The 57,671-nt window shown below is 63.5% G+C and carries 51 protein-coding genes (1 of these 51 running past the window's edge); 29 read left to right on the top strand and 22 right to left on the bottom strand.

Annotated features, from left to right (window positions below; genetic code table 11):
• Nucleotides 1-569 carry the 5' portion of a LysR family transcriptional regulator gene (locus tag F6X40_RS27850; RefSeq protein ID WP_187630023.1) on the bottom strand. The gene continues 370 nt to the left of window position 1, outside the view, so the window shows 569 of its 939 coding nt (coding positions 1-569); its start codon is at nt 567-569; its stop codon lies beyond the left edge, outside the window.
• A 120-nt stretch (nt 570-689) separates the two neighbouring features.
• Here F6X40_RS27850 and lysA point away from each other — a divergent pair, with 120 nt between their 5' ends.
• A complete protein-coding gene (gene lysA, locus F6X40_RS27845) occupies nt 690-1,946 on the top strand; it encodes a diaminopimelate decarboxylase (protein WP_262421565.1) in 1,257 nt (418 codons plus the stop codon).
• 43 nt (nt 1,947-1,989) lie between these two features.
• Here the strand turns inward: lysA and F6X40_RS27840 are convergent, their stop codons facing one another.
• A complete protein-coding gene (locus tag F6X40_RS27840; protein ID WP_187630021.1) occupies nt 1,990-2,910 on the bottom strand; it encodes a LysR substrate-binding domain-containing protein in 921 nt (306 codons plus the stop codon).
• A 114-nt stretch (nt 2,911-3,024) separates the two neighbouring features.
• Between F6X40_RS27840 and F6X40_RS27835 the strand changes: the two genes are divergently transcribed.
• The 3 genes from F6X40_RS27835 to F6X40_RS27825 all read left to right on the top strand — a co-directional run bounded on the left by F6X40_RS27835 (nt 3,025) and on the right by F6X40_RS27825 (nt 6,120).
• Complete coding sequence (locus F6X40_RS27835) at nt 3,025-3,792, top strand: transporter substrate-binding domain-containing protein (RefSeq protein WP_187630020.1); 768 nt, start codon at nt 3,025-3,027, stop codon at nt 3,790-3,792.
• Between the two features lie 37 nt (nt 3,793-3,829).
• Nucleotides 3,830-4,945, top strand: coding sequence for a succinylglutamate desuccinylase/aspartoacylase family protein (locus F6X40_RS27830; RefSeq protein ID WP_184070473.1), 1,116 nt, complete (start codon nt 3,830-3,832; stop codon nt 4,943-4,945).
• A gap of 257 nt (nt 4,946-5,202) precedes the next feature.
• Entirely contained in the window at nt 5,203-6,120 is a 918-nt protein-coding gene (locus tag F6X40_RS27825) for a dihydrodipicolinate synthase family protein (protein WP_090807963.1), read from the top strand.
• Between the two features lie 109 nt (nt 6,121-6,229).
• On the opposite strand, the gene F6X40_RS27820 is transcribed toward F6X40_RS27825, so the two are convergent.
• Both F6X40_RS27820 and F6X40_RS27815 read right to left on the bottom strand, forming a co-directional pair.
• Nucleotides 6,230-8,386, bottom strand: a complete 2,157-nt coding sequence (locus tag F6X40_RS27820; RefSeq protein WP_187630019.1) for a phosphocholine-specific phospholipase C — start codon at nt 8,384-8,386, stop codon at nt 6,230-6,232.
• 99 nt (nt 8,387-8,485) lie between these two features.
• Nucleotides 8,486-8,833, bottom strand: coding sequence for a hypothetical protein (locus tag F6X40_RS27815; RefSeq protein WP_187630018.1), 348 nt, complete (start codon nt 8,831-8,833; stop codon nt 8,486-8,488).
• Nucleotides 8,834-9,033: 200 nt separating this feature from the next.
• On the opposite strand from F6X40_RS27815, the gene F6X40_RS27810 reads away from it, so the two are divergent.
• The 4 genes from F6X40_RS27810 (at nt 9,034) to F6X40_RS27795 (ending at nt 16,484) form a co-directional block, all read left to right on the top strand.
• Complete coding sequence (locus tag F6X40_RS27810; protein WP_187630017.1) at nt 9,034-11,004, top strand: amylo-alpha-1,6-glucosidase; 1,971 nt, start codon at nt 9,034-9,036, stop codon at nt 11,002-11,004.
• A 51-nt stretch (nt 11,005-11,055) separates the two neighbouring features.
• Nucleotides 11,056-13,866 carry an MGH1-like glycoside hydrolase domain-containing protein gene (locus F6X40_RS27805; protein WP_187630016.1) on the top strand — a complete coding sequence of 937 codons (2,811 nt, stop codon included), beginning with the start codon at nt 11,056-11,058 and terminating at the stop codon, nt 13,864-13,866.
• A gap of 110 nt (nt 13,867-13,976) precedes the next feature.
• On the top strand, nt 13,977-15,596 hold the full coding sequence (gene zwf / locus F6X40_RS27800) for a glucose-6-phosphate dehydrogenase (protein WP_187630015.1): 1,620 nt from the start codon (nt 13,977-13,979) through the stop codon (nt 15,594-15,596).
• Between the two features lie 63 nt (nt 15,597-15,659).
• Nucleotides 15,660-16,484, top strand: a complete 825-nt coding sequence (locus tag F6X40_RS27795) for an ROK family protein (protein WP_187630014.1) — start codon at nt 15,660-15,662, stop codon at nt 16,482-16,484.
• 137 nt (nt 16,485-16,621) lie between these two features.
• Here the strand turns inward: F6X40_RS27795 and F6X40_RS27790 are convergent, their stop codons facing one another.
• Entirely contained in the window at nt 16,622-17,032 is a 411-nt protein-coding gene (locus F6X40_RS27790; protein WP_187630040.1) for a type VI secretion system amidase immunity protein Tai4, read from the bottom strand.
• A 47-nt stretch (nt 17,033-17,079) separates the two neighbouring features.
• Nucleotides 17,080-17,580, bottom strand: coding sequence for a type VI secretion system amidase effector protein Tae4 (locus F6X40_RS27785; protein ID WP_187630013.1), 501 nt, complete (start codon nt 17,578-17,580; stop codon nt 17,080-17,082).
• 200 nt (nt 17,581-17,780) lie between these two features.
• On the opposite strand from F6X40_RS27785, the gene F6X40_RS27780 reads away from it, so the two are divergent.
• On the top strand, nt 17,781-18,347 hold the full coding sequence (locus F6X40_RS27780; RefSeq protein ID WP_187630012.1) for a YbhB/YbcL family Raf kinase inhibitor-like protein: 567 nt from the start codon (nt 17,781-17,783) through the stop codon (nt 18,345-18,347).
• 47 nt (nt 18,348-18,394) lie between these two features.
• Here the strand turns inward: F6X40_RS27780 and F6X40_RS27775 are convergent, their stop codons facing one another.
• Nucleotides 18,395-19,390: an aldo/keto reductase gene (locus F6X40_RS27775; RefSeq protein ID WP_184057878.1), complete on the bottom strand. Its 996-nt coding sequence runs from the start codon at nt 19,388-19,390 to the stop codon at nt 18,395-18,397.
• Nucleotides 19,391-19,667: 277 nt separating this feature from the next.
• On the opposite strand from F6X40_RS27775, the gene F6X40_RS27770 reads away from it, so the two are divergent.
• The 5 genes from F6X40_RS27770 (at nt 19,668) to F6X40_RS27750 (ending at nt 24,482) form a co-directional block, all read left to right on the top strand.
• Nucleotides 19,668-21,848 carry a TonB-dependent receptor gene (locus F6X40_RS27770; protein WP_187630011.1) on the top strand — a complete coding sequence of 727 codons (2,181 nt, stop codon included), beginning with the start codon at nt 19,668-19,670 and terminating at the stop codon, nt 21,846-21,848.
• Nucleotides 21,849-21,928: 80 nt separating this feature from the next.
• Nucleotides 21,929-22,612, top strand: coding sequence for a Fe2+-dependent dioxygenase (locus tag F6X40_RS27765; protein WP_187630010.1), 684 nt, complete (start codon nt 21,929-21,931; stop codon nt 22,610-22,612).
• Nucleotides 22,609-23,331, top strand: a complete 723-nt coding sequence (locus F6X40_RS27760) for a PepSY-associated TM helix domain-containing protein (RefSeq protein ID WP_187630009.1) — start codon at nt 22,609-22,611, stop codon at nt 23,329-23,331. The genes F6X40_RS27765 and F6X40_RS27760 overlap by 4 nt, the downstream gene beginning before the upstream one ends.
• Nucleotides 23,332-23,441: 110 nt before the next feature.
• Nucleotides 23,442-24,131, top strand: a complete 690-nt coding sequence (locus tag F6X40_RS27755; RefSeq protein ID WP_187630008.1) for a nitroreductase — start codon at nt 23,442-23,444, stop codon at nt 24,129-24,131.
• Nucleotides 24,132-24,167: 36 nt separating this feature from the next.
• Complete coding sequence (locus tag F6X40_RS27750) at nt 24,168-24,482, top strand: high-potential iron-sulfur protein (protein ID WP_187616160.1); 315 nt, start codon at nt 24,168-24,170, stop codon at nt 24,480-24,482.
• 28 nt (nt 24,483-24,510) lie between these two features.
• Here F6X40_RS27750 and F6X40_RS27745 read toward each other — a convergent pair whose 3' ends face one another.
• The gene (locus F6X40_RS27745) at nt 24,511-24,861 is read right to left on the bottom strand and encodes a DOPA 4,5-dioxygenase family protein (RefSeq protein ID WP_090810310.1); all 351 of its coding nucleotides are present in this window, start codon (nt 24,859-24,861) and stop codon (nt 24,511-24,513) included.
• Between the two features lie 30 nt (nt 24,862-24,891).
• A complete protein-coding gene (locus F6X40_RS27740; protein ID WP_184052875.1) occupies nt 24,892-25,395 on the bottom strand; it encodes a GNAT family N-acetyltransferase in 504 nt (167 codons plus the stop codon).
• Between the two features lie 292 nt (nt 25,396-25,687).
• On the opposite strand from F6X40_RS27740, the gene F6X40_RS27735 reads away from it, so the two are divergent.
• The 6 genes from F6X40_RS27735 (at nt 25,688) to F6X40_RS27715 (ending at nt 30,003) form a co-directional block, all read left to right on the top strand.
• Nucleotides 25,688-25,960, top strand: a complete 273-nt coding sequence (locus F6X40_RS27735) for a DUF1488 domain-containing protein (protein ID WP_090807933.1) — start codon at nt 25,688-25,690, stop codon at nt 25,958-25,960.
• Nucleotides 25,961-26,845: 885 nt separating this feature from the next.
• The gene (locus F6X40_RS27730) at nt 26,846-27,319 is read left to right on the top strand and encodes a hypothetical protein (RefSeq protein WP_184070444.1); all 474 of its coding nucleotides are present in this window, start codon (nt 26,846-26,848) and stop codon (nt 27,317-27,319) included.
• A complete protein-coding gene (locus F6X40_RS42650) occupies nt 27,316-27,438 on the top strand; it encodes a hypothetical protein (RefSeq protein WP_262421564.1) in 123 nt (40 codons plus the stop codon). Before F6X40_RS27730 ends, F6X40_RS42650 begins: the two co-directional genes overlap by 4 nt.
• Nucleotides 27,439-27,717: 279 nt before the next feature.
• A complete protein-coding gene (locus tag F6X40_RS27725; RefSeq protein ID WP_090807928.1) occupies nt 27,718-28,071 on the top strand; it encodes a YciI family protein in 354 nt (117 codons plus the stop codon).
• A gap of 166 nt (nt 28,072-28,237) precedes the next feature.
• On the top strand, nt 28,238-28,651 hold the full coding sequence (locus F6X40_RS27720) for a YciI family protein (protein WP_018423912.1): 414 nt from the start codon (nt 28,238-28,240) through the stop codon (nt 28,649-28,651).
• A 77-nt stretch (nt 28,652-28,728) separates the two neighbouring features.
• The gene (locus tag F6X40_RS27715; protein WP_187630007.1) at nt 28,729-30,003 is read left to right on the top strand and encodes an RNA polymerase sigma factor; all 1,275 of its coding nucleotides are present in this window, start codon (nt 28,729-28,731) and stop codon (nt 30,001-30,003) included.
• Between the two features lie 67 nt (nt 30,004-30,070).
• Here the strand turns inward: F6X40_RS27715 and F6X40_RS27710 are convergent, their stop codons facing one another.
• From F6X40_RS27710 to F6X40_RS27680, 7 genes are all read right to left on the bottom strand, one after another.
• A complete protein-coding gene (locus F6X40_RS27710) occupies nt 30,071-30,688 on the bottom strand; it encodes a LysE family translocator (RefSeq protein WP_187630006.1) in 618 nt (205 codons plus the stop codon).
• 52 nt (nt 30,689-30,740) lie between these two features.
• On the bottom strand, nt 30,741-31,328 hold the full coding sequence (locus F6X40_RS27705; protein WP_184030515.1) for a DUF4337 domain-containing protein: 588 nt from the start codon (nt 31,326-31,328) through the stop codon (nt 30,741-30,743).
• A 124-nt stretch (nt 31,329-31,452) separates the two neighbouring features.
• Complete coding sequence (locus F6X40_RS27700; RefSeq protein WP_187630005.1) at nt 31,453-32,421, bottom strand: zinc-binding alcohol dehydrogenase family protein; 969 nt, start codon at nt 32,419-32,421, stop codon at nt 31,453-31,455.
• Between the two features lie 140 nt (nt 32,422-32,561).
• Nucleotides 32,562-35,630 (bottom strand): efflux RND transporter permease subunit, encoded by a 3,069-nt coding sequence (locus tag F6X40_RS27695; RefSeq protein ID WP_222946184.1) that lies wholly within the window; start codon nt 35,628-35,630, stop codon nt 32,562-32,564.
• A gap of 16 nt (nt 35,631-35,646) precedes the next feature.
• Nucleotides 35,647-36,810, bottom strand: a complete 1,164-nt coding sequence (locus F6X40_RS27690; RefSeq protein ID WP_187630004.1) for an efflux RND transporter periplasmic adaptor subunit — start codon at nt 36,808-36,810, stop codon at nt 35,647-35,649.
• Nucleotides 36,811-36,863: 53 nt separating this feature from the next.
• Nucleotides 36,864-38,381 carry an efflux transporter outer membrane subunit gene (locus F6X40_RS27685; protein WP_187630003.1) on the bottom strand — a complete coding sequence of 506 codons (1,518 nt, stop codon included), beginning with the start codon at nt 38,379-38,381 and terminating at the stop codon, nt 36,864-36,866.
• 312 nt (nt 38,382-38,693) lie between these two features.
• Nucleotides 38,694-39,428 carry a GNAT family N-acetyltransferase gene (locus F6X40_RS27680; protein ID WP_184030479.1) on the bottom strand — a complete coding sequence of 245 codons (735 nt, stop codon included), beginning with the start codon at nt 39,426-39,428 and terminating at the stop codon, nt 38,694-38,696.
• Nucleotides 39,429-39,554: 126 nt separating this feature from the next.
• On the opposite strand from F6X40_RS27680, the gene F6X40_RS27675 reads away from it, so the two are divergent.
• The 3 genes from F6X40_RS27675 (at nt 39,555) to F6X40_RS27665 (ending at nt 42,432) form a co-directional block, all read left to right on the top strand.
• Nucleotides 39,555-41,138 (top strand): PLP-dependent aminotransferase family protein, encoded by a 1,584-nt coding sequence (locus tag F6X40_RS27675; RefSeq protein ID WP_187630002.1) that lies wholly within the window; start codon nt 39,555-39,557, stop codon nt 41,136-41,138.
• 195 nt (nt 41,139-41,333) lie between these two features.
• Entirely contained in the window at nt 41,334-41,666 is a 333-nt protein-coding gene (locus F6X40_RS27670) for a hypothetical protein (protein ID WP_184070427.1), read from the top strand.
• A 184-nt stretch (nt 41,667-41,850) separates the two neighbouring features.
• Complete coding sequence (locus F6X40_RS27665) at nt 41,851-42,432, top strand: flavin reductase family protein (protein ID WP_187630001.1); 582 nt, start codon at nt 41,851-41,853, stop codon at nt 42,430-42,432.
• A gap of 6 nt (nt 42,433-42,438) precedes the next feature.
• Here the strand turns inward: F6X40_RS27665 and F6X40_RS27660 are convergent, their stop codons facing one another.
• The 3 genes from F6X40_RS27660 to F6X40_RS27645 all read right to left on the bottom strand — a co-directional run bounded on the left by F6X40_RS27660 (nt 42,439) and on the right by F6X40_RS27645 (nt 44,196).
• Nucleotides 42,439-42,936, bottom strand: a complete 498-nt coding sequence (locus F6X40_RS27660) for a GNAT family N-acetyltransferase (protein ID WP_187630000.1) — start codon at nt 42,934-42,936, stop codon at nt 42,439-42,441.
• A gap of 138 nt (nt 42,937-43,074) precedes the next feature.
• The gene (locus F6X40_RS27655) at nt 43,075-43,335 is read right to left on the bottom strand and encodes a PQQ-binding-like beta-propeller repeat protein (protein WP_187629999.1); all 261 of its coding nucleotides are present in this window, start codon (nt 43,333-43,335) and stop codon (nt 43,075-43,077) included.
• Between the two features lie 477 nt (nt 43,336-43,812).
• The gene (locus tag F6X40_RS27645) at nt 43,813-44,196 is read right to left on the bottom strand and encodes a hypothetical protein (RefSeq protein WP_184070421.1); all 384 of its coding nucleotides are present in this window, start codon (nt 44,194-44,196) and stop codon (nt 43,813-43,815) included.
• 152 nt (nt 44,197-44,348) lie between these two features.
• On the opposite strand from F6X40_RS27645, the gene F6X40_RS27640 reads away from it, so the two are divergent.
• Together F6X40_RS27640 and F6X40_RS27635 are read left to right on the top strand one after the other, a co-directional pair.
• A complete protein-coding gene (locus F6X40_RS27640) occupies nt 44,349-45,089 on the top strand; it encodes a GyrI-like domain-containing protein (protein WP_187629997.1) in 741 nt (246 codons plus the stop codon).
• A 313-nt stretch (nt 45,090-45,402) separates the two neighbouring features.
• Nucleotides 45,403-46,767, top strand: coding sequence for an MFS transporter (locus tag F6X40_RS27635; protein ID WP_184030420.1), 1,365 nt, complete (start codon nt 45,403-45,405; stop codon nt 46,765-46,767).
• Between the two features lie 61 nt (nt 46,768-46,828).
• Here F6X40_RS27635 and F6X40_RS27630 read toward each other — a convergent pair whose 3' ends face one another.
• Together F6X40_RS27630 and F6X40_RS27625 are read right to left on the bottom strand one after the other, a co-directional pair.
• Entirely contained in the window at nt 46,829-47,662 is an 834-nt protein-coding gene (locus tag F6X40_RS27630) for an AraC family transcriptional regulator (RefSeq protein ID WP_187629996.1), read from the bottom strand.
• Nucleotides 47,663-47,707: 45 nt separating this feature from the next.
• Entirely contained in the window at nt 47,708-49,201 is a 1,494-nt protein-coding gene (locus F6X40_RS27625) for a DHA2 family efflux MFS transporter permease subunit (protein WP_187629995.1), read from the bottom strand.
• Between F6X40_RS27625 and F6X40_RS27620 the strand changes: the two genes are divergently transcribed.
• From F6X40_RS27620 to F6X40_RS27605, 4 genes are all read left to right on the top strand, one after another.
• Nucleotides 49,200-49,694 (top strand): DUF6402 family protein, encoded by a 495-nt coding sequence (locus F6X40_RS27620; protein ID WP_187629994.1) that lies wholly within the window; start codon nt 49,200-49,202, stop codon nt 49,692-49,694. The genes F6X40_RS27625 and F6X40_RS27620 overlap by 2 nt on opposite strands.
• Nucleotides 49,691-50,176: a hypothetical protein gene (locus F6X40_RS27615; protein WP_187630042.1), complete on the top strand. Its 486-nt coding sequence runs from the start codon at nt 49,691-49,693 to the stop codon at nt 50,174-50,176. Before F6X40_RS27620 ends, F6X40_RS27615 begins: the two co-directional genes overlap by 4 nt.
• Nucleotides 50,177-50,865: 689 nt before the next feature.
• On the top strand, nt 50,866-52,401 hold the full coding sequence (locus F6X40_RS43305) for a methyl-accepting chemotaxis protein (protein ID WP_316251854.1): 1,536 nt from the start codon (nt 50,866-50,868) through the stop codon (nt 52,399-52,401).
• Between the two features lie 726 nt (nt 52,402-53,127).
• Nucleotides 53,128-54,417: an MFS transporter gene (locus F6X40_RS27605; RefSeq protein ID WP_410452548.1), complete on the top strand. Its 1,290-nt coding sequence runs from the start codon at nt 53,128-53,130 to the stop codon at nt 54,415-54,417.
• Nucleotides 54,418-54,952: 535 nt separating this feature from the next.
• On the opposite strand, the gene F6X40_RS27600 is transcribed toward F6X40_RS27605, so the two are convergent.
• Nucleotides 54,953-57,268, bottom strand: a complete 2,316-nt coding sequence (locus F6X40_RS27600; protein ID WP_262421563.1) for a LamG-like jellyroll fold domain-containing protein — start codon at nt 57,266-57,268, stop codon at nt 54,953-54,955.
• Nucleotides 57,269-57,671 lie beyond the last annotated feature (403 nt).

The raw sequence follows: 57,671 nt of genomic DNA, 5'->3' as shown, positions 1-57,671 counted from the left end.
TCGGCGAAATCTTTCAATGCGATCACGCGTTTCGCGAGCAGCGGGTGAGCGTCGGGCAGCACACACACTTCATCGACGGCGATGAGTGGCGTAAGCCGCGTGCCGGGCGGCGGCGCGTCGTGCTCGGTGAGGCCGAGGTCATAGCGCTGTGCGCTCAGCCATTCTTCGAGAAACGGCGACTCCTGCGTCGCGATCGATACGCTGACGCCCGGCTGCACATCGTGAAAGCGTTTGACGGCGCCCGGCAGGATCGAATGCGAAAACAACGGCAGCGCGATCACGGACAGCTGGCCACCCTTGAATTCGCGCAGCGCGGCCGCCGTCGACGCGACGCGTTCGAGCCCGACATACGCGCGCTTGATCTCGTCGAACAGCGTCAGCGCGGATTGCGTGGGACGCAGCCGGCCCTGCACTCGCTCGAACAACGCGAAGCCGATGCTCTGTTCCATGCGCGCGAGTTCGCGGCTCACGGTGGGCTGCGACGTGAACAGCATCTCGGCTGCCTTGGTCACGCTGCCGGCCGTCATCAGCGCGCGGAAGATTTCGATGTGCCGGTGCGTGAGCGCCATGGTGGGTCCGTGCTATATCAAAAGTGAATAGGCGAGCAATAGATTGGTATTTTACTGAATGATCGCCACGGATCATCATGTCGGCTATCGCTTTCGCAAAGCTTCGACATGCAACCGACCATGACGCCATTCGACTCCCGTCAACTCGCCGACCTCGCGCGCCAGCACGGCACGCCGCTATGGGTCTATGACGCCGACACGATCCGCCGGCGCATCGCGCAGTTGCGCAGTTTCGACACGATCCGCTACGCGCAGAAGGCCTGTTCGAACGTGCACATCCTGAAGCTGATGCGCGACGAAGGCGTGATGGTCGATGCGGTCTCTTTGGGTGAACTCGCGCGCAGTTTTGCCGCGGGTTATGCGGCTCAACCCGCATCGAACGGAGGGCCCGAAGGCGTCGTCTTCACCGCCGACGTGCTCGACCACGCGACGCTGGCCACCGTGCTCGACGAGCGAATCACGGTCAACGCCGGCTCGCCCGACATGCTCGAACGGCTCGGGAGACACGCGAGCGAAGGCCATCGCGTGTGGCTGCGGATCAATCCCGGCTTCGGTCACGGCCACAGCAGCAAGACCAACACAGGCGGCGAGCACAGCAAGCACGGCATCTGGCGCGATGACCTGCCACGCGCGCTCGAACTGGTGCGGCGCTATCGGCTGAAGCTCGTCGGGCTGCATATGCATATCGGCTCGGGTGTCGATTACGCGCATCTCGCGAAAGTGTGCGATGCGATGGTCGATGCGGTGTCGCAACTCGATCAGGATATCGAGGCGATTTCCGCGGGTGGTGGTTTGTCGGTGCCGTATCGCGATGGCGAGCTGAGTGTCGATACCGCGCATTATTTCCGGCTGTGGGACGACGCGCGGCGCCGCATCGAAGCACGCGTCGGGCATCGCGTGCGACTCGAAATCGAACCGGGGCGCTTTCTGGTCGCGCAGGCAGGTGTACTCGTCGCCGAAGTGCACGCGCTGAACCGGCGGCCGTCGCGGCAATTCGCGTTGCTCGATGCGGGCTTCAACGACCTGGTGCGGCCGTCGTACTACGGCAGTTATCACGAGATCAGCGTGCTTCGGCGCAACGGCACGCCGAGCGATGCGCCGGCCGGCTCGTTCAGCGTGGCGGGGCCACTGTGCGAAGCCGGCGACGTGTTCACGCAGGCGCAAGGCGGTGTCGTCACGAGCCGGTCGATGCCCGCGCCTCGAGTGGGCGACCTGCTCGTGTTCCATGACACAGGCGCGTACGGCGCGTCGATGTCATCGAACTACAACAGCCGGCCGCTCGCGCCCGAGGTGCTGATCGAGCGCGGCAACGCGCGGCTGATCCGGCGCAGGCAGCGCATCGAAGAATTGATAGCGCTCGAAGCAACGGCGGCTTGAGCGGCGCGTTGGAGTTCAACGCTCAACGCTCAACACTCAACGCTCAATGCGCCCGCACCGCGCGCGTGTACGACGCCATCATCGTCGCGAACTCCTGCGCGGCTGGGGTCAGCGGAATCGCGGCGCGTTGCAGCAGACAGACGTTCTGCTGCAACGCGCGCTCGCGCACGGGGATCGTCGTCAGCACGTCCGCGAACGGTCCGCGCTTCGCGATGACCGATGATTCGAGCGACAGGCAATCAGTCGCGGCTACCAGGTGCAGCGTCTCGTACAAGCCCTCGACGGTCGCGACGATCTTCGGCGGCGGCAAGCCGTAGCTGTCGAACAGATGGCTCAACCGGTTGACGTGCGGCTCCTCGGTCAGATTCGGCGAGCGCGTCGTCACCCACGTGCAATCGACGAGTTCGGCGAGCGACTTCGCGCGCGCCTTCGGATGACCGCGCCGGCACACGATCACCGGGTCGGACGGATAGAGCGGCGTGACCGACAGATCGGCGGTGTCGGTCTGCTTCGATACGAGCGCGACAGCGAAATCCAGCGTGCCTTCGCGGATCCACGAAATCATCATGCGCGACGTGCCCGTGCGCAGATGCACGGCGACGCGCTCGAAGCGCGCACGAAATTCCATCAACACGGGCGCGAACGCGTCGACGAGCGGCTCTGTCGTCATGCCGAACGTGACCTCGCCCACGTAGTCGCCGCGCAGTTGCCGCACGTCCTCCTCGGCACGCTCGCATTCACCGAGGATCGCGCCGGCCCGCTGCAGCAGCCGCTGGCCCAGCGCGGTCAGCGCAATGCCGCGATTGGTGCGCGTGAACAGCGTCGCGCCGAGCATCGATTCGAGGTGCTGCAACTGCTGCGTGATGCCGCTTTGCGCGATGCCGAGCGCGCGCGAGGCCGCGCGGATGCTGCCATGCTCGGCGACCGCCGTGAACGCGCGCAACTGGGAAATCGTCAATGCCATGGCGTCAGGGTTTGATGATCGGTAAAAGTGATCATGATAGTCCGAACGGGACTTCTTTGAGGCGCCACAGCGGCTTACGATCACGCTGTCCTGATCCGCTCATCGTCGCCTTCCATGAAAACTCCACTGATCACTCTCTGCGCCGCGCTGGCTTTCAGCAGCGGCGCGTTCGCCGCTGACGCCAACACGTTGCGCCTCGGCATCGATCCGACCTATCCGCCGATGGACTCGAAGGCGCCCGATGGCAGCCTGAAGGGCTTCGACGTCGATCTCGGCAACGAGATTTGCCGGCGCATCCACGCGCATTGTCAGTGGGTCGAACTCGAGTTTTCGGGCATGATTCCGGCGCTGCAGGCGCGCAAGATCGACGCGGTGCTGTCGTCGATGGCGATCACCGAGAAGCGCGAGCAGCAGATTCTGTTTTCGTCGAAGCTGTTCCAGTTCAAGTCGCGGCTGATCGCGCGGCAAGGCTCGTCGCTCGCGCCTACGGCGAGCGGACTTGCCGGCAAGCAGATCGGCGTGCAGTCGGGCACCCAGTTCGAGAGCTACGCACTGAAGAACTGGACGCCGCTCGGCGCGAACGTGGTCGCCTACAAGAGCCAGGACGAGGTGTTCGCCGATCTGCAGAACGGCCGGCTCGACGGCGCGTTGCTCGGCACCGTCGAGGCCGATTACGGCTTCCTGCGCACGCCCGCGGGCAAGGGCTTCGCGTTTGTCGGCGAGCCGCTTTCGATGGGAGATCGCGGCGTCGGAATAGGCTTGCGCAAGGACGAAACCGCGGTGCAGGCATCGATCAACGAGGCGATTGCGTCGATGCGCAAAGACGGCACCTATGCGCGGATCGCGAAGAAGTACTTCGACTTCGATCCGTACGGCAATTGATGCAGATTTCCAACATTATCTTCACGGCTTTCCATTCATGAACAGGCAATCGATTCCGCTTGTGTCGCCAGCCATCGGCACGCACCGCGAACTGGTGTCGTTTCATTTCGGCCCGGCCAATAGCGGGCAGAAGATCTACATCCAGGCGTCGCTGCATGCCGACGAAACGCCCGCGATGCTGACCACGGTGCTGCTGAAGCGGCGTCTGCGGGAGCTCGAGGAAGCCGGCGCGCTGAGCGCTCAAATCGTGCTCGTGCCGGTGTCGAATCCGGTCGGGCTCAGTCAATACGTGCTCGGGCAGTTCATCGGTCGCTTCGATCTCGGCAGTGGCAAGAACTTCAACCGGCATTTCGTGCAGTTCGCAAAGCTCGTCGCGAATGCGAAAGAGGCGCTCGGCGCCGACGCGAACGAGAACCGCCGCATCGTGCGCGAGCTGCTCGCGGCCGAACTCGCGCAACAGAAGCCGCTGACCGAATTCGAGTCGCTGCAACTGGCGCTCCTGAAGTTGTCGTGCGACGCGGACGTCGTGATCGATCTGCATTGCTCGCTCGAAGCGGCAATGCATGTGTACACGAGCGAATCCGCCTGGGCCGAGTTCGAGCCGCTGTCGCGCTATCTCGGTGCAGAGGCGTCGTTGCTCGCGACCGATTCGGGCGGCGGCGCGTTCGACGAAACCCACAGCCTGCTGTGGTGGACGTTGCAGCAGCAGATGCCGGCGAGCAAGCCGGTGCCGACCGGCGCGATCGCGGTGACGGTCGAATGCCGCGGCCAGCGCGACGTGTCGTATGAAGTCGCGCAGCAGGATGCCGACGCGCTCGTCGACTATCTGGTGTGGCGCGGCGCGATTCGGGGCGAGGCCAAGCCGTTGCCGCCGCTGCTGTCGCCGGCGACGCCGCTCGCGGGCAGCGAGCAGTTCTATGCGCCGGTGAGCGGGATTCTCGTGCACCGCGCGAAGATCGGCGACAAGATCCGCGTCGGCCAGCCGCTGTTCGATATCGTCGATCCGCTGACCGACGAGACGACCACGATCGCGAGCCAGACCGAAGGGGTGCTGTACATGCGGCGCGCGATCCGTTTCGCGACGGCCGGTGCGCCGCTCGGTCGCGTGACCGGCACGCGGCCGATCCGAACGGGCGTATTGCTGGGCGCCTGATCGCGTAACGGCTATGCCGGACTCGGCATCCAGGGGCCGCCTCGACGCCTCACGCGACGGTGCTAACGTGCGCCTCAGCCGCCTTGCTGCGAAGTCGCCGGCGCCGCCCGGCCGGCGATCCGGCGCCTCGCCTGTTGTGCGGATTTAATCTCTTTCAGCCACGAAAAAGCCCAAGCCCGCCTCGGGATAAAGGCCGATACTCGTCGTCATACTCAACGTGTGTCGGCGCGGCCGGCTTTTTGAAGGAGACGGACAAAGTGAGCAAGGCTATCCAATGGAGCGGGGTGTTTCCCGCCGTCAGCACCCAGTTCAAGCCGGATTTTTCGCTCGACATCGACGCGACGCACCGCGTGGTCAGCAATCTCGTCAAGGACGGGGTGTCGGGTCTGGTGGTCTGCGGCACGGTTGGCGAAAACACCTCGCTGAGCACGTCGGAAAAACTGCAGGTGATCGAGGCCGCGCGCGACGCGGCTGGCGGCAAGGTGCCGGTCGTCGCGGGTGTCGCCGAGTTCACGACCGAGTTCGCGCGGCAGACGGTGCGTGAAGCCGCGCGTGTCGGGGTCGACGGCGTGATGGTCATGCCGGCGCTCGTCTATTCCGCGAAGCCGCACGAAACCGCCGCGCATTTCCGCTCGGTCGCAACCAGCACCGATCTGCCGGTGATGATCTACAACAACCCGCCGATCTACAAGAACGACGTCACGCCGGACGTGCTGATCGCACTGCAGGACTGCGAGAACATCGTCTGCTTCAAGGATTCGTCGGGCGATACGCGCCGCTTCATCGATCTGCGCAACGCGGTGGGCGACCGCTTCGTGCTGTTCGCCGGCCTCGACGACGTCGTCGTCGAAAGCATCGCGGTCGGTGCGCAAGGGTGGGTGTCGGGCATGTCGAACGCGTTCCCGAAGGAGGGCGAGACGCTGTTTCGCCTCGCCACGCAGAAGCGTTTCGATGAAGCGCTGTCGCTGTACCGCTGGTTTATGCCGCTGTTGCACCTCGACGCGCGCCCCGACCTCGTGCAATGCATCAAGCTGTGCGAGGAACTGCTCGGCCGCGGCAGCGCTGTCACGCGTCCGCCGCGCCTCGCGCTGCAAGGCGACGCGCTCGCCGAAGTCAAAGACATCGTCGCCAAGGCGCTCGCCACGCGTCCGGCGCTGCCGGACGTCGGTCTCTAAGCACCGCGGTTCAATACGAGCCTTAAAAAACATCGGCACCCTGTCCGCCACGTAGGCGGGACAGGATGCCGAATCTTACTGCGAGTAAGCAGGGCTGGCGGTGGTTGCCTCAACTCGCGCTCAGCACCGGCGCAACCGCAGCCGGATCGCTGATACTCGGCCGGCCGTTCTCGACGTGACCGGCAAAGCGGCGCGAGAAGCTCGCGTCGTCACTGCTCGTCACCGTCAGGTCGTACCAGTGATGGCTCGACGCAAGCACCCAGTCTTCTTCGATACGCGCATTGGCCGGCACGACCACGGTACGCGGGCGCGCGCCGTACGCGTTGTCGATCACCGTCAGATGCGCGATGCCGCCGCCGCTGTTGGTGAACTTCAGGAACACGTTGCCATTCGCGACGTCGTATTGCGCGGTCACTTCAGGCCGCACCGGTTGGTTGCTGCCATGACCGTTGCCATGGCCATTCTGCGTGCTTTGCGTGCTCGCCTGGGTGTTGCCCGCGAACTTGCGCACGAAGCCGTTCGGGCCGAACACGTCGAATGCATACACGCCGTTCGTCGTGCTCAGGTCGAACGTGTCGCTGAGCGACTTGCCCGCTTCGACCGTGTAGCGCCACGGACCGTCGGTGCGATTCGTCGCGTACACGTAGAAGTGCGCGCCCTGGTCGCCGGTGTTGCCGATCGTGATTTCGAACGTGTCGTTGCCCGCGTTCGCCGCGCCGTTCACATGCAGTTCGTACGGCAACGCGCGCGCGAAACGGATGCCCGCTTCCTGCGCATCGACCGGAGTCGGCGTCGTCGGCACGGTCGGCTTCGGTTGCGTCTTGCACTGGTTGTCGGCCATGCTCATGTAGTTGCTGGTGTCCGGCAGCGACGGCATCTTCGCATCCGGCGTGCGGAAGTCGAACGCGGTGGTCAGGTCGCCGCACACCGCGCGACGCCATGCCGTGATGTTCGGCTCATGCACGCCGAAGCGCGTTTCGATGAAGCGGATCACCGACGTGTGATCGAACACCTGCGAGCACACGAAGCCACCCTTGGTCCACGGCGACACGATCGTCATCGGCACGCGCGGGCCGAGGCCATACGGATAGCCGTCGGCGGTGTAGCTGCCGCCGCGCAGCGGATTGACGACATTGTGGATCTCGCCGTCGGTCGTCACCGTCGACTTGCCCTGGGTGGAGGTCGTCGGCGGTTGCGGCGGCACGAGGTGATCGAAGAAGCCGTCGTTCTCGTCGTACATGATGAAGAGCACGGTCTTGCTCCACACCTCGGGGTTCGACGTCAGCGCGTCGAGAATCTGCGACGTGTATTCGGCGCCGTACGCGGGCGTGTAGCTCGGATGCTCCGAGTAGGCGGCCGGCGGGCACAGCCACGACACCTGCGGCAACTGGTTCGCGAGCACGTCGGCTTTCAGGTCGTCGATCGTGCGGACCGTTTGCGCACGCTGGTAGAGCGGCGAACCGGGTTGCGCGTTGATGAAGTTCGTGAAGTTCTGCAGGATGTTGGTGCCGTAATTGCCATTCAGCGGATCGGCGCCCGACGTGCCCTGCTGATAGATCTGCCACGAAATGCCCGCGGCCTGCAGACGCTCCGGGTACGTGGTCCACGACAGCAACTGATAGTTCGGCGGACCATCGCCGTCGACCCAGTCGTTGTTGTCGAGCAGCGGTCCGCCCATCGTGCCGGTCGGGTCGACCATGCCGGTCATCAGATACGCGCGGTTCGGGTGCGTCGGTCCCGGCAACGAGCAGAAGTACGCATCGCAGATCGTGAACGCGTCGGCGAGCGCGTAGTGGAACGGGATGTCGCTACGCAGGTGGTAGCCCATCGTCATGTCGGTCTTGTTGGCGGGCCACTGGTCGTAGCGGCCGCCGTCGATCGCGTACTGGGTCTTGTACCACGAGTGATCGAGATCGCCGACGCATTGCGCGCTCGTCGTCGCGGTGTCCAGATGGAACGGCAGCACCGGCTTGGTCGGGTCTTCCTTCGACGGCTGATTCCACACCGGCAGGCTGCTCGGCAGCGGAATCGGGAAGCGGTCGTTGTAGCCGCGCACGCCGCGCAGATGGCCGAAGTAGTGGTCGAACGAGCGGTTCTCCTGCATGAACACGACGATGTGCTCGACATCGCGAATCGTGCCCGTGCGCGAAAACGCGGGCACGGCGAGCGCGTTGCGGATCGACTCGGGCAATGCGGTCATCGCGGCGGCGGCGCCCGCGGATGAAGCCACGGTTTGCAGGAAACGGCGACGGCTAGTTGATGTCATCGAATATCACCTTCTGCGTAGGGGAAGAATGGCGCGCGTGAGCGTGCTTTGGGGTGTTTCGTGGTCGGTTACGCGTTGCTCTTGCTGATCAGTTGCGAACTAGTTGTTCGCGCTGTCGCCGGGCGCGTAGCGCATGACCGGCGCGACCTGCTGGCTGTCGGCCGCGAGACTGGCCTGCACGTTTTGCGTGATCGCGTCGGTGGCGGCTGCGCCACTTGCCGCGTTGTTCGCCGTGTTGGCCGCCGTGTTGTTCGCGAATGGCGCTGAGGCGTTGGGAGTCGCCACTGCCGCTGCCGCCATTGCGGGGCGTTGCGCCGCGTCGTTCGGCGCAAGGCTCGTGGTCGTCGCGATGCTCGTGGAAGAGGAGTCGTCCGCGCCGCAACCGTTCAACGCTATCGTGGCAAGCGCCAGCAATGCGGCGCTCGCGATGCAACTGATTTTTCTCATGTCTGCATCCGGTTCGATGAAAGCGGGTGCAGTCTCCATTCCTTTCAAGAAATAATTGTGAAACGTTTGCGCCCGGCATAACTTTCGATAAATCGTCGGTTGATCGAAAGAAAATGGAAAGTATCGGGAAGGTCAATGTTCATGGCGCTGCCATCTGCGCTATGTTTGCTGCTTTATCGTTCGCGCATGAGCACGATTCAATGACTCGCATCGATTCGCCCATCGACATCTCGCAACTCGAAGACGAATGGCTCGAAGCCGACGGCTTCGGCGGCTTTGCTTCGGGCACGCTCGGCATGTTGCGCACGCGCCGCTACCATGCGCTGCTGCTAGCCGCGACGCGCGCGCCGGGCGGGCGCCTGGTGCTCGTCAACGGCATCGAGGCGTGGGTCGAGGCGGGCGGCGAGCGCTTCGCGTTGACCATGCAACGCTATGGGCCTGACGTGATCTATCCGGATTTGCGCGGCCGCCTTGCCAGCTTCGACACCGCGCCGTGGCCGACGTGGCGCATTCGACTCGGTGCGCACGCGGCGATGATCGCCGACGTGTTCGTCAGCAAAGCGACGTGCGAAACGGTATTGCGCTGGCGGCTCGAAGGCGGCGAACTCGATGCGCCCGTGCTGAAGATCAGACCGTTGCTGTCGGGCCGTGACTATCATGCGCTGCATCACGAGAATCCGGCCTTCAACTTCGGCGTGCAAGTCAGCGCCGATCAGTCGTGCGCGAGCTGGCAACCGTATGGCGGACTGCCGGTCGTGCGAGCGGCGACGAACGGTGCCTATACGCATGCGCCCGACTGGTATCGCAACTTCTGCTACGTGCGCGAGCAGGAGCGCGGTCTCGATTGCAGCGAAGATCTCGCGACGCCCGGCGTGTTCAGCTTCGATCTCGCGGAGGGCGACGCGGTGATGATTCTGAGCGCGTCGAGCACGTCCGCCACCGAATGCGCGAACGACAAACCCCAAACCACCGCCCACGCCGCCCAACTCGCCCACACCGAACAACAACGCCGCGCCGCACTCGGCTCACGCCTGCAACGTTCGGCCGACGCCTACGTCGTCACGCGCAACGAAGGCCGCACGATCCTCGCGGGCTTTCCGTGGTTCACCGACTGGGGCCGCGACACGTTCATCGCGATGCGCGGCCTGCTGATCGAGTCGAACCGTCTCGACGATGCCGAAGCGATCCTGCTCGAATGGTCGGGCACGCTGTCCGAAGGCATGCTGCCGAACCGCTTCCCCGACTACGGCGACGCGCCCGAATACAACTCGGTCGACGCGTCGCTATGGTTCATCGTCGCGGTTCACGACTATCTGGCGACGCCGCATGCGGGCGCGCAAACGCGCGCGCATCTGCAGCAGGCCGCCGAAACGATCCTGACCGGCTACACGAACGGCACGCGCTTCAACATCGGCGTGTGCGCGGACGACGGCCTGCTGCGCGCCGGCATCCCCGGCGTGCAACTGACGTGGATGGACGCGAAAGTCGGCGACTGGGTCGTCACACCGCGCATCGGCAAGCCGGTCGAAGTGCAGGCGCTGTGGATCAACGCGCTGCGAATCGCGTCAGCATGGAACCCGCAGTGGCGGCAAGCTGCCGAGCTCGCGACGCTCGCGTTTCGCCGGCGCTTCGTCGATCCGGCCACCCAGGCGCTGCTCGATAACGTCGACGTCGATCATGTGCCGGGCACGGTCGACCGCTCGATCCGGCCGAATCAGATCTTCGCGGTCGGTGGCCTGCCGTTTCCGCTGCTCGAAGGCGCGGCGGCGCGCGCGGTGGTGGGTCAGGTCGAAGCGCGATTGCTGACGCCGCTCGGCCTGCGCACGCTCGCGCCGTCCGATCCCGCGTATCGCGGCCGCTACGGCGGCGCGCCGCGCGAACGCGACGGCGCCTATCATCAGGGCACCGCGTGGTTGTGGCTGATCGGCCCGTTCGTCGAAGCGTGGCTGCGAGTGAATGGCGCGAGTGCCGATAATCTCGCGCAGGCGAGGGCGCGTTTTCTCGCCCCGCTGTACGCGCATCTCGATCACGCGGGCCTCGATCACCTGTCCGAGATCGCCGCCGGCGACGCGCCGCACGCGCCCGCCGGCACGCCGTTCCAGGCCTGGTCGCTAGGCGAATTGCTGCGCGTCGAAAGTCTGCTTGCCCGGTTCGAGCACAACGGCGCGTAAACCGCGCTACGATGTGGGTCCCACCGCCAGGCCTGTTGCAAGGACGTTTTCATGCCACCGCTGCGCGCTGCCAATCTGCTCGCCACGATCGAAGGTTCCCGGCTGCATTCGCCCGAATGCGGCCACTGGCAGCGCTGGGGGCCGTATCTGAGCGAGCGCCAGTGGGGCACGGTGCGCGAGGACTACAGCGCGAACGGCACCGCCTGGGACTCATTTCCGCACGACCATGCGCGCAGCCGCGCCTACCGCTGGGGCGAAGACGGCATCGCCGGTTTCGGCGACGACCGGCTCAGCTGGTGCGTGTCGCTCGCGCTGTGGAACCGCAAGGACCCGATCATCAAGGAGCGCCTGTTCGGCCTGACGAACTCGCAGGGCAATCACGGCGAGGACGTCAAGGAGTTGTACTTCTATCTGGACGGCACGCCCACGCATTCCTACATGCGCATGCTGTACAAGTACCCGCATGCGGCCTATCCATACCAGGACCTGATCGACGAAAACGCGCGCCGCGGCGGCGATATGCCAGAGTACGAAGTACTCGATACCGGCGTGTTCGACGATCAGCGCTATTTCGACGTCCAGATCGAATACGCGAAGCACACGCCCGACGACATCGTGATGCGCGTGACGATCGAAAATCGCGCGGACGAAGCGGCGTCGCTCGATGTGCTGCCGCAAATCTGGGCGCGCAACTCGTGGTCGTGGAAAGAGAACAAGGACAAGCCGAAGCTCGTCGCCGGTACCGGTCATGACGGCGCGGTGCGTCTGCTTGGCCATCACCATGTGCACGAACCGATCGTCGTGACCGCGTGGTCGAAGGACGCGCCGCAACTCGCGTGGCTGTTCTGCGAGAACGACACCAACGTGAAGCGGCTGTTCGGCATGGACGGCGCTGGCCCGTTCAAGGACGGCTTCAACGACTACCTCGTGCACGGCGACGCGAACGCGATCCGTCACGACGCGGGCACCCGGGCCGCCGCGCATGCGGCGCTCGAGTTCGGGCCGCACGGACGCGCGGTCGTGTATCTGCGCTGGCACCCGCAATCGGCAACCGATGAAGCGCCATTCGATGCCGACGTGTTGATCGCGCGGCGCCGCGCCGAAGCCGACGAATTCTATGGCGCGTTGCAACACGAGATCACCGACCCCGATGCGTGTCTCGTGCAACGTCAGGCGCTCGCCGGCATGCTGTGGTCGAAGCAGTACTACCAGTACGACGTGCAGCGCTGGCTCGACGGCGATCCGCTGCAACCGAGCCCGCCCGCCGCGCGCAAGCACGGCCGCAACACTGACTGGCGGCATCTGTGCAACGCGGACATCGTGTCGATGCCGGACAAGTGGGAGTACCCGTGGTACGCGTCGTGGGACCTCGCGTTTCACGCGGCCGCGTTCGCGCTGATCGATCCGGCGTTCGCCAAGAAGCAGTTGCTGCTGCTCGTGAAGGACCGCTATCAGCACCCGAACGGCCAGTTGCCCGCTTACGAATGGGCGTTGAGCGACGCGAACCCGCCGGTCCATGCATGGGCCGCGTGGCGCGTGTACGAGATCGACCGCGCGCTGACCGGCAAGGCGGACCGCGATTTTCTGGAGCTCGTGTTTCACAAGCTGCTGCTGAATTTCTCGTGGTGGGTGAATCGCAAGGACGCCGACGGCCACAATATTTTTCAGGGCGGTTTTCTCGGGCTCGACAACGTCGGCATCTTCGACCGCTCGTCGCCGCTGCCCACCGGCGGCCACATCGACCAGGCCGACGGCACCGCGTGGATGGCCGCGTATGCGCTCGACCTGATGCGTATCGCGCTCGAGCTCGCCTACGCGAACCATGTGTTCGTCGATATCGGTGTGAAGTTCTTTGAGCACTTCCTGTATATCGCGGAGGCGGTCAGTTGCGACGACGGCTGCGACACGGGCCTGTGGGACAGCGAGGACGAATTCTTCTACGACAAGCTGCGCCTGCCCGACGGCAGCAACTTGCCGATGCGCGTTCGCTCGATCGTCGGACTGATACCGCTGTTCGCCGTGCACGTGCTCGAGGAGCGTCTGCACGGCGGCTTGCCGGGCTTGCGCGAGCGCCTCGTGTGGTTTCTCGAGCATCGGCCCGATCTCGCGAAGCTGGTGTCGCGCTGGAACGAGCCCGGCAAGGGCAACGCGCTTTTGCTGTCGCTGCTGCGCGGGCATCGGATGAAGGCGCTGTTACGCCGTGCGCTCGACGAAAGTGAATTTCTTTCCGATCACGGCGTGCGGGCGTTGTCGCGTTGCCATCGCGATCATCCGTTCGTGTACCAGCACAACGGCAACAGCTTCTGCGTGAAGTATCTGCCGGCCGAATCCGATACCCGCGTGTTCGGCGGCAATTCGAACTGGCGCGGGCCGGTGTGGATGCCGGTCAACTATCTGCTGATCGAATCGCTGTACGAGTTTCATCGCTATTACGGCGATGATTTCCGCGTCGAGTATCCGACCGGGTCGGGCCAGAAGTTCTCGTTGAGCGAAATCGCCGACGAACTCGCGCGCCGCGCGACCACGCTGTTCCTGAAGGACAAAAACGGCGAGCGGCCGGTGATGGGTGCGTATCCGCTGCTGCAGGCGGACCCGCGTTCGCAGGATCTGATCCTGTTCCATGAGTATTTTCATGGCGATAACGGTCGTGGCGTCGGGGCTTCGCATCAGACCGGCTGGACCGGGCTCGTCGCGTTGCTGTTGCAGCCGCGCGCGATGGCGGCATCGGGCAACGTGCCGCTGGCGGGGGAACCGGCGCCGGCGCCCGCGCCGATTCCGGTGCCGGCGGCTTCTGCATCCGCGGTAACGCCGGCGGTGGCGAAAGAACCGGTACCGTCGCTCCCGGCCACGACGACGAAGTAAGCACGCCGCGCGCTCACGCACGAACGCGATTGAACTGTGCGGCAGCGCCCGTGGTCTTTCATGTATCGCCGCGTTCGTTCTATCGGCTTACCGAGGTCCAAGTGAATCCCATGTCGACCACACCGAACCCTTCCGCTTCTCCCGATCAACCCAACGGAGCGCCCGCCCTGAGCTGCAAGCTCAGCGCGAACCGATACGACGCCCTGTCGTCGCCGGCCGGCAAGAAGCCCGCGCCGCCGTGCACGCTCGTGATCTTCGGCGCGGGCGGCGATCTGACCAAACGTCTGTTGATGCCGGCGCTCTACAACCTCGCGGTCGATGGCCTGCTCGACGACAGCATGAAGATCATCGGCGTCAATCACGGCGAGCGCGAAACGCGCGAATGGTGCGACGAACTGCATACCTCGCTGCAGAAGTTCGCCGCCGACAAGGCCAGCACCTTTCACGCCGGCAAGCTCGACGACAACGCATGGAACTGGGTCGCGCAGCGCCTCGAATACATGGCGGGCGAGTTCGAATCCGACGATACGTTCGCGAAGCTGAAGCAGAAGCTCGATCAGTCGAAAGGCGGTAACGCGATCTTCTACCTCGCGGTCGGCGCGCGTTTTTTCAAACCGATCACCGACCGGCTCGGCAAAGCCGGCCTGCTGAAGGAAGGCGACGGCGCGAACGGCGGCTTTCGGCGTCTCGTGATCGAGAAGCCGTTCGGCACCGATCTCGCATCGGCGCGCGATCTGAACGCGCACATCCTGTCGTATGCGCGGGAGTCGCAGGTGTACCGCATCGATCATTTTCTCGGCAAGGACACCGTGCAGAGCATCCTCGCGGTGCGCTTCGCGAATGCGATGTTCGAGCCGATCTGGCGGCGCGAGTACATCGACTGCGTGCAGATCACGGCGGCGGAAACGATCGGCGTCGAGGGGCGCGGCAGGTTCTACGAGCAGACCGGCGCGTTTCGCGACATGGTGCCCAACCATCTGTTCCAGCTGCTCGGCATCGTCGCGATGGAGCCGCCGAATTCGTTCGACGCCGAAGCCGTGCGAAACAGGAAGGCCGAGCTATTCGACGCAATCCAGCCGCTGACGTCCGCCGACGTCGTCTTCGGCCAGTACGAAAAAGGGCCCGCCGGCGTGGGCTATCGCGAGGAGCCCGACGTCGCGCCCGGCAGCACGACGGAAACCTACGCGGCGGCGCGCGTGTTCGTCGAGAACTGGCGCTGGGCCGGCGTGCCGTTCTATCTGCGTACCGGCAAGCGGCTCGCGGTGCGCCGCACCGAGGTTTCGGTGCAGCTGAAGCCGGTGCCGTTCCGCCTGTTCCGCGATACGCCGGTCGACGCATTGACGCCGAACGTGCTGACCATTCGCATCGATCCCGAGCACGGGTCGAGCTTCGATTTCAACGTGAAGGTGCCGGGGCCGGTGATGCAGGTCGGTCCGGTACAGTCGTCGTTCAACTATGGCGACTTCTTTGCGGAAAGCGCGAACGTCGGCTACGAGACGCTGCTGTACGACTGCATGTTTGGCGACGCGACGTTGTTTCAGCGCGCCGACAGCATCGAGACGAGCTGGTGCGCGGTCGACGACGTGCTGCATCCGAGGAGTGGCGGCGCGGTTGCCGTGCGCGGCTATGCGGCCGGCAGCGACGGGCCGGCCGAAGCCGACGCGCTGCTCGCGCGCGACGGCCACGCGTGGCGCCCGTTGCAGCAGAAAGCGCCCGGTGGCAAGTCGTAGCGGCACCTTTGAACCAACCCGCAGACCCGCATCACAACCGCCTCAATACAATCGGGAGACATCGTGGCAACACGCAACAAGAACGCAGTGAAACGGAATGCGCCGACAAGCGGCAGCGAGCACATCCTCGCGATCGACGTCGGCGGCACCGGCCTGAAGGCCGCGATCATCGACGCCGACGGGCAGATGAAAACCGAGCGCGTGCGCGTTGCGACGCCGCATCCGTGCACGCCGGATCAACTGGTGGACGCGCTCGCGCAACTCGTGGCTCCGCTCATCGAGCAGGTGCGGCCCGTCCGCATCTCGATCGGGTTTCCGGGTGTCGTGCGCAACAACCGCATTCTGACCGCGCCGCACTTCGGCATCGAAGGATGGCACGACATTGCGCTCGCGGATTCGCTCGCGCAGCGCCTGGGCGGATTGCCGGTGCGGATGATCAACGACGCCGAAATGCAAGGCTTCGCGGCGATCGAAGGCCACGGCCTCGAGTTCGTGCTGACGCTCGGCACCGGCGCCGGCACCGCGATGTTTCGCGATGGCGAGCTGATGCCGCATCTGGAGCTCGCGCATCATCCGGTTAGCAAGAAGGGCATCGCGTACGACGAATACATCGGCGAGGCCGCGCGCGAGCAGATCGGCAACAAGCGTTGGAGCCGGCGTGTCGAGAAGGTGATCGGCATTCTCGAGTCACTGGTCAATTACGACAAGCTGTGGATCGGCGGCGGCAACGCGGCGCGCATCAAGTTTTCGCTGCCGGCGAACGTGGCGACCGTATCGAACGACGCGGGGATCGAGGGCGGCGCGAAATTGTGGCATCCGCTTTCGGTGCGCGAGACGCGACAGTATCCGGAGGCGACGCAGAAGACGGGGCGGTTCAAGCCGAAGTGAGGGAGTGGATTGCCGCTGCAATCACGTACCCAGCGCCGCGGCTCCACGTCCAAGGGTTCATATCAACCCATCAACGATTGCCAAGGCGATCCGTGCCCGAGCACTGGTCAGCGCTTCGACGCTGGACGTGCTCATAACTACTTCGGCTTTGCTGGCAACGGATTATCTTGCCTGTAAGTGCGCCTGGGGTTAATGACCAAACGCTTGACCTGTGCGTCCAATTCCTTACTGTGATACAGGTCCAGACACTTCAGGAAATCGAAACGGACACCTTCAGTTTCCGATTCAACCAGCGGGTTTTGATAATTTCGCGCCAAATAATTGTCCACCAAGGTTTTGATCGCGTCTGGAGCCTTCTCCAAGTCAAAGTAAGTCCAGTCTCGCAATGCACTGACGCTGCTTCCCGCATCCATGGCAGCATCTTTGTCGTTCTTGTAGGCGGTCGCTATGCAAGCAGCGAGAACCATGTCTTTGTAATTCTGTGCATAAGTACGTGCTCCAGCTTGTGGAGTCGCACGTTGATCGCCTTTTGCATAGCAAACAGTCATGCCGAAGATGAGGGCAAAACCAGTTAGGATGCCAACCCCGACCTTCTTCACGGCAAACTCCAGAAATTCGCGCGCTCAGTGCGATACTTCGCCTCAGGTTCGTTGAAATAGTAGTGGTCGTAACAGGCTCTGCCGTCGAACAATGTCGCATGTCCTTGAGCATCCGACCAACCTGAGACTTCAAAAAGAATCAGCCCCTTCCTGCCAGCAAGCATTCCGCCTCCAGATGGCGGGTACTTGACGACTTCAGGTCTTCCCCACCGCTGCTGAAGGAAGGCAATCAGATTTTTGACGCGGAAAAAATACTGCCGCTTATCTGCTCCTGATACTGTCCGTCCTGGAATGTTCGGAATAGTCAAACCTGCGTGGTTCAAGATGTAACTCATCCGTACTGCGCAGGTATTGTTCCAGCGTTGATTGGGATCAGGGTTGTTGATGTTCTTCTCAACGTACCCGCCAATTACTTTTGCAACCTTGGCACCTGAATTTGCAGGGTCGAATATTCGCTGGGAAGCGGCCCACGCAGCAGTGAAATGAGGTCGAGTCATTTGCTATCCTTGATTTTCGGCTTCAGTAAGATCGTCGTTGTGCGGTTGCCGATGACCGTTTCGGCCTACGAGCTATCTGTTTGATTTGCACAACCCCGTGCGCAATATGCCGCCTCTTCCATCTCAAAACAACATTCTCGTTATAGTTGCTCTCTGAACTGCAAAGCTCTCAACGGCACGTCCAACCCCGGCGACTTCCAATGACTCGCATCCACCTGAACCTCGCGCGGCGCCTGCTCTCCGTCGGCGCGTGCGCGCTGCTCGCTTACGCGAGCGCGCATGCGTATGCGGCACAGGCCTTCGCGGTGTCGTCGCCGGGACTGGCCGATGGTGGCACGCTCAGCGCAAGCCACGCGGCGAGCGCGAACAATTGCGGCGGCGGCAACGTGTCGCCGGCGCTGCAATGGCATAACGCGCCGGCCGGCACGAAAAGTTTCGCGGTGACGATCTTCGATCCCGACGGCGCGAAAGGCCTCGGCATCGTGCACTGGATCGTCTATGGCATCGCGCCTACCACGACCGGACTCGCCGAAGGCGAAGCCGCGCCGGCGGGCAGCGTCGCCGGCACGAATCGCACCGGCGGCCCGGGCTATTACGGCCCGTGTCCGCCCGTCGGCGAGGTACCGCATCACTACGTGGCGCAGGTCTATGCGCTCGATCTGCCGCCCGACGCATTGCCGGCCGGCTTGACGCGCGACGCGTTCCACGCCGCGATCAAGGATCACGTGCTCGCCGCGACGAGCACCGTGCTGCGCTACGGACGATGAAGACGCGCGGCCGAACGCCGGGCCGCGCCTGATCTGCCGGCGTGCGCCTAGCGCGCCGCGTCCCCCCAGCGATACTGCACGCTCGCTTCATCGAGCTGGGTCTTGATCGCGGCGTCGAGCGTGAGCCCGGCCGCCGCGAGCGTATCGCTCAACTGCTCCGCGCGGCTCGCACCAATGATCGCCGACGTAATCAGCGGATTCGCGAGCACCCACGCAAGCGACACCTTCGCCAGCGATTCGCCGGTCGGCGCGACGATCGCCTTCAGCCTTTCGATCGTGTCGAACTCGCGCTCATGCCAGTAGCGCTCCTGATACATCGCGCCAGCCTTGCCGACGCTTTCGGTGAAGCGCCCTTCGGCGGGCGTCGCGTCGAGCCGGTGCTTGCCGCTCAGCAGTCCGCCCGCGAGCGGGTTATACGGCATCACGGCCAGCTGCTCCTCGGCGGCCAGCGGCAGCAGCTCGCGCTCGATCTGGCGAAACAGCAGGTTGTAGCGCGGCTGGACCGACACGAAGCGCGCGACGCGGAGCACGTCCGCGCGCCCCAGTGCGCGCGCGAGCCGGTAGGCGAGAAAGTTCGACACGCCGATATAGCGCGCCTTGCCCGAGCGCACGATCGCATCGAGCGCTTCGAGCGTTTCGTCGAGCGGGGTCTTCGCGTCGTCGGAATGGAGCTGGTACAGGTCGACGTAGTCGGTGCCGAGGCGCTGCAAGGACGCGTCGATCGCATCGAGCAGGTGCTTGCGCGACGCGCCCTGGTCCCACGCGGCGGGCCCCATCTTGCCGACCGCCTTGGTCGCAACGATGAAGCGCTCGCGTTTGCCCTTCAGCCAGCGTCCGACGATTTCCTCGGTGCGTCCGGCCAGATTTTCGTCGCCGCCGAGCGGATAGACGTTCGCGGTATCGATGAAATTGACACCGGCGTCCGCGGCCGTGTCGAGGATGCGGTGCGATGCGGCTTCTTCGGTTTGCAGCCCGAAGGTCATGGTGCCGAGACACAGGCGAGAAACGGTCAGGCCGGTGCGGCCGAATTGGCGATATTGCATAAAGTCGACTCCAGAGGGAAGGAAAGCGCTGCCGAAGCGATGAAACTACATAGTTGTAAAAAGGATAAACCGAGTCGCGATTCGGTGTGCCTGACGCACGCCGGGATTGCTGACTTCCAGTAGATATGAAATGATAGCGATTCTCATTTAAACCTAGCCAGCCATCCCGTCATCTCCATCTCTCACAACGGAGAGCGGCAGCCAGCCATTTGCGGCTTTGTCATGAATTCGACGTCAGTGATGCGAATTTGACAAACGCATTTCTGACGGGATTTCCATGCTCAATCACACGCCGCTCGCGACAGCGCTAGCGCTCGCTTTTGCCATTCCTTTGGCGACCCCGGCGCTCGCGCAAAGCGCGCCGCAGAACGCACAAACCAGCGCACGGAACGACACACCCGCCGCCGCGCAGACGCTGCCGACCATCGGCGTGCAGGCTCAGGCCGTTCAGCAGGACTTCCAGGCCGACCGTGCGACCGTCGGCGCGAAGACGCCGACCGCGCTTCGCGACATTCCGCAGACCGTCACCGTAATCAATCGCGAGCTGCTCGCCTCGCAGGGCGCGACGTCGTTTGCGGACGCGCTGCGCAACGCGCCCGGCGTGACGATCGGCGCGGCCGAAGGCGGCCAGATCGGCAACAACATCAATCTGCGCGGCTTTACCGCGCAGAACGACATCTATCTGGACGGCTTTCGGGACCGCAATCAGTACTACCGCGACACGTTCAATCTTGAATCGCTCGAGGTGCTGTACGGTCCGTCGTCGATGCTGTTCGGCCGCGGCTCGACCGGCGGCGTGATCAACCAGGTCAGCAAGAAGGCGAACCTGACGGACTCGGCGGAAGTCTCCGGCATGATCGGCACCGACGACCGCTACCGCTCCACCGTCGACGTGAATCACAAGCTCACCGACACCTCGGCGATCCGCCTCAATGCATTCGGCCAGAGCCTCGGCTCGACGCGCGACGTGATGAAGAACAAGGACTTCGGCGTCGCGCCGGAACTGCGCTTCGGCATCGGCACGCCGACCGAGATCACGCTATCCGCGCTGATCCAGCACAACCACGACATGCCCGACTACGGCATCCAGGCGCTGAACGGCCGCCCGTCGCCGGTACCGAAGAACACGTTCTACGGTTTGACCAGCGACCGCACGATCCAGGACGTGCAGATCTTTACCGCGGCGATCAAGCACAAGTTCTCCGAGGACCTGACGCTGACGAACCAGACACAGATCTCGCACTCCATGACCGACGCGCGCGAAACCGCGCCGCAAGCGGTGCTGACCGGACCGCTGTCGTCCAGCACAGCGTTGACCAACGGCAACTTCACGACGCTGTCGCCGTCGCAACTGTTCATCAAGCTGCAGAGTCATGACCGCGTGATCCAGAATCATGCGATCTACAACGACACGATGCTCGAATACAAATTCGACACCGGACCGATCAGGCACGACCTGATCGCCGGTGTCGAAGTGGGCCACGACAGCTATACGAACCAGGCGTACACGCGCAACAACCTGCCGATCGTGCCGATGCTCAATCCGCCGATCATGGGCACGCCGTCGAACGTGACGACGACGGTCGGCAACTACGCCGATTCGAGCGCGAACGAAATTGCCGCTTACCTGAACGACACGATTACGCTGACGCCGCACTGGAAGCTGATCGGCGGTGTGCGCTGGGATCGTTTCTCGGCGGGAATCCGCAATACGATCAGCGCGCCGGCTTATGCGAGCCAGACCAACTACTTCACGAGCGTGCGCGCCGGCGTCATCTATCAGCCGACCGACTGGCAGTCGTACTACGTGTCGTACGGCACGTCATTCAACCCGTCGCTCGAAAACCTGACGGTCACGAACCTCACTCAGAACCTCGCGCCGGAATCGACGAAGTCGTATGAAATCGGCGGCAAGTGGGATCTGTTCGGCGGCAACATGTCGGTGACCTCGGCGTTGTTCCGCGAGGAAAAGGACAACGCGCGCACGCAGGTGTCACCGACCGAGTACCAGCTGGCCGGCAACATTCGCGTCGACGGCTTCCAGGCGGGCGTGACGGGGCACATCACCGACAAGTGGCAGATTTTCGGCGGCTACACGTACATGGACGCGACGATCCTGAAAGCGGCCGACGGCACGCAGGGCCACACGCCGGCCAATACGCCGCGCAACACGCTGACGTTCTGGACCACGTACGCGATAACGCCGCACTGGGAAATCGGCGGCGGTCCGATCTACATGTCGCCACGTTATGCGTCGAATACGAACTACGTGAAGGTGCCGGGCTACACGCGTTGGGACGCGACCGCGGCCTATCACGCGAAGAAGTACGACGTGCGCCTGAACCTGCTGAACCTGACCAACAAGTACTACTACGACGCGTTGATTCCGTCGGACGGCGGACGTTCGGTGCCGGGCATCGGCCGCACGCTGCTCGCGACGTTCAACTACCGCTTTTGATACGCGCTTTTGATACGCACTGAGCGCATGCGCACGGCTTGCCGCTTCTGCAAACGGCAAGCCGACGCGAAGGACACACTATGTTGCTGCACATTCCGAAGGTACTGGACGCCGGGCAGTTGCGCTTCATGCGCGAGCGGCTCGATCGAGCCGGCGACGCATGGGTCGATGGCCGCGCGACCGCGGGCTATCAGGGCGCGCCGGTCAAGCGCAATCAGCAGATCGCCGAGCACTCGACGCTCGCGCGCGAACTCGGCGATGTGATTCTCGCGGCGATCGAACGCAATCCGCTGTTCATCAGCGCGGTGCTGCCCAACCAGGTCTATCCGCCGCTCTTCAACCGCTACGCGGGCGGCATGCAGTTCGGCAGCCACGTCGATGGCGCGGTGCGCGTGCTGCCGAACGGCGTGAAGCTGCGCACCGACGTGTCGGTGACGCTGTTTCTCAGCGCGCCCGACGAATACGACGGCGGCGAACTCGTGATCGAGGACACCTACGGCGTGCAGCAGGTGAAACTGCCGGCCGGCGACATGATCGTCTATCCGGCGACGAGTCTGCACCAGGTGACGCCGGTCACGCGCGGGGCGCGGGTGGCGAGCTTCTTCTGGGTGCAGAGCCTCGTGCGCAGCGACACGCATCGCGCGCTGCTGTTCGACATGGACACCGCGATTCAACGGCTCAATGCCACCCATGCCGACGAAGCTGCGCGACGCAGCCTCGTCGGTTGTTATCACAATCTGCTGCGCACCTGGAGTGAAACGTGAGCGTCTCGGACACCCTCGACATTCAACCGCCCGCGGCCGGCGAACATGACGCGCAGGAGTCGCGTCGACTCGATGACCATGAACTGAAATCGCGCCAGCAGCGCTCGCGTCGCGCGACCTTCATCAAGTGGCTGCGCAAGGTGCATGGGTGGGTTGGACTGTGGGGCGCGGCGCTCGGTCTGCTGTTCGGCACGACGGGCTTCTTTCTGAATCATCGCGGCGGCCCGCTGCGCGTCTCGACCGGCGAGCCGCAGGTGTCGGTGATGCGGGTGCCGCTGCCGCAACCGGCGCCGCAAACGCCGCGTGAGCTCGCGAAGTGGCTCAAGCAGGAGCTGAAGATCGCCGGCAATCCGGGGCGCGTGCAGAAGGAGACCGAGCATCCGGTGGCGTGGGGCGATCGCAGCATCGTGCAGCCCGAGCACTGGCAACTGAATTTCGCGTCGCCGAAGGAAAACACGTCGGCGGAATACTGGGTCGGCAACCACAGCGTGACGATCAAGCGCAGCGCGAACACCTTTCTCGCGATGCTGACGAACCTGCACAAGGGTGTGGGCTTGAGCGTCGGTTGGGTGCTGCTGATCGATACGCTCGCGGGCGGCCTGATCCTGCTGTCGTTGACGGGCGTGCTGTTGTGGACCGAGTTGAACAAGCGCAAGACGGTGGGGCTCGCGCTCGTGGTCGGATCGATTGCGGCGGCGGTGGTGTTGGGGACGATGTAAGGGCGCAGCGCAACGCTTCGGGCGACGCCTGCGCGCTGGCGGGCAGGCTTTGAGCGGTCCGCGCTAGAATCGTCGCAGACCTACTCCGCAGGCTCTGCCGCCATCCGCCGATGACCTCTCCCGCGAACCCCGTCGACACCGCGCTGACCACGCGGCGCTCGGTGCGCGCCTTTCTGCCGACACCGGTGCAGCGCGCCGACATCGAAGCGATTCTCGAAGCCGCCAGCCACGCACCGTCGGGCACCAACACGCAGCCGTGGAAGGTGTACGTGCTGACGGGCGAATCGCTCGCGCGTCTGTCGCGCGATCTGCTCGCGGCCTACGACGATCCGCAGCGCGACGAGCTGTACCAGGAGGAGTACGCGTACTATCCGCGCCAGTGGCAGTCGCCGTTCATCGACCGGCGTCGCAAGATCGGCTGGGACATGTATAGCCTGCTCGGCATCGAGAAGGGCGACAAGGCGCGCATGCACGAACAGCACTCGCGCAATTTCCGTTTCTTCGACGCACCCGTCGGCCTGCTGTTCACGATCGATCGCAGCCTCGAGCGCGGCAGCTGGCTCGACTACGGCATGTTCCTGCAGGCGATCATGACGGCCGCGCGCGGGCGCGGCCTCGACACCTGTCCGCAGGCCGCGTTCATGCAGTTTCATCGACTGATTGCCGAACATCTCGGCCTGCCTGAAAACGAGCAATTTGTGTGCGGCATGTCGCTCGGTTTCGGCGACCCCAACGCGCCGGTCAATACGCTGCGCCCCGAGCGCGAACCGGTCGAGCGCTTCGCGCGCTTTCTCGATTGAACGCATCCCTCAGTCCCCACCCAGAGGCAAACGAAAATGAAAACATCGCGGCGCCATTTCCTGTTGGTCAGCGCGGGCGTCGGCTCGTCGCTCGCGCTGTCTCGGCTCGCGTTCGCCGCGACCGTTCCCAATGCGCTCAGCGAGAGCGATCCGCAGGCGCAGGCGGTCGGCTATACCGAAGATGCGTCGAAGGTCGACAAGGCCAGATTTCCGAACTTCGCGGCCGGTCAATCGTGCGCGAACTGCTCGCTGTTCCAGGGCAAGGCATCGGACGCATACGGCGGCTGCACGCTGTTCGGCACTAAACAGGTCGCGTCGCGCGGCTGGTGCAGCGCGTATACGAATATGTGAGCACGCCGCCGTAGCGTTCGCCGCGGTGCTATAGCAGCGCCTTCAGCACGAGTTCGTGCGAGTGCCCGATCCACACGGCAGCGTCGCGATGATCGCGCAGCGCGTCGCCGGTGTTCGGATGCAGAAAGACATCGAGCGCGCCGTGATTGAGCGTGAGCCAGCCGACCACGTCGGCGAACTGCGTGTGCGCGAAGGCGAGCTGATACGACCACATCGGATGCGGCCCGACCGGCCGTTCGTGGAAGCGCCCGATCTGCAGTTTGTCGCCCCAGTGCGCGTCGATCTGCTCGCGAAACGCCCAGGCGGCATCGCGGCTCGCCGGGTCGAAGTAGATGTGCGCGTGCCAGCTTTGTATCGCTGAAGCAGCGCGAAAAGTCATATCAGGGTTCATTGCCAGGCTCGTTCCGTATCAGTCTTTATCCGACATTCGTTCTGCTTCGCTTTCCGCCGGCGCGCGCGCTGCAAGGCGCATGTGAAACTGTGTCTGATCCTCGCCGACGATCTCGAAGCCAAGACGATCGTACAGCCGTTTGGCGGGATTGCCCTTGAGCACCTGCAAGCTGACCGGCAACGCTTCGGCCGCGGCGGCGCGCAGGATCGTGCGCAGCGCTTGCTCGCCGATGCCGCGACCCTGTAGCGCCGGCGCGATCTGCAACTGCACGACGAACCATTCGACGTCGTTGCGATGCGCCTTCAACAAGCCCGCGGGCGCGCCGTCGATGCAGACCACCTGCGCCGCGTCGTAGCGATGCAGCAGACGCGCGCGATGGGCGTCGTCGTCGGTCGGCTCGCCGGCGCGCGCCAGGTGTTCGGTCATCGTCGTCTTGCGCAGTTCGAGCAGGAAGGCTTCGTCGTCGGGTTGCGCGGGGCGCAAGGTCAACCCGGATCGTTGGTCGGGCAGTTGGGCGGACATGTCGGGAAGGTGGTGGCGCGCGATGATCGTGCGAAGCGCGAGTAAGAATTGTCGTCGATTGTCGCGCCGGCTGCGCTTTTTTACCACGCGGCTATGTTGCAGTCTTCTCACTTTGCGATGCAGGGCGAACCCTCGATGCGGCGAGGCGCCGCCTGCTGCGTTGTGTGGCATGCGCTTTGCTCAAGGTTGATTCGCTTTTCGCGGGCACGGTCGTCGACCCATCGCGGCCGCGCTTATCCGGGGACGTTCGCGTTATGCGGCGAACGTCGTAATCAACGTTGCGAGGTGGGCTATGACGATGATCGAGGTGGTACCCAGCGTCTCGGCAGATGGACGCGCGGTGATTTTCCAGCTTTCGTCGCAGGGACGAGACCTTGAATGCGCGGTCACGCGCGAGGCGCTCGAGCAGCACTTCTGGCTGCAACGCGGCGCGGGTGAGGCGCGCGTTCTGAAGACGTTCGCGGATGGGCGCAAACGTATTACGGCGATCGCCGAACGAAAAATGCTTGCGCGTCCCGGTGAGAAGGTCTTGCTGACGATCGACGATTTCTCCACACGCGGTTGACGTGCGTGGCGTGGCGCGCGTCATCGCTCGAAGCTGCACACGCGATGACGCCGGCGCGACAGCACCGGCTCCGCTCGGCCTGAATGCGGCCGGCTTCGCACTTCGCGTTTTTTCTCTCAGGCTTTCGCAGCACCGTTTCGGTGCAATCGCTGATTTCACATCGAGCGCTCCGTGGGGCCGCTGTTACATCGATTCGCCAAATTAACCCACCAAAGCGCTTCGGTTCGCTGAATTGCTTTCGCGCGTGCGCGCATACACTCTTTTCCATGGAGCGAGGAATCACCGACCTCCATCGATGCGATCTTCCCCTCGTGTCGGATTTGAACCGTACCGTTGAGAGTAGTCTGCAGTTCGCAGTTCGCAGTGCGTATCTGGCAGTTTGCAGTCCGCAGTTGACGCAATACAAGCGCGCAATGCCTCGAGCACGAGCGCGAAGCAACAGGGGTAGCGGCCAGAAGTAGCAGATAGCGAGGACCGGCCCACATGCAGTCGCAATTGAAGTGGTAGTTTGAATCGGCAGTTTGAAGCTTCCTGTCGAGCGGTAGAAATTGCCGGTGCAGTACACGTAAGCAATAGCTTTGCAGGTTAGGTGGTTATAGGTTGGCAGGCATCCACGCGCCTGCTCGGCCGTTCCATCCTGTCAGCCCTGTTCCTCGCGGAACAGGGCTTTTTTTCGTCGCAACGAAGCGGGATTCTTGTTTCTGGCGGCTTCGAACCGATATGCGGACATTGCGTTCTTCGATACGTTCGAAGAACGGGCGCGTCGCATGGCGTGCGCATGGGGTGAACTGTTGGGCGCGAAATACGTCGGACGTTTGAGCGCGGCGTTTGCCGCCGTCGCGTGCCGAAGTCCGGGCGCGCTGCCGAAAGAAGGAGGTTGAATCGATGTCCAGCAAGTCGCGAGTTCACAAGCCCGGCCGCACGGCCATGTCCCCGTTGTTGCGTTCTCTGACCCAGAGCCGCACCGCGCACGCGCCGGTCACGCAGACCACGCTGTTGCAGGCCTACGCCGCGCTCGATGCATTCCGCCGCGGCCACGGCGCGCGCATTCTGCACACGACGCTGAGCCGGCATTTGCTGGTGTCGCAGGAACTTGTGCATGCCGGACGGGGCGCCGCCGCACGCGCCGACATCGAAAGCGCGCATGCGGCGATGGTGCGGCTCGATGTGCGCGAGCGCCAGACTGGCCGCTGGTCGCTCGAAGACGACGACTACGCAAGTCTGTGCGCGGCGCTAGCGATTTTCGACGGACAGTTGTCGGCGGCGTCGCTGAGCGAGCTGGCGAGCGCGGAGGCGAAAATGATCGAAGGTTTGATGCGTTCCGCGCGACTGCGGGCGCTGGCGGAAGCGGCGGTTTGAGCGGCACGCATCAGGCGCGCATTTCGAAAGCGTCGCGGGTCACCGGCGCTGCGCTCAATGCGCTATCGGCGAGCCCGGGCGAGTGGCTGCCCGCTGCGCTGCGTTCGTCGAACGGCTGATACGACCGTTTCAGCGCGGACGTAAATGGATTACGGACACATTGAAAGCGGCTTCGACGTGTCGCGCGAGGCCGGCCGGTGCGCGTGGCGCGGCTTGTTACGAGTGTCCGTAGAAGTCCCGCCGGGCGCGTTTGCCGCTGCGATTCCCGCTTGCTAGACTGGCTGCGCCTGCTTGCCGCCTACCTGCTTGCGTACCTCCTGCATACCGCCGAGGCGAGGCGTCGCTGGCGTCGTTGCGATGCCGACTCGCGCATACAACCGAGCCCTATCGGAGACATGATGTCCTACATGCTGCTGATCGTCGAACCCACGGACCAACGCGAGGAGCGCGCCGAAGCCGCGGGCCGCGACCTCTACGACCAGATGGTGCGTTTCTCCGAGAACCTGAAAGCGCGCGGCAAGCTGCTCGCGGTCGAGTCACTGACTTCGCAGAAGGACGCCGTGCGCGTGCAGGTCCGCCATGGCCAATCGAAGCTCGTCGACGGGCCGTTCGCCGAGGCGAAGGAGATGATCGGCGGCTTCTTTCTGTTGAACTGCGACAGCCGTGAAGAGGCCGTGGCGATCGCGCAAACCTGCCCGGCGGCGTCGTGGTGCACGGTCGAGGTGCGCAAGCTCGGACCGTGCTTCATCTAGGCACGCGTGACTCCACTTCACCAGCTTCGGTGTTTTCCCTGGGATGTGGGGACCGCCGCGCGTGTCGATCGGACCGTGCATCGCGCGTCGTATGAGTAAGGGGCGAGCCGGCGTGGCCCCGCCAGAATCCACTCACGACGAACCACTAACAACAAGGAGCAACGACATGCGATTCATGATCATCGTCAAAGCCACGGCCGCGAGCGAAGCCGGCGAGATGCCCGAACCGTCGCTGATCGCCGCCATGGGCGCCTACCACGAAGAACTCGCGAAGGCCGGCGTGCTGCTCGACGCGACGGGCCTGCAGCCGAGCTCGAAAGGCTGGCGCGTGCGCTATAGCGGCGGCAAACGGAGCATCGTAGACGGGCCGTTCGTGGAGACCAAGGAGCTGATCGCGGGCTACACGTTGATCCAGGTGCGCTCGCGCGACGAGGCGATGGAATGGGCGCGGCGTTTTCCGGCGCCGTTCGGTGAGCACGCCGATGGCGAAATCGAAGTGCGGCAGCTGTTCGAACTCGACGACTTCGAGCCGGGGCCGGAAGTCGAGCGCTTTCACAAGCTCGAAGAAGATCGCCGCTGATTTGATGGACTACGTCTGGGAGCCCGCATACATGGTCCTGAACGCGCAACCGCCGGCAGCAGGTGAAGGCTGACGCCGTGACGATACAGGCCACCCATCGTGCGATCGACGCTGTCTGGCGGATCGAATCCGCGAAGGTCATCGCTCACGTCGCGCGGATCGTGCGCGACGTGGGACTCGCCGAGGAACTCGCGCAGGATGCGCTGGTGGCCGCGCTCGAGCATTGGCCGGACGCGGGCGTGCCCGACAACCCCGGAGCGTGGCTGATGACGGCCGCGAAGAACCGCGCGCTCGATCGCCTGCGTCAGGAAGCGCTGCATGCGCGCAAGCGCGAGGAGCTCGGCCACGATCTCGACGCGATCGAAGCGCACGTGGTGCCCGATTTCGTCGATGCGCTCGACGCCGCGCGCGCCGACGACATCGGCGACGATCTGCTGCGGCTCATCTTCACCGCGTGCCATCCGCTGCTGTCGACCGATGCGCGCGTCGCGCTGACGCTGCGCCTGCTCGGCGGCCTCACCACCGACGAAATCGCGCGCGCGTTTCTCGTGCCGGAGCCGACCATCGCGCAGCGGATCGTGCGTGCGAAACGCACGCTGTCGGCGGCGCGCGTGCCGTTCGAGGTGCCGCAGGCGGACGCGCGCGCGGGGCGGCTCGCGTCGGTGCTGCAGGTGATCTACCTGATTTTCAACGAAGGTTATGCGGCCACGGCCGGCGACGACTGGATGCGCCCGACGCTATGCGAGGAGGCGTTGCGGCTTGGGCGCGTGTTGAGCGGACTCGTAGCCGACGAGAGCGAGGTCCACGGTCTTGTTGCGCTGATGGAGATTCAGGCGTCGCGTACGCACGCGCGCACCGACGCCCAGGGGCGTCCGGTACTGCTGCTCGATCAGGATCGCAGCCGCTGGGACCCGCTGCTGATTCGCCGCGGCTTCGCGGCGCTGGACAACGCGCATGCGTTCGGCGGCGAGAGCGGGCCGTATGCGTTGCAGGCGGCGCTCGCCGCGTGCCATGCGCGAGCGCGCCGCGCCGAGGACACCGACTGGGCGCAGATCGTCGCGCTCTACGATGCGCTGGCGCAGGTCGCGCCGTCGCCGGTAGTGGAGTTGAATCGCGCGGTCGCGGTGGGGATGGCGTTCGGGCCGGCGGCCGGACTCGAGATCGTCGATGCGCTCGCCGCCGGTTCGGCGCTCGCGAATTATCACTGGCTGCCGAGCGTGCGCGGCGATCTGCTGGTCAAGCTTGGACGCGTCGATGAAGCCCGCGTGGAGTTCGAGCGCGCCGCGGCGATGACGCGCAATACGCGCGAGCGCGAGTTGTTGCTGGAGCGTGCGCGCGGGCTCGCGGATTGAGGCTGGCACATTCGTGCTGGCACATTGGTGCTGGCACATTAGTGCTCACGCACACGTCAGTGCCGCCTCAACGAATCAGCTGCCGCACCCCCAACGCAACGATCAAGCCGCCGCACACACGATCCACCCACATCTTGCCGCGCCGATAAGCCGACGCGATGCGCTGATGCGACAGCGTCAGCGCGACGAACCCATACCAACTGCTCGCGACGACGAACACCATGCCGAGCATCGCGGCGAACGTGCCGGTACTCACATGCGCTGGCGCCGCCGACGAAAACACCGCGGCAAAAAACGCCATCGACTTCGGATTCGCGATGTTGGTCGCGAAGCCCTGCGCGAACGCCTGCCTGAAGCCGCCCGCCGGTGCCTTGACGAGCACCGCTTGCCGCGCCGCCGAGGCATTGAAGATCAGCCGCCCGCCGAACCACAGCAGGTAACACGCGCCCACGATCCTGACCACGAGCGCGAGCCACGGGAACGCGGCGAACACGATGCCGACGCCAAGAATCGCGCAGCTGGCCCAGAACAGATTGACGAGCACGATGCCGGCGACCATCGCGAGCGCTTCGATGCGCGTCGCCGAAGCCGCCTTGTGCGCGACCGCGACGAAGTTCGGGCCCGGACTCACCACACCCGCGATATACACGGAAAACACGCCGACCACGGCGGACCCATCGATCACGACCCACTCCCGATTGCAAAGCTCTGGGTGAAAGGTAACGCGAGCATCCCGCTCATAGCCCGAAAAACGCCGCGCCCGCGGTCAAGACGCCCACTCCCGCGACGAGGTACGACAGATTGCGCAGCCAGTTCTTGCGCGTGAGCAGCGTGATCGCGCACAGCGCAATCGCGACCTGAATCAGCAGCGTCGCCTGAGCCCAGCGATGATGGCCGTGCAACAGCGTTTCGCTGCGCGTATCGGCGGCGACGACCTGTTTTTCGATCGCTTCTGCGTTCGCGCGGATCGGCTCCTTCTGCTGCTTGTATTTCTCGACGTCGGCGACGAACTTCGCGTGCGCGTCGCTATTGGGCGCCGACAGCGCCGCGCCGAGTTCCGCGAGGTTTTCCTTTTCGCCCTTCGCCTGGTAGTAGCTCCACTGGTTCGACGCTTCGGTCTTCTTGATCGCGGCTTCGTTCTTGAAGAACAGCGCGAGGTTTTCGGCGTTGCCGCTCTGGTACGCGCACAGCGCGCCGATCGTCGCGAGGATCGCGGTCATCACGGCCATGCGGCTCGCGAACGGATCGGCGTCGTGATGCGCGGCGTGGCCGGCGTGTTCGACGGCATGATCGTGCGGACCGTGCACTTCATATTCTTCAGACATCAGATTCTCCGAGGCAATGCTTTTGTCGTTCTCGCCGGACGGGGCGGGCGCCCGGCGGCCTCAATCTTAGCGTGTCGCCGACGCCCGGAGGCCGCAGCTTCAATGCACTGTGTCAGAGGGACGGTTATTGCATGCGAATCACGACGCGCCCGCGCGTGCCGGCGGCGACCGCCTCGTAGGCTTCGCGCGCGCGGGCGAGCGGGAATTCCTGCGCGATCGCCGGGCCGCTCAGCTTGCCGTTGTCGAAGCCGTCGACGAGCGCCGTCATCAGCGGCGCCGATTCCGCGACGCCGAGCTTCGCGCTGTCGACGCCGAGCAATTGCGTCTCGTTGTGATAGAAGTCGATCAGGTCGAACTCGACGCGGCGCTTGCCGGTCCCGCTGATTTCGAGCACGCGGCCGCGCCGCTTCGCGAGACTCAGCGCGGTCTCGAACGCGACACCGCCTACCGTGTCGTACACGACTTCCGCGCCCGCGCCTCCGGTCAACTCGCGCACGCGTGCGGCCGCGTGTTCGTCGAACGCCACGTAGGCGTCGATCAGGCGGCCCGCGGGCGTGGCGGGATCGAGCGGCCGGCGGTCGACGGCGATCACGCGCGCGCCGCGTGCTTTCGCGATCTGCACGACCGCGCCACCGACACCGCCGCCCGCGCCAAGCACGGCAATGGTCTCGCCGGCCTGCAACTTCGCGTATTCGACGCTGCCGAGCCACGCGACCACGAAGTTCACGCCGATCGCCGCCGCCTCGACGTGGCTCAACGCCACGGGCTTGCGCGACAGCGCCGCGACCGGAATGCTGAGGTACTCGGCGTGCGTGCCGTCGCGCGTGAAGCCGATGTCGCCGCCGGTCCCCCACACCTCAGCGTCGAGCCACGCGGCCGGGCCGTCCACCACCACGCCGCTGAAGTCGCGCCCCGGCGTGCGCGGCAGCACCGTATGTTCGAAATGGCCGGACACGTTCTTCACGTCGCTCGGATTGACCGAGGCCGCCATGACCCGCACGACCGCATGCTCCGCGTCGGCCTGCGGCGTCGGCAGATCGACGTATTCGAGCACTTCGGGGCTGCCAAAAGATTTGAACTGAATCGCTTTCATCGTGCGTGGCTCCGGTTGGTCTTGCGCCGCGTTGCGCAGCGAATGCACCGTAGTCTAAGTGATGCGAGTAAAGGCATCAGGACGACGGCTTTCAGATTTCGGACAACAACCCGCGCGCCGGGTACGCGATCACCCAGGCTCTAACCCGCCTGACCCGCCTCGTCGGCCTTCGGCGCCTGAGCATGCCGCTGGTGTTCGGCGGCCAGAAACATGTACATCGCCGGCACGACGAACAACGTGAACAGCGTGCCGATCGACATCCCGGTGAAGATCACGAGCCCCATTGCGTTGCGGCCCGCCGCGCCCGCGCCCGACGCGATCACGAGCGGCACCACACCGAGCACCATCGCCGCGGTCGTCATCAGGATCGGGCGCAGCCGCACGCCCGCCGCTTCCTCGATCGCTTCGCGCTTCGCGCGACCTGCGCGCTGCAGTTCGTTGGCGAACTGCACGATCAGAATGCCGTGCTTGCTGACGAGCCCCATCAGCGTGACGAGGCCGACCTGCGTGTAGATATTCAGCGTCGTCAGGCCGATGTTGATGAAGATCAGCGCGCCGAACAGCGCCATCGGCACAGAGATCAGGATCACGATCGGATCGCGGAAACTTTCAAATTGCGCCGCGAGCGCGAGGAACACGATGATCGTCGCGAGCAGCAGTGTGATGACGAAGCCGCCCGACTCCTGCACGAACTGGCGCGACTCTCCCGAGTAATCGGCTGAATAGCCGGCCGGCGCGACCTGCGCGGTCGCCTTGCGCAGAAAGTCGAGCACCTGGCCTTGCGACACGCCCGGCACGATCACGCCGGAGATCGTCGCCGAGTTCAACTGCTGGAAGTGGTTGATCGATTCGGGCACGACGCTGTGCCGCAGATGCGCGATCGTCGACGCCGGAATCACGTTGCCGTCCGGGGTGCGCAGATAGTAGTCGAGCACTTGCGACGGATTGAGCCGGTCGATCTGCAACACCTGCGGAATCACCTTGTACGAGCGTCCCGCAATCGAGAAGTAGTTGACGTAGCCGCCGCCCAGCGCCGACCCGAGCGCCTGTCCGACGTCGCTCTGCGACAGCCCGAGCGAGGCCACCTTGTCGCGATCGACGACGAGCGTCACTTCCGGCTTGTCGATTTTCAGGTCGTTATCGACGAAGAAGAACATGCCGCTCGCGCGCGCTTTTTCCAGCACTGCTTGCGACACCTCGTTGAGGTTTTCGAACGGCTCGGTCGTGCTGATCACGAACTGCACCGGCAAGCCCTGCGCGCCCGGCAGCGGCGGAAACTGGAACGCCGCGACGCGCGCGCCCGCGATCTGATTCCACTTCTGCTGCAACTCCTGCTGCAGCACGGTCGCGTTCTTGCCGCGCTGATCCCAGGTCTTGAACAGCACGCCGCCGATGCCCCGGTTGACAGTCGGCGAGCCCGTGAGCTGGAACATCTGCGAATATTCGGGCAGTGTCTTCGAAGCATCGAACACCTGGTCCGCGTAGGTCTGCATCTGCTGGATCGTCGCGTTGGGCGGCCCGATGATCTGCGAGAGCACGATGCCCTGGTCTTCCTGCGGCGCGAGTTCCGCCTTCGAGGTCATGAACAGATACACCGTGCCGCACAGCAGTAGCGCGCCCATGATCACGAACACGGGCCAGGTGTCGATCGTCGCATGCAACAGGCGGCCGTAGCCGCGATGCACGCGCTCGAACTGGCGGTCGACGAAACGCGCGAAGCGGCCCGACTCCTGCGCGGCACGGAAGAAGCGCGAGCACATCATCGGCGACAACGTGAGCGCGATTACGCCCGATACCGTCACCGCGCCCGCGAGCGTGAACGCGAATTCGGTGAAGAGCGCGCCCGTCAGCCCGCCCTGGAAGCCGATCGGCGCGTACACGGCGATCAGCACGACGGTCATCGCGACGATCGGGCCGCCCAGTTCGCGAGCGGCGATCAGCGCGGCGTCGAACGGTGTCCTGCCTTCGTGCTTCATGTGCCGGTCGACGTTCTCGACGACGATGATCGCGTCGTCCACGACGAGCCCGATCGCGAGCACGAGTGCGAGCAGCGTGAGCAGATTGATCGAATAGCCGAGCACCTGCATCACGAAGAACGTGCCGATCAGCGACAGCGGCATCGCGATCAACGGCACGATCACCGCGCGCAAGCTGCCGAGAAACAGGAAGATCACGATGGTGACGATCACGAGCGCTTCGACGAGCGTTTTGATCACTTCCCTGATCGCGGTGTTGACGAAGTCGGTCGCGTCATAAACGATGTCGCCCGTCATGCCGGTCGGAAACTGCTTCTGCAGATCTGGAAACACGGTTTTCACGCGCTTGGCGACGTCGAGAATGTTCGCGTCCGGCGCGACCTTGATGCCGATGAACACCGACCGCTTGCCGCTGAACGCGACGTTGAAGTCGTAGCTGTCGGCGCCGAGCACGACGTTCGCGACATCCTCGAGGCGCACGATCGAGCCGTTCTTCTGCTTGACGACGAGCTGCTTGAAGTCGTCGACGGTATGCAGGTCCGTGCCCGCTTCCAGGTCGACGCTGACCATTTGCCCCTTCGTCGTGCCGAGCGTGGCGAGATAGTTGTTGTTGCCGAGCGCGGTGTACACGTCACTCGCGCTCACGCCGTGCGCGGCGAGCCGCGCCGAGTCGAGCCACGCTCGCATCGCGAACTGCCGCCCGCCGAGCACTTCGGCAGTCTGCACGCCCTGGATCGAATCGAGCTTGGGCTTGACCACGCGCAGCAGGTAATCGGTGACGTTGTTGCTTGGCAGCACGCTGCTGTAGAAGCCCATGTACATCGCGTCGGTGGTCTGCCCGGTCTGCACCGTCAGCACCGGCTGCTGCGCCTGCGGCGGCAACTGGTTGCGCACCGAGCCGATCTGCGTGTTGATCTCGGTCAGCGCGCGGTTCGCATCGTAGTTCAGACGCAGCGTTGCGATGATCGTCGACACGCCCGTGATGCTCGTCGACGACATGTAGTCGATGCCCTGTGCCTGCGCGATCGCCGCTTCGAGCGGCTGCGTGATGAAGCCGGCGATGGTGTCCGAGTTCGCGCCATAGTAGGCCGTCGTGATCGTGACGACCGCGTTCTCGGTCTGCGGATACTGGCTGACCTTCAGCACCGCGAGCGCGCGCAACCCGAGCACGAGGATCAGCAGGCTCACGACCGAAGCGAGTACCGGCCGGCGAATGAAAATGTCCGTGAACATGATCGGGCGGCCTAGCTTATTGTTCCTGCGGCGTCGGATTCGGACTGTCCGACGGCTGCACGCGGTTGTCGATGATCAGCGGCGTGCCGTTCTTCAGCTTGATCTGGCCGCTCGTCACGACCTGCGTGCCGTCGTCGATGCCCTTCAGAATCGCCACCTGGTCGCCGCGCGTCGGCCCCGGCGTTACGAACACCTGCTGCGCGACGGGCAGCGTCTTGCCCTGCGCGTTGGGCTGCGTGCCGGGCTGCGTGCCGGGCTTCACGATGAACACGGTCGCGCCGTACGGGTTGTAGGTGATCGCCGTTTGCGGCAGGGTCAGGTAGCGCTGTTCGGCGCCCGAGTCGATCTTCACGTTCGCGTACATGCCGGGCAGCAGCTTGCGCTCGCGATTGTCGACGCTCGCCTCGATCTGCACGTTGCGCGTCGCGCTGTCGACTTTCGGGCTCACCGACTGGATCTTGCCGGTGAAGGTTTTCCCGCTGTACGCGTTGGTGTCGACGCTGACGGTCGCGCCGATCGCGAGCTGGCCGAGCTGTTGTTGCGGTACCGAGAAGTCGGCGTAGATCGGATCGATGGCTTGCAGCGTGACGATCGCGTCGCCGGGATTCAGGTATTGCCCCGGATTGATCGTCGTGATGCCGAGGCGCCCCGCGAATGGCGCGCGAATCGTCTTCTTGTCGACGAGCGCCTGCTGTTGCGCGACCTGCGCCTTCTTGCCCTTGAGGTCGGCCGCATCGGTGTCGAGCTGCGCCTTCGCGATCGCCTTGATGTCGTACTGCGCGCGGTCGCGCTCGTAGACCGTCTGTGCGAGTTGGGCCGCGGCCTGCAGCGATTGCAGCAGCGCGACGTCGCTGTCGGCGTTGAGTCGCACGAGGATCTGTCCGGCTTTCGCTTCCTGCCCCGACACGAACGCGACCTCGCGCACGAGGCCGGCGACTTCGGTCGTCACGTCTACGCCGCGCACCGCGCGCAGGCTGCCGACCGCCGCGAGCTGCGGCTGCCACGACTGATAGTGGACCACCACCGCCGAGACCGTGGCGGGCGGCGCGGTGTTGGCCGCCATGAACTTCGCGAACATGTGCGCGCGGAACAGGTTGAAGCCGACCAGCGCGGCGAGCAGCAGGCCGACGCTGATCAACATGATCACCATCCGCTTTGTCATCGGTTTTCTTTCGGCCATCGTGATGTCCTTGCTCGGCTTGGGGCGAGGGCTGGGGTTGCGTCAGGGCACGGTCAATGTGGCGTTGCGGCGGCCGGCGCGGCCGCGGACTCGGGCGCGGCGGCATTCCACCAGCCGCCGCCGAGCGCCTGGAACAGCGCCGCCGTGTCGGCGTAACGCGCGGCCTGCGCCTGCGCGAGACTCACGACCGTTTGCTGATACTGGCGTTGCGCGTCGAGCAGCGCGAGGTAGCTGACACCGCCGACGCGATACTGTCCGCGCGTCAGTTCGAGCGAATCGCTCGCGGCGCGCGACGCGTCGGTCTGTGCCTTGAGGCCGGTTGCGTCGTGTTCGAGCGCGCGCAGCGTGTCCGCAACGTTCTGGAACGCGAGCAGCACCGTCTCGCGGTATTGCGCGCCGGCCTGCTCGTAGGCGGCCTCGGCCGCGCGCTTCTGCGCGCTCAGCTGGCCGCCGTGAAAGACCGGTTGCAGCAAGCCCGCGCCGATGCTCCAGAGCGTGCTGCCGGCCCTGAGCACCTGCGCGGGCGTCAACGCTTCGGCGCCGTAGCTCGCGGACAGCGTGATCTGCGGATACATCGCCGCGGTCGCGACGCCGACCTGCGCGCTCGCCTGATGCAGCGTGGCGTCGGCGGCAAGGATGTCGGGGCGCTGGTGCACCAGCGACGACGGCAGGCTCACGGGCAGCGTGTCGGGCAGCGAGAACATGTCGAGCGTGAAGCCGGGCACCGAGGTATCGCTCGGCAGCTTGCCGGCGAGTACCGCAAGCTGATGGCGCGCCTGATCGAGCTGCTGTTGCAGCGGCGGCAGCGTCGCGCGGGTCTGCGCGAGCAGCGTTTCCTGCGCGAGCACGGCCGTGCGGCTCACGCCGCCGAGCGAGAATTGCTGGTCGAGCACGTTCAGCTGCTGCTCTTCCTCGGTAGCGATTCGCTCGGTCGCGTCGATCTGCGCGCGCACCGACGCTTCCTTGACCGCCGCGGTCACGATGTTGGCCGATATCGTGAGATAGGCGGCCTGCAGCTGGAAGCGCTGATAGTCGATCTGCGCATGCAGCGCTTCGAGTTCGCGCCGCGCGCCGCCGAACACGTCCAGCTTGTACGAGACGTTGACCGACGCGTTGTAGAGATTGAATTCCTCGACGAGGCCGGGCTCGCCGAACGCGATGCCGTTGATCTTTTCGCGCGTGGCGCTCAGTTGCGCGTCGACGCTCGGCAGCAAGGTGCCGCCGGCTTGCGCGATGTAATTCTCGCGAGCCTGTCGCAACGCCGCCTGCGCGGCGGCCATGTTCGGACTGTTGGCGATCGCCTCGCGGATCAGTGCGTCGAGCGGCTCGCAATGAAACAGCGTCCACCATGCGGCGGGAATGTCCTGGGCCGGCGCGAAACGCTGCGGCAGGCCTGCGGGGCCGGGCGCGGAGGCGGTCTGGTCGGGCAGCGGCGTGGTGGTGAAGGTGTCGGTGGCCGGCGCGGGCGGCGCGTGGTAGTCGGGGCCGACCATGCAGCCGGCCAGCGCGACGCAGCTGCACAGCGCAACGTAGAGGCGCCGCCAGACAATACGCTGACTCACGTCGATCATCGATCTACCTTGTATCGCCAGTGGCGGGTGGACCGGACGAAGATGTTCAGGTCACCCGAACGTTCCTGGAGTTGTCTTGCCGACGCTGGAATTTACCATGCACGGCGCGAACCGCGCTTGGCCTCGCGTTCGCTGGCCGACGAGGGTGGATACGAGATCACGTAGGAGGGCGATGATGGCAGGCGGTGCTACCGCTGTCTGCCACGCCCGGAGCGGCATTCACGACAATTTCACGGATTCGGGCACGCGGTTGGCTCGGCATCGCGCTTGGCGAACTGGTCGAGCTGTTGCCTGGTTATCGATCGTCTGGTTTTACCGGGCCTCGTCCGCCGCTCGGCGCTGCGCGATCAGATCGGCGAGCCGCTCGACCTGCTGCCCTTGCGCATCGAAATTGCCCGCGTCGAGCCACCGCTCATAGCACGAGCGCAATGCCGGCCACTCGCTGTCGATGATCGAAAACCACGCCGTGTCGCGATTGCGCTCGCGATAGACGATCGCCTGCCGGAAGATCCCCTCGAACGTAAATCCATAGCGCAACGCGGCCTTGCGAGACGGCTCGTTGAGCGAATCGCATTTCCATTCGAAGCGCCGATAACCGAGCTTGTCGAACACTTCGCCTAGCAGCAGGTACATCGCATCGGTCGCGATGCGCGTGCGCTTGAGCCGCGGCGAATACGTGACGTGGCCGACTTCGATCACGCCGTTGGCCGGATCGATCCGCATCAGCGAGAGCGTGCCGACCGGCTTGCCCGTCGCCAGGTCGATGACCGCGTAGTGCAGCGGATCTTTCGATGCCGCCATCTGCGTCAGACGCTCACGATAGGCCGCGAGACTGTCGAACGGGCCGACCGCCAGATAGGTCCAGTCGCGGCCGTCGGTGGCCGAGCCGTACGCGTCGAAGAGGTCGGCCGCGTGCCGCTCGACGTCGACCGCTTCGAGCCGGCAATAGCGGCCGCCGAGCGGCTCGCGGCCCGGCGGCTGCGCGCCGTGCCAGCCGGGCAGGGGCGCGCCGATGGGCTGGCCGTAGGCGTTACGTGTGGGTTCCATGTGTGTTTTCCTGTCGATGAATGGGCGATGCCGGAGGATGTCGATGCGTGTCGATGCAGGAACGATACGGCAAACGTGGTATGTTCAAAAGATCCACGACGTGCTTATTCGATAGGTCCAGCCACCATGATCGAGATCATCGGACCGCTCGTCCATGCGGACGACGCGTTCGCCGCGAGCGGGGCCAAGCGGCCCGCGCCGCTGCAAAAGCAGCTGATCGAACGTCTGCAGCAGGCGATTCTCGCCGGTCGTCTGCCGGCCGGGTCGCTGCTGCCGTCGTCGCGGCTGCTCGCCGCCGAAATCGGCGTGTCGCGCAACACGGTCGTGATCGCTTACGAGCATCTCGCCGCGGTCGGCTACGTCATCGCCGATCGCCAGGGCACGCGCGTGAGCCCGCTGTCGAGCCCCGCCGCGCGCGGCGAGCGGGCGGCGGCGTCGGCCGCGCCGGAGGTCGTATACGCGGCGCGCGTCGAGCAGTTCGCGGCGTCGCACAAGCACGCCGACAACGCGTACGCGCTGACCCCCGGCACGCCCGCGCTGGACCGTTTCCCGCTTGCCGCGTGGCGGCGCGCGCTCGAACGTGCGATGGAGCGCGCATTACCACGCGCGCTCGGCTACGGCATGCCGGCCGGCGAGCCCGCGCTGCGCGACGCGATCGCCGCGCATCTGCGGATGGCGCGCGGCGTGCGCTGCGATGGCTTGCAGGTCGTGATCACCGAGGGCGCGCAGGAGGCGCTGAACCTGTGCGTGCGACTGCTGACCAATCCCGGCGATATCGCATGGATCGAGGACCCCGGCTATCGCGGCGCGAAGGCCGCTTTCAACGCGGGCGACTTGCGCACGCTGCGGATTCCCGTCGACGCCGAAGGCATGGCCGTGCCGGCCGACGCGTGGCACACGCATCCGCCGAAACTGATCTACACGTCTCCCGCGCATCAGTATCCGACCGGCGCGGTGCTGTCGGTGGCGCGGCGGCTTGCGCTGATTGCCGAGGCGCGGCGCTGTGGCGCGTGGCTGATCGAGGACGATTACGACGGCGAGGTGCGTCACACCGGCGAGCCGATCGCGAGCATGCAGGGCCTCGTCGACGCGGCGCCCGTGCTGTACGTCGGCTCGTTCAGCAAGACGATGTTTCCGGCGCTGCGCATCGGCTTCGTCGTGCTGCCTCGCGCGATCGCCGCGCACGCCGCTGTTGCGCTGCAAGAGATGCTGCGCGGCGGGCATCGGCTGGAGCAGCTGGCGCTCGCGCATTTCATCGAAAGCGGCGAATTCGGGCGGCATCTCGGGCGGATGCGGCGGCTGTACCGCGAGCGGCAGCAGGCGCTGCGCGACGCGCTGGCCGAGCATTTTCCGGCGGCGACGATTCTTGGCGGCGATTGCGGCATGCATCTGACGCTGCGGCTGCCGGCGTCGCTCGACGATCGCGCGCTCACGGCGCGGGCGCAGGCGTTGGGGGTGAGTCCGCGCGCGCTGTCGGGGTTTTCGATCGGGGCGTCGGAGCAGACGAACGGGCTCGTGATCGGGTATGGCAATACGGAGGCGGAGCGCTTGGGGCCCGCGGTGAAAGCGCTGGCGGCGATGGTGCGGGAGATGGAGGGCGAGGCGCGACCGGCTGCGAAGCGCGCGGCAAAACGGGGCGGAAAAACCGTCGTCCGGTCCCGCAAAAAAACCGCCCCGCCACGCCGTACGCCCGCCACGCCGGGCATGTAAGTTTTACGTCTGTCCGCCTGGCCCATGTCGCGCTATCGTGTCGTATGCGCGGCGACTTCGCAGTTCCGATGTGCTGGTTTGCCCGCATGTGCCGCGGTTGCCCGTCCCGTCGCGCGGCGGGTGTGGCGCCGGCGATGGGCACGAACAATGCGTTCAGTGTGGTTATCGATGACGATCTATCCGACCGGAGAAGACATGAAGGAAATCGAACCGACCCCGTGGTTTGACCTTGCCATCCATACGCCCGTACGCGAAGGCTGGTACGAAGTGCAGTTGGCGAGCGGGGACACGGCGTTTGCGAAATTTGGCGACGGCGTGTGGACCGAAAAGCCGTTGCTCGTATTCACGCACTGGCGCGGCCTGTCCGCCGATCCCTCGAAAGCCGCGGACGGCGCGGCCGAGTCGGTCGGCGCCGAAGCCACCGCGGCGCAAGGCGTGCGCGCCGCCTGGAACGCGTTCTTCCCGGGACTCGGCGACGAGCAGCACAAGCCGCTCAATGCGGTGCCGAACGGCAAGGTGCCGCATTGAGGGTCCCTTGAAATTCGCTTGAAGTCCGGTCGGGCGACGGCTTGTGGGCCGCCGCCCGGCAGTTCGATTCGGCCGCCATCCGCGCGTGGTTCGAATCGCTCTCGTATCGCTCGGGCCTGCGCCGCGTCGCATTTCTTCCGCCCCGCTACAATCAGCGTCATCCTTTCGACGCCATCACGATGCCATGAACGCCACCCGAGAAACCGTGGAATTGTCGCGCGCGACTCAACTGCTCAATCACGGACCCGTCACGCTGATCACGAGCGCACACGATGGTCGATCGAACGTGATGGCCGCGTCATGGGCGATGCCGCTCGACTTCAATCCGCCGAAGGTGGTGGTGGTCGTGGATAGCCGCACGCTGACGCGTCGCCTGATCGAAGCGAGCGGCGTGTTCGGGCTGCAGTTGCCGAGCCGCGGTTTCGCCGCGCAAACGCTCGCGGTCGGCACGCACGCGGGCGTCGAACTCGACAAGTTCTCCGCGTTCAATCTCGAGACCTTCCGCGCGCAAAAAATCGACGTGCCGATGCTGGCCGGCTGCATCACCTGGATGGAATGCAAGGTGATTCCGGACGACAGCCAACGGCACGATCTGATCATCGGCGAGGTGGTCGCCGCGTATGCGGATAGCCGCGTGTATTCGCGCAACCGCTGGCATTTCGGCGACGATCCCGACCTGCGCACATGCCATTACGTGGCCGGCGGTACCTTCTTCGCGACGGGCGATGCATTCGAGGTGGCGCCCGTCGCGGCGTCTGCGCAGTGACCGGGCTTAGGTGCTCCGTTCGGTTTCGCCTTCGGCGAATGCTTTGAGCGCGTCGCCGGCGAGACGATAACGTACCCATTCGCTTTGCGGATTCGCGCCGATCGACTTGTAGAAGCCGATGGCCGGCTCGTTCCAGTCGAGCACGCTCCATTCGAATCGACCGCAGCCCGTTTCGCAGGCGATTTGCGCGAGATGGCGCAGCATCTGTTTGCCCGCGCCGCTGCCACGCGATGCGGGCGATACGTACAGGTCTTCCAGATAAAGCCCCTGTTTGCCGAGCCACGTCGAATACGAAAAGAAGTACACGCAAAAACCGACTGGCCCGCCGTTCATTTCGCAGATCAGCGCTTTCGCGGGCGCGCCCTCGGCAAACAGGCTCTTCTCGATGTCTTCGACGCCGGCGACGACTTCGTGCTCGGCTTTTTCGTAGATCGCGAGTTCGGTGATGAAGCGCAGGATCAGGGGGGCGTCGGAAGCGGTGGCGGGGCGGATGTGGATCGTCAAGGTCTAGTGCTCGGTGAGTTCGGTGATGACTGCCGGCCGGCGGGCGGTACGCGCCAAATGCGCCGGCTTCGGAACAGACTCACATCGTAGCAAAGAGCCAAAGGCCCCGCCGCGAACGGACCGGGCCTTGGGCGTTTCCTACAGACCGAAGGCGAACAATTTCAGCGGCCCCGGTCCACTCGTCGAGCCAGAGCCCCAGAACACCACGCCGTCCGCAATGGCCGGCCCGGCATTGCATGCACCCCCGCTATTGAATGACCACAGGACTTTTCCGTTGGAAGAATCGAGCGCGTACATCGTGCCATTCGTGTAGTCGAGATTGCATCCGAAGACCGCGCCATTGGCGACACACTGACGGCTGCCTCCGCGCGGCTTGCGAGCGGGTCCGGCGTGGTCCACTTCACTGCGCCGGAATTCGCATTGAGCGACGCCCAACCGCCAGACGTGGTGGTGCCATGTATGTCTGCCATTTGATTGCGCCGGTCGCGACATCGAGTGCGACGACGCTGCCGCGGAAACTCCACTGCCAGGCAGGCGGAGGGACATAGGCGGCCATCAATTCTTCGTTCGATGTGGTTCCTACGAAAGCCGTACCGTTCGCGATGACGGCAGACTGCGTGACCATTGAAAAGGTGGTTGAATCGACTTGCGTGTGCCAAAGCCGAATCTTATTTCCGGTCTTTAAGCGCGACCGCAATTCGCGTAGTCACCAATGAAAGCGCGGCAACTCCACTTCAATCGAATGCCCTTCTACATTCCTGCCGGGTTCGTCGGCGAGAGTATGACGGGGTGGTGCGATTCGCGGCTAATTGGATGATTGCCCGGCATGAGCGCGCGCTCGGACCGGAAGAGAGACCGAAACGGCACTGCCGCGCTTCAACCCTCCGGCAACACTGACTTACCGCGCCGCTTTTTCGGCTTAGGCTCGACACCCACTCGCGGGTCCCGCTCCAGCACGAGTGCGGTCAACTGCTCGACAGTGTCTTCAAACGCAGGATCCTCCTGTGGCACGTAAAGCCATTTCCCAAGCACCGGGTGAGGCTGCAACGCAGGCATATCGGTAATCAGAGCAGCATGGCGTTCCCGCGACGTACAGACGAGCAGCCCATTCCACGGCTTATCGCGATCGGCGGCAACCAGGCACAACAGCCCATCGATATACGCAGCGTCGCTACCAAACATCCGCCGACGCATATACGTCGGATCGCGTTCGAACGCGTCGAAGATCCAAAGGAGCGAATTGCTGATCGAAGAGGGCATCGGCGGACAATCTCAGGAAGCGCGGGTGAACGAAGATAAGTTTACGTAAATTCTCCAGGCTCGGCAGCGAGCCAATTGAAGATCGAGCAAGTCCGGCTAGGTAAGATGTGTCCAACCTCGGCGACCATATCGAAACTCGTACGATCCAGACCATGTTAGCTCACACAGACGCCGCCGCTGCCTACGTGCCCGTCGCACGCTACGTGCAGTTGATGCGCTTGCGTCGCGCGGGCCGCCGCCTCGCGTCGCAGGCGTCGTGCCCGGTTCTCGATGCCGCGCTCGACGCCGGCTTCGACAGTCCCGAAGCCTTCAGCCGTGCGTTCAAGCGTGCGTTCGGCATGGCGCCGAGCGCGTTTCGACGACATCCAACATGGCAATTCTGGAGTGCGAGTTTTGTTGTTCCCTATGTTTCGAGGAAACTGACCATGCAAGTGAAAATCGTCGATTTTGCGGAGACCCGCGTTGCCGCGCTCGAACATTGTGGTTCGCCCGGACTCGTCAACGAGAGTGCGCGCAAGTTCATCGATTGGCGTATCCAAAGCGGACAATCACCGGTGGCGTCGAGCCGGACCTTCGGCGTCGCGCACGGCAATCCAGACACGGTGCCAGCGGATGAATTCCGTTTCGATATCTGCGGAGAGATCGACGAGCCGGTCGCGCCGAATCTCTATGGCGTGCGCGAGCTCGTGATGCAGGGTGGACGGTGCGCGGTGGTTCGGCACGCAGGATCGACCGACCACATCGGCGAGACGATCTACCCGGTCTATCGCGACTGGTTGCCTTCGAGTGGGGAAGAGTTGCGGGACCATCCGCTGTTTTTCCACTACCTGAGCGTCTATCCTGAGACGCCGCTGGATCAGCGGCAGACGGATATCTACATTCCGTTGGTGTGATTGGGATGGGTGTGATGAGCATGTGAGATGCCTGCTAGTGCGGAGCAAGTTGCTCCATCGGTATCAATTGCATTGAGCGAGCATTGCCGATTCCTAATTCGGTAAAAAATGCAATTTCGAAATGTCTCTCTGAATAAAGCCCCGGTCTCTGCGAATAGTGGTTCGGAGCCGGTTTTTATCGACCCGGCCGCCCAGCCATAACAGTAGCCGCAAAGCCGGTTTTCGCTGCACGTACCTCGCGTCCTCACTGGAACCACGCAATACCTCAAATGTCAAAAAATGATGTCACCCGACCATTTTGGGGAGATATCAAATGGCTGCCACGCAATCAGGGGCGGTGCCCCTCTCGGATGAGGAGGCTCGGCGCCAGTTGCGCCGCGCTGTCATCGCCAGCACGATTGGGACCACAATCGAATGGTATGACTTCTTCCTGTACAGCATTGTCACGGGTCTTGTATTCGCGAAACTGTTCTTTCCTGAATCGGACCCGCTCGTCGGCACACTGCAAGCTTTTCTGATTTACGCTGTCGGCTTTATCGCGCGGCCGGTGGGCGCGGCGATTTTCGGCCACTATGGCGATCGCATCGGACGTAAAGCCACGTTAATCGTGACGCTGTTGCTGATGGGACTCGCGACGTTTGCCGTGGGCTTTGTTCCAACCTATGCGACGATCGGTATCTGGGGGGCAATCCTGCTCACGGCGCTGCGCTTCATTCAAGGTGTGGGCGTTGGAGGCGAGTGGGGCGGTTCGGTGTTGATGTCGATGGAGTGGGCACGTACCAACAAGCATCGCGGTTTCATCGCGTCCTGGCCGCAGTTCGGCGTACCGGCGGGATTGTTCGTCGCGAATCTGGTGGTGCTTGCCGTCAGCCAGATCTCCGGCAGCGCATTTCTCACCTGGGGCTGGCGGGTGCCGTTTTTCCTCAGTATCGTGCTGGTCGCGATCGGCCTTTATATCCGCTTGAGTATCCTCGAGACGCCTATCTTCGCGAAGCTGCTCGCTGAGCGCAGGATCGAAAAGGCGCCGATGCGTGAAGTATTGCGCCGGCAGCCGAAAGACATTCTTCTGTCGGCTCTTGCGCGTATGGCGGAACAGGCGCCGTTCTATATTTTCACGGCCTTTATATTCACCTATGGTGTGATGAGTCTGGGCGTCACACGCGATCTGCTGCTCACGGCAGTGCTGGCCGCTTCGGTGCTGGAATTCTTCACGATTCCGCTGTTTGGTCACGTGTCTGATCTGATCGGACGTCGACGCATGTATGTGATCGGTGCCGCTGCTGTCGGGCTATTCGGCTTCCTGTACTTTTTCATGGTCGGAACCCATAACCCCATATGGATCTTCGCGGCCATCGTTCTTTCGCTGGTGCCGCATGCGATGATGTATGGTCCCCAAGCCGCGTTGATCGCCGAATCGTTCACGGGGCGCTTGCGCTACAGCGGTGCGTCGATGGGCTATCAGTTGGCTTCCGTCATCGCTGGCGGTCCGGCACCGTTGATTGCGACGGCGCTTTATGCTTACTTCCATTCGGGATTTGCGGTGGCGTGGTATGTCTTCGCGTGCGCGGTGATTAGCGTGGCCGCCGCCATGCGATTGGGCGATTACACGAATAAGGACATTTCGCGGGAATACGACGACGTGCATGCATTGCATGACAGCAGACATGCCACTCCGTGAACGATCAGGCGGATGGCCGGCCACAACGGCCATCCGCAACGGCCATCCGCCGAATCGACCATCAACTTTTCAGCGGCAACCAGACTTCGACTCCACCCATCCCCGTCACCGGGTCGAACTGCTCGCCATACCGTTCGAAATGCGGTGCATCGGCAGGCACGTGCCCTGACGCGGGCAACCACTGATTCCAGATCGTATTCATCGTGCGACGAATGCCTGAGATGTGTTCGCGATGAGCGAACACCGCATACCGTTGCGCGGCGATGCGCACACGACTCAACTCTGGCGGCAATGCGGAAAAATCGCTGACTTCGACGCCGCACATGTAGTCGAAGTTACCCAGTTCATCGGCGTTATAGCCAACGCCATAAGCCACCTTGCCGACCTGTCCCGGCACCCTGCCGTACCAGGCGCCAAAGCGCTGCCATTGGGATGGGATCGCCTTGCTGCTGTCGCACGTATAGCGCTCGCTCAGTCCAGCGACGAGAAACGCTCGCGCGTCTTCGAAGCGCGGCGGGTCCAGATGGGTGAGAAGGGTTTCGTCCATTTTGATCGGCTCCACGATGGTCAGGTTGTCGAGATGACCCCGCGCGCGCAGCGCGTCGGGCGTGAGCCCGAACTGTTCGCGAAACGCGCGCGTGAATGCTTCGTGAGAGCCGTAGCCGGCGTCGAGAGCGACCGCGAGGATGTCGGGCGCACCATCGGCCAGACGTCGTGCGGCCTCGCTCAAACGCCGTGCGCGAACGTAGCGCATCACCGGCATCCCGGTGGCCGCTTCGAACGCGCGCGCGAGGTGAAAGCGCGATACGCAGCCACAGCGGGCGATGTCGTCGAGCGTCAACTCGCCGGCGAAGTGGCTTTCGATATACCAGAGCGCTTTTCCAACCGGGTTCATCTCGCCTCTCATATCAGCATGAAGCCAGCATAGTCAGCGGCGAACTCACGCATTTGATCGCGCTTGCGGTTTTGCGGTCGCGGCGGAGGGCCGAGACGATTCCGCCGCGTCACCATGCACGCCCGCGGCGCCACCCGCCTGCCCCGGCCTCAGCAACAGCCCACCCAGCACGCCGGCCGCCGCCGCAAAAACCGCCCCAAACAGAAACGCGACGTGATACCCGCTGTTCAGCGCAGCCGCCGCACTCGACGACGCCCGCATCGCCTCGCTACGCGCCGCGGCAAGACTCGCGAGCACCGCAAGCCCGAGCGCCCCGCCCATCATGAACGATGTATTGACGATGCCCGACGCGAGGCCCGAATCGGCGGGATCGACGTCGCTCATCGCGGCGAGCAGCAGCGGATTGAACGCGATGCCCGCGCCAAAGCCGAGCAGCAACATGCCGGGCAACACGTCGGGTACGAAGCTGCCGTCGACGGGCGCACGCGCGAACAGCGCAAGCCCGCATGCCGCGATCAGCAGGCCGGCCGCGAGCGGACGACGCAGCCCGAAGCGCATCACCACGCGCGCCGACAATCCCAGCGAAAAGAGTCCCATGATCAGGTTCGCGGGCAGAAACGCGAGCCCCACCTGCAATGGTCGATAGCCGAGCACGCGCTGCAGATACAGCGCCGAAATAAAGAACCACGCGAACATCGCCGCGGCCCACAACACGCCGACCAGGTTCGCGGTCGCGACATTGCGCAAACGCAGCAGAGCGAGCGGCATCAACGGGTGTTCGATTCTCGCCTCGATTGCGAGGAACACGGCAAGCAGCGCGAGCCCGACGAACAGCAGGCCGAGCGTTTGCGCCGAAGTCCAGCCCGCTTCGTTGCCGTTGACGATCGCATAGACCGCCAGCATCAGCGATGTGGTCACGCTGAGCGCCCCGGCCACGTCGAGCCGTTCGCCGTGCGCGTGGCCGCGCGCGGCGGGCAGTAGCGCGAGGCACAGCGCGTACACCGCAATGCCGATCGGCAGATTGACCAGGAAGATCCAGTGCCAGCTCAGCAGGTTGGTGAGCAGTCCGCCGAGCAGCACGCCGATGCTGCCGCCGCCCGCGCAGACAAAGCCATACACGCCCATCGCCTTCGCGCGTTCGCCGGCTTCGGTGAACAGATTCATGATCAGCGACAACGATACCGCCGAGACGATCGCACCGCCCAGGCCCTGCACGGCGCGCGCGGCGACCAGCAGCACCTGCGAATTCGCGAGGCCGCAGGCGAGCGAAGCGAGCGTGAAGAGCGTAATGCCGCTGAGAAACAGCTTGCGGTGTCCGTACAGATCGCCAAGCCGTCCGCCGAGCAGCAGGCAGCCGCCGAACGTCAGCATGTAGGCGTTGACGACCCACACGAGCGAAGTTTCGCTAAAGCCGAGATCGGCTGCGATGGACGGCAGCGCGACGTTCACGATGGTCGTGTCGAGCACGATCATCAGTACGCCGAGGCAGAGCACGATTAGCGCGAGCCAGCGTTGCTTGCCGTGGAGGGAATGGGTCATGCGGACGCCCCTTTGTGCGGATTCGGTCGATCACCGACGATGGGTTTTCGAGTCTAGCACCCGCGCATTTAGCGTCCAACTACGAAATCCTGGGCGGCGGCGCTGCGCGAAGCCGCGTGCGGTGGCGGCTTCGAGCGGGAAAAAAGGTAATACCAGGGTTGCAGAAATCTCAGGTATCTACGTTTATATTAAGGATAGTTACGACTTCACCGACAAGCCTGGCGAGGCGTCGCAATATCTTGGCCATTGGAGCAAAAACGGGGTGATCGTTCTGGCGTACAACGGCGCGATTTCATATCTGAACGAACCGCGATTGTATTTTTCCTATCCCGTTGCACTGGGGAATCCGAAAATCAGGGGCAACGTGTACTACCCGGTTCACAATAAGGAATTTAGAGAGTGGGCAATAAAACACCAGCGAGGAGGTGACTTCGTGATCTATTCGGATCGAAAGCTTGTTCGAATCGACCCACCGATCAAGGTGTATTTATGAAACCCGGGCGATCGATCGGATGGGGCGCTGTAGTCCTAACAGTCGCGTTTGCCGTGCTTCTCGTCGCGACGCACACCGATCACAGGAATGCGAGCGAATGCATCAAAAGCACGTCAAAAAACGGCCGCTACACTGCAGAGCGATGCCTGCTCCAATGGAGAGGCGGCAACGACCCGGCTTATCTCGGTCAGGTCTACGACGCCGCGTCAGGCAAACTGCTAGTGCGCAGAACCTTCAGCACACCGGTTCCTGAATTGATTTGGGTGGACGACGAAGGCGTTTCATTTTCCCGCGGCGGCGACGACGCGTCGTTTATAAAGCTGCCGCCGTCATTCTATGACCGCATGATCGCCAGATTTTCGTCGATTGGATGCAGGCTGCTCGCCATTAAGGATCAGTATGATTCCGATGGTTTGTTCTTCGTTCATCACGGCGTAGGGAGCGAACGCTGGAGCGCCGACGGTTTCACGAGATTCTTATGAACGACTCGACCTTCGAACTCGCACACATGGTTCAGCAGAAATCACATTTCGAAATCTCGTATTGAGGCTTCCCAGCACAAGCCGGCCATGACCGGCCGCGAACGTGAATGTTGAAAGGCTATATCCGGCCGACTCCCGCCGACCGCATCGGGCAGGACCCGGCCAACTGCGGCCGCTCGCTCGGGCTTTCACACAAACCTTCGAACGTCGCCTCCACCTCGGCACCGGACCTTCGTGTGCAGATCATGTCACTCGAGCCGTCGGTCTTATGGAAAGAATTGCACAGGCCGATCATGCCGAGGCAGGGCCTTGCTACCGGGATGAGATCCTGGACCCGATGCCGGGTGAGCAAACGTCATAGCGATTGATCCGTTGATGCCGGTGTGGGGCGGATTTCAACGATGTCGGCGGTGACTGCGCTCTTACGTTTATACACTGTCTGGTCGCTTGGCGCACCGGGGCGAAATCTTTATTTGCTCAAGTTCCGCTGGCGTTTGCCGTAATCGTGTCATTGCGAACGGTGAGCGCGAAACCACGACCGGCCCGACGGGGAAACGGATCTGACATGCGACCCGACGCTCGAGTGATGAGCCGATCTGCCAGGCAGGCAATCACGTTGCCGCCAGTGGCAGGTTTGAGTGAACTGACGTACCCCATCTGTGAGACTGGCATAAATGAAGCGTTTGACCTTGAACCAGAAGCTCTGGAGCATCCTGGCTCTTCTCTGGTTTGGCCTTGGTGTGCTCGTCGTCACGAGCGCGTGGATGAGCCGATCCGATATGCTCGAACAGCGCAAGAGCACGCTGTCGCAGCAGATAGATACCGCGCTGGGCGTGATTTCCTATTACCAGAAGAAGGTCGCCGACAATACTTTGTCGCTCGCCGAAGCGAAACATCAGGCGCTTGAGAACCTGCGCGGACTTCGCTATGGCGCGCACCGTAGCGGCTATTTTGGCATCTACGACTCGAATGTCACGGCACTCCTCTTGCCGTCCAAGCCACAACTTGAAAGCAAGTCCCTGGTAGACCTGGTTGATTCAAACGGTACCCACATTGCGGTCGAGATCGTCAAAAGCTCATCGCCCGGCGGCAACCACTTCAGCGAATATGTGTGGCCAAAGCCTGGCAGTGACACGCCAGTTCGCAAGATCACCTGCAGTGACTTTGTCGCCGACTGGGACTGGCACGTGTATACGGGTGTCTACGTGGACGATATCGACCATCTGTTCTATGTGACGCTCCTGCGCGATCTGTTGCTCGCAGCGATAGTGACCGCAGTTCTGACAGTCGGAATGCTATTACTGGCGCGCAGTATCCGGACGAGCCTGGGTGGCGAACCTGACTACGCGGCGGGGCTATGCAAGCGGATTGCCAACGGCGATCTCGGTGTGAACGTCGACCTTCGGCCCGGCGACACAAGCAGTCTGATGGCTTCTCTGCGGGCGATGCGTGACAGTCTGTCACGAGTCGTTCTGGAAGTGCGGGAGAACGCCGAAGGGGTGGCCACCGCAAGTGGACAGATTGCGCAGGGCAATCTCGATCTGTCGAGCCGCACCGAAGAGCAGGCAGCGTCGCTCGAGGAAACAGCTTCCAGCATGGAAGAACTGACGGCCACGGTCCGTCACAATACGGACAACGCCCGGCAGGCAGCGACGCTGGCCGGCACGGCCTCTGGCGTTGCGCGGCGCGGCGGCGAGGTGGTAGGGCGCGTGGTCGAGACGATGCAGGAGATCTCCGGCAGTTCGGCCAAAATGTCCGAGATCATCACTGTGATTGAAGGCATTGCATTCCAGACAAACATTCTTGCGCTCAACGCAGCGGTCGAGGCGGCCCGCGCTGGCGAGCAGGGCCGTGGGTTTGCTGTCGTGGCCGGCGAGGTCCGTACGCTCGCGCAGCGTAGCGCCACCGCTGCCAGGGAGATCAAGGATCTGATCGGCGACTCGGTAAGTCGTGTGGACGCCGGCTCGAAGCTCGTAGGGGAAGCGGGCCGCACCATCAATGAGATCGTCGAGTCGGTCAATCGGGTGGCCGACATCGTTGGTGAAATCTCGTCGGCTTCGGTAGAGCAGAGCACTGGCATCGAGCAGGTGAGTCAGGCGGTCAGCCAGATGGACCAGGTGACCCAGCAAAACGCCGCGCTGGTGGAAGAAGCCTCGGCGGCGGCGCAGTCGATGGCTCAACAGGCACAGGCTTTGCGTGAAACGGTGGCCTTTTTTAAGGTTTGACGATGCGAGGCCGTCCGCGTCACACATGATTGACCGGTAAAACAAGCCGCGTAGGCCGCTCCGGACATCGAAGGTTCGCACGCCCCTTCGTGCATCGACAAATCAGAGACAACGCGCGTCGCGAGCGCAGACTGCAATCCTATGGTCGCGGCGGATACAAGTGCTGTGGACTGGCAGGCATTCTGAACGGAGCAGTTTGGGCACTGGTCCTGTTGCACCGATGTGCCAAGCAGGATGAATGGGTCAGTGGTTCGCACTGAACGACAGACCCCAGAGCGCGAACGCGATGAGTTTAGTTGCAGCCAGCAAAGCGGAACTCACACCATCGAAATGCCGAGGCCGCGTAAATGTCAGCGATATGCGAGTTCATGTCGCCTGGCGCGTGGTTTCGGATGACCGCTGCGCACGAGTAAGGGCCGTTGAGTTCACCTCGGGTCGAAGGGCCGAAGCGGGTTGCGTGCTGCCGATCGCTGCCTTGTAAGGTTCAGGTTGCGTATGCCGATTGCATGAGGCGGTGACCGGCCATATACGGCCAGTCGGCATACCTCCGTGAATTGCTGACAATCGCTATCTGAGGAGTCGCGAGTCGCAAATCGGGCATGTATGTCGTCCACTAGCGAAACGCCAGCGTCTGGAGGCGTGCATCTAAATTTCGGCAAAAAATGTTGAGGTAGCATCATCGAACTCAACAGGGGGAAGACGGTGTTTCGCGGAATCAAGTCTTACATAAACGCAATTGGCGTCCCTCTTGCCAGTCTGCTTCTCAGCGATCTGCTGAGGATCTTGGCAGAAATGGTTGGCTACATCACGCTTCCTTGGTGGATCGTTCATCGGGGCGGCGCGAATGACTTGGCGATCTACAGCGTAAGCATTGCCGTCACCACGATTTTTGCAATGCCACTGCTTTCACCGCTTGGGGATCGCTACGCAAAGAGGTCGCAGATAGCATGGGGTCTGTGCGCCCTGATGGTCGTCGCCTTTACCCTCGCTACGCTCGCGTCTCTGTCCGACTACCGACTTATGCTGATCGTCTGCATAGGCTTGGTGACGATTATCGCGAAAGCTTTCATCGATCCGGCTAGCTCCACCATTTCGGCTGAACTTGTTCCGGCGCATCGTTTGGCCGAGGCGCTTCGTCTTCGGAAGTCGACGCAAGCCGCTGGTCGTGCCTTGGGGCCGGCATTGGCTGGCGCAACACTGGCCTTAGGTGGTATCGCTGCAACATTTTGGATGAACGGCATTCTACTTGGCGTCGCTGCCTACGTGACTTCGCAGCTTCCTTCCCAGTCTCAGCATCGCGACCACCATCGCGGTTTAGCCCGCTGGTGGGAGGACCTGCGCGCCGGACTGCACGCTAAATGGATCGTCCCGTTGGAGCGCGGCTGGACCTTTGTCAACTTCCTAGTATGGATATTCCAGGGACCTGCAGTCGGCATGCTGATCCCGCTTAAGGTTCAATCACTCGGGCTGTCAGGTCTTTGGCTGGGTGGTTGCGAAGCGGCCTTGTCTATGGGCTTGCTACTCGGCAGCTTTCGTGGTTCTGACGTACTTGTAAGCCGGTTCGGCCGATTCAATGTCCGGGTGGGGGCCGCAATGTGCGAAGGGCTGGCGCTTGCCGCATCGGGCTGGGTACATTCACCCGTCTTGCTAGTATTGGCACTTACCAGCGTGGGTTTCGCCAATGCATCGATGGGACTCGTCGGAGCGACTCATCGCTCACTGGCTATCCCGCAGAATTTCCGCGTTCGTATTCTCGCTGCCAGTATGATGACCACGCAGATTGCGGGCATTCTTGGGCCGATGATCGCGGGCGCGGCACTCACGCACTGGCCGGTGAGCAAAGTCTTTACTTGCTGCGGTCTCGCCACTTGTCCGCTCGCTTTCGGCTTCGTCTTTATTCCGCGATCACGCGAATTCTTTGCACTCAATCATGATCAGGTGAAGGATTGGTTTCGTCACGAATATCCTGACGCATTCAAAACACCTGCAGTGCCCGCATCGGACCAAATCAGGTAGATCGCAACGTAACGGGATGTCAGGGGGAGCCGTGCTTACATGAGTCGATTGCTCTCGAACTGGAACACCAACGAGTGACCGCTTTGTAGAGATTTCACGGACCGCTTCGGGTCGCGTGCCGCCGATTCCTGGCAGGCGCAAGCCGGCCAGCAAGCGCCGTTCGCCCGGTCTCGCACGAGGACATTCGTACGTCCGCTACCTCGAAAGCGGCCCATTGCCGGTATGCGGCGAGCGTGGCGACGGCCACAACTCACCCGGCTGGCAAAGCCGCCTGCCGCGTCCGCCGGTTCCACGGCGTGATCTGCCAGCGCAGCATGCGTTGCACTGCGCGCAGCGCGCACACCCCTGTTCCGGCCGCAGTCATAGCCAACGAACGACGACGCAGCGCTCATCTGTGCTGTGCTGAGCCCGTTGGCATCAGGCACTCGCGGTCCGTACACCACGCCGACACTGGCGCCCGTGGTCTGCCCCAATTGGCCATCTTCCTGAAGCCGATCGCACCGGCTCGCGAAAAGCCGGTGCGATGCTACCTACCTCAGGACGAGGCGAGCGTGGCGATGTCGCTGGCGCTCATGGCGCCGTTATAGACACGGAAGTCGTCGATCAGACCGCTGAAATACGGGTCATTAGATTGTGAACGTCCGAGCCAGTTGTTCGTCGTACCTCGCAATTGGAACGGCGAAAGGAACATCGAGGCATTGGTTCCGACAACGGCTCCATTGACGTACAACGTACCAGTCGCACCGGACAGCGTCACCGCGACATGCACCCATTGCGACATCGGCAGCGCCGCGGTGCCGTTGATACGTTGCTCGGCATTCCCATCGCCGCTCTCCGTGATCGCAAACCGCACCGTGCCGAGATTGCTTCGCGGTGTCAAAAACATGTAACGAGTGGTGTTGTTGCCAAAGTCGAAAATACGCTGCCAATTCGAGGAGCCATTCCAGTACACCCAGGCCGCGATGGTGAAGTCGTTGAGGCTGGAGATGAAGCCGGCCGGCAGGGTGACATAGGCGCCGCTCCCGTTGAGCTGCACGGCGGTGTTGTGCTTGCCGGCCGCCCATGTCGCGCCGCCGAGCAGCGTGCCGTTATTGCCATTGCCCGTCGCATCGTAGGCGGTGGTGCCGCTCCCCTCGTCGAAGGTGAGGTTGGTGTACATCCGCGTGCCGCTCACGCCCATCGCTTCGTTCGACTGCGTCGTTTCGCCGGACGGCGTGATCGCGGTCACCACATAGTAGTAAGCGCCTGCGGGCTGGTTGGCGTCGCTGTACGTCAGAAGATCGGAAATACCGCTCGCGGCAAGCGTGTAGGGGCCGCCGGACGTCGTGCTCCGGTAGACGTTGTAGCTGGTCGCATAGGCGGTTCCCCACCAAGACAGGACGATCTGGCCGGCTATCGTCGGCGCGGTCAGGCCCGAGGGCGGAGTCCCTTGAGCAATGGGGTCGCGCTGGAAGGTCAAGGTGCCATAGCCTAACTGATCAGAATTGCCGCCAGTGCCAAGTCCGCCTTCCGGTGAGTGCGAGGTCGCAAACTTCTGACAGTATGGAGCGGCAATGCCTTTCCGGTTGACGTAATGGTTGTAAATCAGCGCCCACTGCGGCCGGAGGTTGCCCTGAGCCGAGGTCGAAAAGACGGTGTCGTACGCACCGGTACTAGGGCAGTAATAGGGAGCGAACGGCACAGAATAGTAGGTCGTGCCCGACTGGACGAGGTTGCCCTTCGCGACGTATTCGCTGGCGGCCAAGGCCCGGTTGTTGTCGTAGCCGTACAGGTCGGTGCCCTGGTTCCACGCCATTTCACAGATCGAACCTAACAGGGCAATGCTGAGTGTATCGTGTCCCTGGTCGCGCCCAGCCTCCTGGGTCTGGCCCAGATAGCCAGGATGAAGGTGAACGACCAGATTCTCGATAGCGCCGTTGCCAAGGCCTTGCTGGAAGTAGCTGATCGCCTGGTCGAAGATCGTCTGGTTGTCGCAGAGGACACCCACCGCTAGGACCATGGCGGTGGTCATGAGATCCCAGTTTGAGTAGACGGCGGGGGCCCAGCCAGTCCCGTTGGCAATGCCCGCATTCAATTGTGCACCCGAAGCCACCTGCATCGGATAAAACACGTTGAGCATCATGTTCTGGAACGCCGCGAAGTCCGCCGGCGCCCAGCCCGGATAGTCGCGCATCAATTCTGCGGCGTTGGCGAACTCGTAACCCTGGAGCCCCGCCCGCAAGAAACCGCCGTAGTTACCGTTGGACCAGGCGATTTGCGTCAGCTTCGACGCCCAGGCGTTCATGATGGCCACCGCCGTATTGGCGGCCGTCGTGTCTCCGGTGATCTTCCAGCGCAACGCGTTGGCATAGGCGGCGGCGATGTCGTTATAGAGATACCCGCAATTGTCCGAGTAGCCGGGCATGGCATTGTAAACGACCGCTTGGGGACTGGGCTTCCATGATGTGCTGGCGTACGGGCTTGTGAGCATCAAGTTCCAGGTGTCGATCCACGGCGAAGCCTTGGTTGCCACCTTCTGGGCCATCCGGTTCAGATCGTCCTGTGTGTGGAGCAGCCCGGGATGGACGAATGAACTGCTTCCAGACTGTGCGTTTACGATTGCCTGTGCGTTTGCGACTGCCTGCTGGCTGCGCGCTGCACTCGCTGCTCCCGTAGCGCTGTCGGACCCCGAGCCGGCGCCGCATCCCGTCAGAGCAAGCGCTCCGAGTCCCTGCAGGAAGTTGCGGCGCGACATGTTGCTTTTTAGGGACGACAACACGTCGAACAGGGCGCCTCCCTCGTCGCCCCGACCGATTTCTGCCGCTGCGTATTCCGTTATCGTTTGAGTCGCGTCTTGATTCGGTTTTTTCATATATACCTTACTTCCGGTGATGGAGTGGGATAAGGATGGATAGAGTTCAAAACTCGCCTGTACTTTGCCGTTGGACCCGGCGCATGCAGGGCGGCAAAAACGACGTATGAAACGGACCGAAGCGTTAAGCAAACGTTTGCACATGTGCTTACGGCACATGGTCACGTTTCTGAAGGCTTTCGTTTGTAACGATTTCCCCTTTGTTGAGTAGGCGTGCGGAATCGGCAGTCGGTGAAATGTCGGTGCCCGAATCCCCCTTATAGCGCCCACACTTGTGTTAAGGAAGGTCTGCAAAAGTCCTGGCATTGCGTTGCTGCTGAGCTATCCTGGAAACAGAGCGAATTAGTTGAGGAGCAGTGTGATGACGCAACTTGGTCTTGGTCTGGATCTGTCAACGAAGCGC

The organism is Paraburkholderia sp. UCT31 (assembly GCF_014397655.1).
In the GTDB taxonomy this organism is placed as follows: domain Bacteria; phylum Pseudomonadota; class Gammaproteobacteria; order Burkholderiales; family Burkholderiaceae; genus Paraburkholderia; species Paraburkholderia tuberum.
The sequence above is the reverse complement of the archived record's forward strand: the minus strand, read 5'-3'. Positions and strand labels throughout refer to the sequence as shown.

Coding starts and splice junctions, on each gene's coding strand:
- F6X40_RS27790 (WP_187630040.1), bottom strand. CDS start 17,032: ATGACTGTTTGCTATGCAAAAGGCGATCAACGTGCGACTCCACAAGCT.
- F6X40_RS27750 (WP_187616160.1), top strand. CDS start 24,168: ATGAAAACATCGCGGCGCCATTTCCTGTTGGTCAGCGCGGGCGTCGGC.
- F6X40_RS27695 (WP_222946184.1), bottom strand. CDS start 35,630: ATGTTCACGGACATTTTCATTCGCCGGCCGGTACTCGCTTCGGTCGTG.
- F6X40_RS27775 (WP_184057878.1), bottom strand. CDS start 19,390: ATGCAATATCGCCAATTCGGCCGCACCGGCCTGACCGTTTCTCGCCTG.
- F6X40_RS27740 (WP_184052875.1), bottom strand. CDS start 25,395: ATGTCCGCCCAACTGCCCGACCAACGATCCGGGTTGACCTTGCGCCCC.
- F6X40_RS27815 (WP_187630018.1), bottom strand. CDS start 8,833: ATGAGAAAAATCAGTTGCATCGCGAGCGCCGCATTGCTGGCGCTTGCC.
- F6X40_RS27725 (WP_090807928.1), top strand. CDS start 27,718: ATGTCCTACATGCTGCTGATCGTCGAACCCACGGACCAACGCGAGGAG.
- F6X40_RS27745 (WP_090810310.1), bottom strand. CDS start 24,861: ATGACTTTTCGCGCTGCTTCAGCGATACAAAGCTGGCACGCGCACATC.
- F6X40_RS27810 (WP_187630017.1), top strand. CDS start 9,034: ATGACTCGCATCGATTCGCCCATCGACATCTCGCAACTCGAAGACGAA.
- F6X40_RS27615 (WP_187630042.1), top strand. CDS start 49,691: ATGAAACCCGGGCGATCGATCGGATGGGGCGCTGTAGTCCTAACAGTC.
- F6X40_RS27645 (WP_184070421.1), bottom strand. CDS start 44,196: ATGCCCTCTTCGATCAGCAATTCGCTCCTTTGGATCTTCGACGCGTTC.
- F6X40_RS27690 (WP_187630004.1), bottom strand. CDS start 36,810: ATGGCCGAAAGAAAACCGATGACAAAGCGGATGGTGATCATGTTGATC.
- F6X40_RS27630 (WP_187629996.1), bottom strand. CDS start 47,662: ATGAACCCGGTTGGAAAAGCGCTCTGGTATATCGAAAGCCACTTCGCC.
- F6X40_RS27735 (WP_090807933.1), top strand. CDS start 25,688: ATGACGATGATCGAGGTGGTACCCAGCGTCTCGGCAGATGGACGCGCG.
- F6X40_RS27720 (WP_018423912.1), top strand. CDS start 28,238: ATGCGATTCATGATCATCGTCAAAGCCACGGCCGCGAGCGAAGCCGGC.
- F6X40_RS27770 (WP_187630011.1), top strand. CDS start 19,668: ATGCTCAATCACACGCCGCTCGCGACAGCGCTAGCGCTCGCTTTTGCC.
- F6X40_RS27785 (WP_187630013.1), bottom strand. CDS start 17,580: ATGACTCGACCTCATTTCACTGCTGCGTGGGCCGCTTCCCAGCGAATA.
- F6X40_RS27680 (WP_184030479.1), bottom strand. CDS start 39,428: ATGGAACCCACACGTAACGCCTACGGCCAGCCCATCGGCGCGCCCCTG.
- lysA (WP_262421565.1), top strand. CDS start 690: ATGACGCCATTCGACTCCCGTCAACTCGCCGACCTCGCGCGCCAGCAC.
- F6X40_RS27665 (WP_187630001.1), top strand. CDS start 41,851: ATGAACGCCACCCGAGAAACCGTGGAATTGTCGCGCGCGACTCAACTG.
- zwf (WP_187630015.1), top strand. CDS start 13,977: ATGTCGACCACACCGAACCCTTCCGCTTCTCCCGATCAACCCAACGGA.
- F6X40_RS27635 (WP_184030420.1), top strand. CDS start 45,403: ATGGCTGCCACGCAATCAGGGGCGGTGCCCCTCTCGGATGAGGAGGCT.
- F6X40_RS27675 (WP_187630002.1), top strand. CDS start 39,555: ATGATCGAGATCATCGGACCGCTCGTCCATGCGGACGACGCGTTCGCC.
- F6X40_RS27625 (WP_187629995.1), bottom strand. CDS start 49,201: ATGACCCATTCCCTCCACGGCAAGCAACGCTGGCTCGCGCTAATCGTG.
- F6X40_RS27805 (WP_187630016.1), top strand. CDS start 11,056: ATGCCACCGCTGCGCGCTGCCAATCTGCTCGCCACGATCGAAGGTTCC.
- F6X40_RS27835 (WP_187630020.1), top strand. CDS start 3,025: ATGAAAACTCCACTGATCACTCTCTGCGCCGCGCTGGCTTTCAGCAGC.
- F6X40_RS27730 (WP_184070444.1), top strand. CDS start 26,846: ATGTCCAGCAAGTCGCGAGTTCACAAGCCCGGCCGCACGGCCATGTCC.
- F6X40_RS27755 (WP_187630008.1), top strand. CDS start 23,442: ATGACCTCTCCCGCGAACCCCGTCGACACCGCGCTGACCACGCGGCGC.
- F6X40_RS27820 (WP_187630019.1), bottom strand. CDS start 8,386: ATGACATCAACTAGCCGTCGCCGTTTCCTGCAAACCGTGGCTTCATCC.
- F6X40_RS27620 (WP_187629994.1), top strand. CDS start 49,200: ATGCGGACGCCCCTTTGTGCGGATTCGGTCGATCACCGACGATGGGTT.
- F6X40_RS27600 (WP_262421563.1), bottom strand. CDS start 57,268: ATGAAAAAACCGAATCAAGACGCGACTCAAACGATAACGGAATACGCA.
- F6X40_RS27705 (WP_184030515.1), bottom strand. CDS start 31,328: ATGTCTGAAGAATATGAAGTGCACGGTCCGCACGATCATGCCGTCGAA.
- F6X40_RS27685 (WP_187630003.1), bottom strand. CDS start 38,381: ATGATCGACGTGAGTCAGCGTATTGTCTGGCGGCGCCTCTACGTTGCG.
- F6X40_RS27700 (WP_187630005.1), bottom strand. CDS start 32,421: ATGAAAGCGATTCAGTTCAAATCTTTTGGCAGCCCCGAAGTGCTCGAA.
- F6X40_RS27780 (WP_187630012.1), top strand. CDS start 17,781: ATGACTCGCATCCACCTGAACCTCGCGCGGCGCCTGCTCTCCGTCGGC.
- F6X40_RS27640 (WP_187629997.1), top strand. CDS start 44,349: ATGTTAGCTCACACAGACGCCGCCGCTGCCTACGTGCCCGTCGCACGC.
- F6X40_RS27765 (WP_187630010.1), top strand. CDS start 21,929: ATGTTGCTGCACATTCCGAAGGTACTGGACGCCGGGCAGTTGCGCTTC.
- F6X40_RS27830 (WP_184070473.1), top strand. CDS start 3,830: ATGAACAGGCAATCGATTCCGCTTGTGTCGCCAGCCATCGGCACGCAC.
- F6X40_RS27670 (WP_184070427.1), top strand. CDS start 41,334: ATGAAGGAAATCGAACCGACCCCGTGGTTTGACCTTGCCATCCATACG.
- F6X40_RS27840 (WP_187630021.1), bottom strand. CDS start 2,910: ATGGCATTGACGATTTCCCAGTTGCGCGCGTTCACGGCGGTCGCCGAG.